At 62.7% G+C, this 57,671-nt stretch carries 48 protein-coding genes (2 of these 48 cut by a window edge); 17 read left to right on the forward strand and 31 right to left on the reverse strand.

Annotated elements, in window-relative coordinates; translation table 11 throughout:
* On the forward strand, positions 1-1,554 hold the 3' portion of the coding sequence (locus ACQ4WS_RS07955; protein ID WP_436475166.1) for an FMN-binding glutamate synthase family protein. The gene continues 57 nt to the left of window position 1, outside the view; only the last 1,554 of its 1,611 coding nucleotides appear in the window; its start codon lies beyond the left edge, outside the window; its stop codon occupies positions 1,552-1,554.
* A gap of 181 nt (positions 1,555-1,735) precedes the next feature.
* Positions 1,736-3,277, forward strand: coding sequence for a beta-N-acetylhexosaminidase (gene nagZ, locus ACQ4WS_RS07960; protein ID WP_436475168.1), 1,542 nt, complete (start codon positions 1,736-1,738; stop codon positions 3,275-3,277).
* A 47-nt stretch (positions 3,278-3,324) separates the two neighbouring features.
* On the opposite strand, the gene ACQ4WS_RS07965 is transcribed toward nagZ, so the two are convergent.
* From ACQ4WS_RS07965 to ACQ4WS_RS07980, 4 genes are all read right to left on the reverse strand, one after another.
* Positions 3,325-3,486 carry a hypothetical protein gene (locus ACQ4WS_RS07965; protein ID WP_436475170.1) on the reverse strand — a complete coding sequence of 54 codons (162 nt, stop codon included), beginning with the start codon at positions 3,484-3,486 and terminating at the stop codon, positions 3,325-3,327.
* Positions 3,487-3,558: 72 nt separating this feature from the next.
* Positions 3,559-3,834 carry a DUF6587 family protein gene (locus ACQ4WS_RS07970; protein WP_436475172.1) on the reverse strand — a complete coding sequence of 92 codons (276 nt, stop codon included), beginning with the start codon at positions 3,832-3,834 and terminating at the stop codon, positions 3,559-3,561.
* A gap of 9 nt (positions 3,835-3,843) precedes the next feature.
* Positions 3,844-5,745: a ferrous iron transporter B gene (feoB, locus tag ACQ4WS_RS07975; RefSeq protein ID WP_436475174.1), complete on the reverse strand. Its 1,902-nt coding sequence runs from the start codon at positions 5,743-5,745 to the stop codon at positions 3,844-3,846.
* 2 nt (positions 5,746-5,747) lie between these two features.
* Positions 5,748-6,032, reverse strand: a complete 285-nt coding sequence (locus tag ACQ4WS_RS07980; RefSeq protein WP_436475176.1) for a FeoA family protein — start codon at positions 6,030-6,032, stop codon at positions 5,748-5,750.
* 412 nt (positions 6,033-6,444) lie between these two features.
* Here ACQ4WS_RS07980 and ACQ4WS_RS07985 point away from each other — a divergent pair, with 412 nt between their 5' ends.
* Positions 6,445-6,660, forward strand: a complete 216-nt coding sequence (locus tag ACQ4WS_RS07985) for a (2Fe-2S)-binding protein (RefSeq protein WP_436475177.1) — start codon at positions 6,445-6,447, stop codon at positions 6,658-6,660.
* A gap of 17 nt (positions 6,661-6,677) precedes the next feature.
* Entirely contained in the window at positions 6,678-7,379 is a 702-nt protein-coding gene (locus tag ACQ4WS_RS07990; protein WP_436475178.1) for an energy transducer TonB, read from the forward strand.
* 148 nt (positions 7,380-7,527) lie between these two features.
* Here ACQ4WS_RS07990 and ACQ4WS_RS07995 read toward each other — a convergent pair whose 3' ends face one another.
* Entirely contained in the window at positions 7,528-8,208 is a 681-nt protein-coding gene (locus ACQ4WS_RS07995) for a Fe2+-dependent dioxygenase (RefSeq protein ID WP_436475180.1), read from the reverse strand.
* Positions 8,209-8,631: 423 nt separating this feature from the next.
* Here ACQ4WS_RS07995 and bfr point away from each other — a divergent pair, with 423 nt between their 5' ends.
* Positions 8,632-9,108, forward strand: coding sequence for a bacterioferritin (gene bfr, locus ACQ4WS_RS08000; protein WP_010401839.1), 477 nt, complete (start codon positions 8,632-8,634; stop codon positions 9,106-9,108).
* Between the two features lie 53 nt (positions 9,109-9,161).
* Here bfr and ACQ4WS_RS08005 read toward each other — a convergent pair whose 3' ends face one another.
* From ACQ4WS_RS08005 to ACQ4WS_RS08025, 5 genes are all read right to left on the reverse strand, one after another.
* Positions 9,162-10,490: an MFS transporter gene (locus ACQ4WS_RS08005; protein WP_436475182.1), complete on the reverse strand. Its 1,329-nt coding sequence runs from the start codon at positions 10,488-10,490 to the stop codon at positions 9,162-9,164.
* The gene (locus ACQ4WS_RS08010) at positions 10,487-12,355 is read right to left on the reverse strand and encodes an alpha-amylase family glycosyl hydrolase (protein WP_436475184.1); all 1,869 of its coding nucleotides are present in this window, start codon (positions 12,353-12,355) and stop codon (positions 10,487-10,489) included. Before ACQ4WS_RS08010 ends, ACQ4WS_RS08005 begins: the two co-directional genes overlap by 4 nt.
* Positions 12,356-12,370: 15 nt before the next feature.
* Positions 12,371-14,665 (reverse strand): TonB-dependent receptor, encoded by a 2,295-nt coding sequence (locus ACQ4WS_RS08015; RefSeq protein ID WP_436475186.1) that lies wholly within the window; start codon positions 14,663-14,665, stop codon positions 12,371-12,373.
* A 312-nt stretch (positions 14,666-14,977) separates the two neighbouring features.
* Positions 14,978-16,006, reverse strand: a complete 1,029-nt coding sequence (locus tag ACQ4WS_RS08020) for a LacI family DNA-binding transcriptional regulator (protein ID WP_436475188.1) — start codon at positions 16,004-16,006, stop codon at positions 14,978-14,980.
* A gap of 7 nt (positions 16,007-16,013) precedes the next feature.
* Positions 16,014-16,628 carry a glutathione S-transferase N-terminal domain-containing protein gene (locus tag ACQ4WS_RS08025; RefSeq protein ID WP_436475190.1) on the reverse strand — a complete coding sequence of 205 codons (615 nt, stop codon included), beginning with the start codon at positions 16,626-16,628 and terminating at the stop codon, positions 16,014-16,016.
* A 277-nt stretch (positions 16,629-16,905) separates the two neighbouring features.
* On the opposite strand from ACQ4WS_RS08025, the gene purB reads away from it, so the two are divergent.
* The 6 genes from purB (at position 16,906) to ACQ4WS_RS08055 (ending at position 23,089) form a co-directional block, all read left to right on the forward strand.
* Positions 16,906-18,285 (forward strand): adenylosuccinate lyase, encoded by a 1,380-nt coding sequence (purB, locus tag ACQ4WS_RS08030; RefSeq protein ID WP_436475191.1) that lies wholly within the window; start codon positions 16,906-16,908, stop codon positions 18,283-18,285.
* A gap of 184 nt (positions 18,286-18,469) precedes the next feature.
* Entirely contained in the window at positions 18,470-18,994 is a 525-nt protein-coding gene (locus tag ACQ4WS_RS08035) for a cytochrome b (protein ID WP_436475193.1), read from the forward strand.
* A 34-nt stretch (positions 18,995-19,028) separates the two neighbouring features.
* Positions 19,029-19,583: a YceI family protein gene (locus ACQ4WS_RS08040; RefSeq protein WP_436475195.1), complete on the forward strand. Its 555-nt coding sequence runs from the start codon at positions 19,029-19,031 to the stop codon at positions 19,581-19,583.
* Positions 19,584-19,619: 36 nt separating this feature from the next.
* Positions 19,620-20,195 carry a YceI family protein gene (locus ACQ4WS_RS08045; protein ID WP_436475197.1) on the forward strand — a complete coding sequence of 192 codons (576 nt, stop codon included), beginning with the start codon at positions 19,620-19,622 and terminating at the stop codon, positions 20,193-20,195.
* Between the two features lie 164 nt (positions 20,196-20,359).
* A complete protein-coding gene (locus tag ACQ4WS_RS08050; RefSeq protein ID WP_071321703.1) occupies positions 20,360-20,629 on the forward strand; it encodes a GlsB/YeaQ/YmgE family stress response membrane protein in 270 nt (89 codons plus the stop codon).
* Positions 20,630-20,935: 306 nt separating this feature from the next.
* Complete coding sequence (locus tag ACQ4WS_RS08055; protein WP_436475199.1) at positions 20,936-23,089, forward strand: S46 family peptidase; 2,154 nt, start codon at positions 20,936-20,938, stop codon at positions 23,087-23,089.
* Between the two features lie 68 nt (positions 23,090-23,157).
* On the opposite strand, the gene ACQ4WS_RS08060 is transcribed toward ACQ4WS_RS08055, so the two are convergent.
* The gene (locus ACQ4WS_RS08060) at positions 23,158-23,736 is read right to left on the reverse strand and encodes a hypothetical protein (protein WP_436475201.1); all 579 of its coding nucleotides are present in this window, start codon (positions 23,734-23,736) and stop codon (positions 23,158-23,160) included.
* A gap of 150 nt (positions 23,737-23,886) precedes the next feature.
* On the opposite strand from ACQ4WS_RS08060, the gene ACQ4WS_RS08065 reads away from it, so the two are divergent.
* On the forward strand, positions 23,887-25,575 hold the full coding sequence (locus ACQ4WS_RS08065; protein ID WP_436475203.1) for a M14 family zinc carboxypeptidase: 1,689 nt from the start codon (positions 23,887-23,889) through the stop codon (positions 25,573-25,575).
* Positions 25,576-25,665: 90 nt separating this feature from the next.
* Complete coding sequence (locus tag ACQ4WS_RS08070) at positions 25,666-27,819, forward strand: FUSC family protein (RefSeq protein ID WP_436475205.1); 2,154 nt, start codon at positions 25,666-25,668, stop codon at positions 27,817-27,819.
* Positions 27,820-27,874: 55 nt separating this feature from the next.
* On the opposite strand, the gene ACQ4WS_RS08075 is transcribed toward ACQ4WS_RS08070, so the two are convergent.
* The 6 genes from ACQ4WS_RS08075 to ACQ4WS_RS08100 form a co-directional block, all read right to left on the reverse strand.
* Positions 27,875-29,824, reverse strand: coding sequence for a S9 family peptidase (locus ACQ4WS_RS08075; RefSeq protein WP_436475207.1), 1,950 nt, complete (start codon positions 29,822-29,824; stop codon positions 27,875-27,877).
* A gap of 67 nt (positions 29,825-29,891) precedes the next feature.
* Positions 29,892-31,364 carry an amino acid permease gene (locus ACQ4WS_RS08080; RefSeq protein WP_436475209.1) on the reverse strand — a complete coding sequence of 491 codons (1,473 nt, stop codon included), beginning with the start codon at positions 31,362-31,364 and terminating at the stop codon, positions 29,892-29,894.
* Between the two features lie 289 nt (positions 31,365-31,653).
* Positions 31,654-33,084 carry an amino acid permease gene (locus tag ACQ4WS_RS08085; RefSeq protein ID WP_436475211.1) on the reverse strand — a complete coding sequence of 477 codons (1,431 nt, stop codon included), beginning with the start codon at positions 33,082-33,084 and terminating at the stop codon, positions 31,654-31,656.
* A gap of 116 nt (positions 33,085-33,200) precedes the next feature.
* On the reverse strand, positions 33,201-33,659 hold the full coding sequence (locus tag ACQ4WS_RS08090; protein WP_305054222.1) for a RidA family protein: 459 nt from the start codon (positions 33,657-33,659) through the stop codon (positions 33,201-33,203).
* 260 nt (positions 33,660-33,919) lie between these two features.
* Positions 33,920-35,497, reverse strand: coding sequence for an ATP-binding cassette domain-containing protein (locus ACQ4WS_RS08095; protein WP_436475213.1), 1,578 nt, complete (start codon positions 35,495-35,497; stop codon positions 33,920-33,922).
* Positions 35,498-35,649: 152 nt separating this feature from the next.
* On the reverse strand, positions 35,650-36,762 hold the full coding sequence (locus ACQ4WS_RS08100; protein ID WP_436475215.1) for an NADH:flavin oxidoreductase/NADH oxidase: 1,113 nt from the start codon (positions 36,760-36,762) through the stop codon (positions 35,650-35,652).
* A gap of 160 nt (positions 36,763-36,922) precedes the next feature.
* On the opposite strand from ACQ4WS_RS08100, the gene ACQ4WS_RS08105 reads away from it, so the two are divergent.
* Complete coding sequence (locus ACQ4WS_RS08105) at positions 36,923-37,471, forward strand: glycine zipper 2TM domain-containing protein (RefSeq protein ID WP_436475217.1); 549 nt, start codon at positions 36,923-36,925, stop codon at positions 37,469-37,471.
* A gap of 131 nt (positions 37,472-37,602) precedes the next feature.
* Here ACQ4WS_RS08105 and ACQ4WS_RS08110 read toward each other — a convergent pair whose 3' ends face one another.
* The 10 genes from ACQ4WS_RS08110 to ACQ4WS_RS08155 all read right to left on the reverse strand — a co-directional run bounded on the left by ACQ4WS_RS08110 (position 37,603) and on the right by ACQ4WS_RS08155 (position 52,570).
* The gene (locus tag ACQ4WS_RS08110) at positions 37,603-38,112 is read right to left on the reverse strand and encodes a DUF1993 domain-containing protein (RefSeq protein WP_353659675.1); all 510 of its coding nucleotides are present in this window, start codon (positions 38,110-38,112) and stop codon (positions 37,603-37,605) included.
* 109 nt (positions 38,113-38,221) lie between these two features.
* Positions 38,222-39,184: a DUF2167 domain-containing protein gene (locus tag ACQ4WS_RS08115; RefSeq protein ID WP_436475219.1), complete on the reverse strand. Its 963-nt coding sequence runs from the start codon at positions 39,182-39,184 to the stop codon at positions 38,222-38,224.
* A 150-nt stretch (positions 39,185-39,334) separates the two neighbouring features.
* On the reverse strand, positions 39,335-40,348 hold the full coding sequence (locus tag ACQ4WS_RS08120) for a succinylglutamate desuccinylase (protein ID WP_436475221.1): 1,014 nt from the start codon (positions 40,346-40,348) through the stop codon (positions 39,335-39,337).
* Entirely contained in the window at positions 40,348-45,063 is a 4,716-nt protein-coding gene (locus ACQ4WS_RS08125; RefSeq protein WP_436475223.1) for an NAD-glutamate dehydrogenase domain-containing protein, read from the reverse strand. The genes ACQ4WS_RS08120 and ACQ4WS_RS08125 overlap by 1 nt, the downstream gene beginning before the upstream one ends.
* Positions 45,064-45,212: 149 nt before the next feature.
* Positions 45,213-46,553, reverse strand: coding sequence for an N-succinylarginine dihydrolase (astB, locus tag ACQ4WS_RS08130; RefSeq protein ID WP_436475224.1), 1,341 nt, complete (start codon positions 46,551-46,553; stop codon positions 45,213-45,215).
* 9 nt (positions 46,554-46,562) lie between these two features.
* Complete coding sequence (gene astD / locus ACQ4WS_RS08135) at positions 46,563-48,059, reverse strand: succinylglutamate-semialdehyde dehydrogenase (protein ID WP_436475226.1); 1,497 nt, start codon at positions 48,057-48,059, stop codon at positions 46,563-46,565.
* Positions 48,052-49,104 carry an arginine N-succinyltransferase gene (gene astA, locus ACQ4WS_RS08140; RefSeq protein ID WP_436475227.1) on the reverse strand — a complete coding sequence of 351 codons (1,053 nt, stop codon included), beginning with the start codon at positions 49,102-49,104 and terminating at the stop codon, positions 48,052-48,054. Before astA ends, astD begins: the two co-directional genes overlap by 8 nt.
* Before the next feature lie 13 nt (positions 49,105-49,117).
* A complete protein-coding gene (locus ACQ4WS_RS08145) occupies positions 49,118-50,149 on the reverse strand; it encodes an arginine N-succinyltransferase (protein WP_436475229.1) in 1,032 nt (343 codons plus the stop codon).
* A gap of 94 nt (positions 50,150-50,243) precedes the next feature.
* Positions 50,244-51,485 carry an acetylornithine/succinylornithine family transaminase gene (astC, locus tag ACQ4WS_RS08150; RefSeq protein ID WP_436475231.1) on the reverse strand — a complete coding sequence of 414 codons (1,242 nt, stop codon included), beginning with the start codon at positions 51,483-51,485 and terminating at the stop codon, positions 50,244-50,246.
* 140 nt (positions 51,486-51,625) lie between these two features.
* Positions 51,626-52,570, reverse strand: coding sequence for a GlxA family transcriptional regulator (locus tag ACQ4WS_RS08155; protein WP_128141651.1), 945 nt, complete (start codon positions 52,568-52,570; stop codon positions 51,626-51,628).
* Between the two features lie 131 nt (positions 52,571-52,701).
* Here ACQ4WS_RS08155 and ACQ4WS_RS08160 point away from each other — a divergent pair, with 131 nt between their 5' ends.
* From ACQ4WS_RS08160 to ACQ4WS_RS08170, 3 genes are all read left to right on the forward strand, one after another.
* On the forward strand, positions 52,702-53,136 hold the full coding sequence (locus tag ACQ4WS_RS08160) for a MarR family winged helix-turn-helix transcriptional regulator (RefSeq protein ID WP_436475233.1): 435 nt from the start codon (positions 52,702-52,704) through the stop codon (positions 53,134-53,136).
* A gap of 58 nt (positions 53,137-53,194) precedes the next feature.
* Positions 53,195-53,479: a hypothetical protein gene (locus tag ACQ4WS_RS08165; protein ID WP_436475235.1), complete on the forward strand. Its 285-nt coding sequence runs from the start codon at positions 53,195-53,197 to the stop codon at positions 53,477-53,479.
* 153 nt (positions 53,480-53,632) lie between these two features.
* Positions 53,633-54,478: an HDOD domain-containing protein gene (locus ACQ4WS_RS08170; protein WP_436475237.1), complete on the forward strand. Its 846-nt coding sequence runs from the start codon at positions 53,633-53,635 to the stop codon at positions 54,476-54,478.
* Between the two features lie 193 nt (positions 54,479-54,671).
* Here the strand turns inward: ACQ4WS_RS08170 and ACQ4WS_RS08175 are convergent, their stop codons facing one another.
* From ACQ4WS_RS08175 to secF, 4 genes are all read right to left on the reverse strand, one after another.
* The gene (locus ACQ4WS_RS08175) at positions 54,672-55,298 is read right to left on the reverse strand and encodes a glutathione S-transferase family protein (RefSeq protein WP_436475239.1); all 627 of its coding nucleotides are present in this window, start codon (positions 55,296-55,298) and stop codon (positions 54,672-54,674) included.
* A 74-nt stretch (positions 55,299-55,372) separates the two neighbouring features.
* The gene (locus ACQ4WS_RS08180; protein WP_436475241.1) at positions 55,373-56,074 is read right to left on the reverse strand and encodes a helix-turn-helix transcriptional regulator; all 702 of its coding nucleotides are present in this window, start codon (positions 56,072-56,074) and stop codon (positions 55,373-55,375) included.
* The gene (locus tag ACQ4WS_RS08185) at positions 56,071-56,820 is read right to left on the reverse strand and encodes a hypothetical protein (RefSeq protein WP_436475242.1); all 750 of its coding nucleotides are present in this window, start codon (positions 56,818-56,820) and stop codon (positions 56,071-56,073) included. Before ACQ4WS_RS08185 ends, ACQ4WS_RS08180 begins: the two co-directional genes overlap by 4 nt.
* A gap of 74 nt (positions 56,821-56,894) precedes the next feature.
* Positions 56,895-57,671, reverse strand: the 3' portion of a protein-coding gene (secF, locus tag ACQ4WS_RS08190; RefSeq protein ID WP_436475243.1) for a protein translocase subunit SecF. 246 nt of this gene lie beyond the right edge of the window; the window shows 777 of its 1,023 coding nt (coding positions 247-1,023); its start codon lies beyond the right edge, outside the window; its stop codon occupies positions 56,895-56,897.

Here is a 57,671-nt window from a genome sequence, read left to right on the forward strand (position 1 = left end):
CTGTCCCTGTTTTACTACGATCATTACTGGCTGCCCCTGCTGGCCGGTGCGCTGACCCTGGTCGGCATCAGCGACCTGCTGCAAACCAAGCGCGCCCTGCGCCGCAACTACCCCATCCTCGCGCACTTCCGCTTCTTTTTTGAGAGCATCCGCCCCGAAATCCGCCAGTATTTCCTGGAAAGCGACAGCGAGGCGACGCCGTTCTCGCGCAGCCAGCGCAGCATCGTCTACCAGCGCGCCAAGGAGCAGACGGACAAGCGCCCGTTCGGCACCCAGATCGACGTGTATGCGGCGGGCTACGAATGGATCAACCATTCCATCGCCCCCGCCAAAGTCACGGGCCACGACTTCCGCATCGAGATCGGCAACCATCCGGACTGCCCCCGCGCAAAACCGTACTCGGCCAGCGTCTTCAATATCTCGGCGATGAGCTTTGGCGCCCTGTCGGCCAACGCCATCCTGGCCCTGAACGGCGGCGCGCGCAGCGGCGGCTTCATGCACGACACGGGCGAAGGCAGCATCAGTCCTTATCACCGTGAAAACGGCGGCGACCTGGTGTGGGAAATCGGCTCCGGCTATTTCGGCTGCCGCAACCAGGACGGCACGTTCTCCGAGGAGCGCTTCATCGCCAACGCCAGCTCGGAGCAGGTAAAAATGATCGAGCTGAAAATGTCGCAGGGCGCCAAACCGGGCCACGGCGGCGTGCTGCCAGGGCCAAAAGTGACGATCGAGATCGCCACCACGCGCGGTGTGATGGTGGGCGAGGATTGCGTCTCGCCGGCCGCGCACAGCGCCTTTTCCACGCCGCTGGAAATGCTGCACTTTATCGACCGCCTGCGCACGCTCTCCGGCGGCAAGCCGACCGGCTTCAAACTGGCCATCGGCCACCCATGGGAATTTTTCGCCATCGTCAAGGCCATGCTGGAAACGGGCATCACGCCCGACTTCATCGTCGTCGACGGCAGCGAAGGGGGCACGGGCGCGGCACCGCTGGAATTCACGGACCACGTAGGCACGCCGCTGCAGGAAGCGCTGGTGCTGGTGCATAACACCCTGGTGGGCGCCAACCTGCGCGAGCGCGTCAAGATCGGCTGCTCGGGCAAGATCATCACGGCTTTCGACATCGCCCGATTGCTGGCACTGGGCGCCGACTGGTGCAATTCGGCGCGCGGCTTCATGTTCGCGCTGGGCTGCATCCAGTCGCAAAGCTGCCACACGGACCGCTGCCCCACGGGCGTGGCCACGCAAGACCCGCAGCGCCAGCGCGCCCTGGTGGTCTCCGACAAGATCGCCCGCGTGGCGCACTTCCACCAGAACACCATGAAGGCGCTGGCCGAACTGATCGCCGCCGCCGGCCTGGCGCATCCGCAGGAACTGCGTCCGCATCACCTGGTGCGGCGCATCTCGCCGAACCAGGTCAAACTGGCGTCGGCCCTGCTGCCCTTCCTCGACGCGGGCCAGTTGCTCGACCCGAGCCAGCTGCCGCAGCTGCCGCCCGTGTTCGGCCTGTACTGGCCGAAGGCGCAATCGGCATCGTTCCAGCGCCTGGATTGAGGTCTGCATTGCGCAAGTGGAGCAATACCACTTAATAACCACTTGCGCAAAAACCCAAATCCAATACAATACCAAAACAAATACAAAACGCAGGCAGCTTTTCCGGTGATCGCCCAGACGCGCCACCACGGTGCCAGAATACGTATGCCGTCGTCAAAATAAATACCGGAGGAGTTGCAGCATGGAGCAGGGTTTGCGCGAGAAAGTAGGACAGCTGTTCATGGTGGGCTTCGACGCCCTGCAGGCGGACGAGCATATCAAGACCTTGATACGCGAAAAGAAGGTGGGCGGCGTGATCCTGTTCCGCCGCAACGTGCACACGCCCGCGCAAGTGTCGGCCCTGTGCCGCGAACTGCAGGAAATCAACGCGGAGGTGTCCGACACGCCGCTGCTCATCTCCATCGACCAGGAAGGCGGCATGGTGATGCGCATCGAGCAGGGCGTCACGCCGATTCCAGCCGCGATGGCCTTCCAGGCGGCCGGCTCCATCGAAGACTGCGAACGCATGAACCAGATCAGCGGCGATGAAATGCGCCAGGTGGGCATCAACCTGCTGCTGGCCCCCGTGCTGGACGTCAACAACAACCGCAACAACCCTGTCATCGGCGTGCGCGCGTACGGCGAGGATGCCGCCACCGTCATAGCCTACGGCATGGCAGCCATGCGCGGCCAGCGCGCCAGCGGCGTGGCCGTGACAGCCAAACACTTCCCCGGCCACGGCGACACGGCCATCGACACGCATTACGCCATGGCCCTGGTCCCGCACGACAAGGAACGCCTGCGCGCCGTGGAACTGGCGCCCTTCCGCGCGGCCATTGCCGGCGGCGTGGACGCCATCATGACGGCGCACGTGGTCTTCCCCGCCTTCGAAGCCGACACCAGCGTGCCGGCCACCCTGTCGAAAGGCGTGCTGACGGACCTGCTACGCGGCGAGTTGAAATACCAGGGTGTGGTCATCACCGATTGCCTGGAAATGGCGGCCATTGCCGACGGCATCGGCATCGCCCAGGGCGCCATCGCCACCTTGCAGGCGGGCGCCGACATCGTCCTCATCTCGCACCGCGAAGCGCAGCAGACGGCCGCCATCGAGGCCGTCATCGCCGCCGTGGAGCGCGGTGACATTGCGATCTCCCGCATCGACGCGGCTTGTGCACGCGTGGCTGAACTCAAGCGCAACCGCGCCGTGCGCGACTGGCGCACCCGCCCCGTCACGCCACCGGCGCTGATGCAGCCGGCCTCCATGGCCCTGTCGCAGCTGCTGCAAAAGGCCGCCTTGCGCGTACAGGGCGACTACCGCGCGCTCGACGCCAGCCTGCCCGTGACCCTGCTGACGGTGGAAGTGCGCTCGCGCAGCGAAATCGACGAAGTGGCGCTGGGCCGCAACAAGGAAGCACGCAGCTCGATGCTGCCGGCGCTGCTGGAAGCGGGCCTGGACGTGCGCGAGTACGCCTTGTCGGCCGAAGCGCTGGACGAAGAGGTCAATGCGGCCATCGCCTTTGCGCAAGGCGCGCAGCAGATCGTGCTGCAAACGTATAACGCCATGTTCGTCGACGGCCAGCGCCGCCTCATCGAGGCCCTGCCGCAAGATAAACTATGGCTGGTGGCGGGCCGTTTGCCCTATGACCTGGACCTGGCGCCGCACGCGCAAGGCCGCCTTGCCGCCTTCGGCTGCCGCCCGGCCGCGCTGGTGCCCGTGGTGGAAAAGCTGGCGGGCAAGGCGTAAGTGCAGCGCCAGCGTAAAAAAACCCGCAGCAGCGGGTTTTTTGTCGTTCAAGGCCGCACGACGGGCGGCAGGGCCGCCACCGCCAGCAAGGCAAAGGGCCCGAGGAACAGGCCGATGCCGAACCAGAGTCCTCCGTGGCGGCCGCGCCGGCTGGCCAGCAGCCAGGTGGCGACCGCAAACAAAAACATGAAGATCAACAGTATCGCCATTGCCACTCCTTGCCATGCGGAAAACCCAGTGTAGCCCACGGGCGCGCCCGTGGCTAGACTGAAATACAGGCCCTAGCGCTGCACCTGCATCAGGATCACGCGCTTGCTGCTGCCGTCGGCCGGCGGCGTGGCGGATGGCGGCGGCGGGCTGTCGCAGGAGCCGCAGGAACCGCAGCCGCTGCCACAGCCCGGCGCCACCTTGAAGAAGGTCGACATCTTCGCCTCATCGAGGCCGCAGCGCACCAGGCCGCGCACGATGGCGCGGCGCACACCCGCCGGCAGATATTTGGTCGAAAAATGCAGCAGCGCGGCTGCGACGATCAGGGCGACGATAATGGTTTGCCACATGGTGTGCTCCTAGGCGCCCAGCATCAGGGCGACGCGATACGTGATGAACGAAGCGGCGTAGGCCAGGGCGAACATGTAGCCGGCCATCAGCAGCGGATAGCGCCAGCCGCCAGTCTCGCGTTTCACCACGGAGAGGGTCGACAGGCACTGCGGCGCAAATACATACCAGGCCAGCAAGGACAGCGCGGTGGCCATCGACCACGAATGGGCGATCAGCGGTTCCAGGGTGCTGGCCAGCGCGTCGCCCGTTTGCGACAGGGCGTACACGGTGCCCAGAGCGCCAACGGCCACTTCGCGCGCCGCCATGCCCGGCACCAGCGCGATGCATATCTGCCAGTTGAAACCGATGGGCGCGAAGATCACTTCCAGGCCGCGGCCCAGGATGCCGGCCAGGCTGTAGTAGATCGGCGGATGGATCGCGTTGTCCGGCGGGCCGGGGAAGGTGCTGAGGAACCACAGGATGATCATCAGGCTCAGGATGATGGTACCGACGCGCGTGAGGAAGATCTTCGCGCGCTCCCACAGGCTGACGGCCAGGTTGCGCAGATGCGGCCAGTGATACGCCGGCAGTTCCAGCATCAGCGGCTGGTTGCCGCGCACGCCCATGCCGCGCTTCATGACCCAGGCCACGGCCATGGCCGAGATGATGCCGGCGAAGTACAGGACGAACAGCACCAGGCCTTGCAGGCTCAGATAGCCCCATACCTGGCGTTCCGGGATGAAGGCGGCGATGATCAGCGCATACACGGGCAGGCGCGCCGAGCACGTCATCAGCGGCGCGATCATGATGGTGACCAGGCGGTCGCGCGGGTTCTGGATGGTGCGCGCCGCCATCACGCCGGGAATGGCGCAGGCAAAGCTCGACAGCAGCGGGATGAAGGCGCGGCCGGACAAGCCCACGCCACCCATCATGCGGTCCAGCAGGAAGGCCGCGCGCGGCAGGTAGCCGCAGTCTTCCAGGCTCAGGATAAAGAAGAACAGGATCAGGATCTGCGGCAGGAATACCAGCACGCTGCCGACGCCGCCGATGATGCCTTCCACCAGCAAGCTTTTCAGGTGACCATCTGGCATGTTCGCCGTCAGCACGGCGCCCAGATGACCCACGCCATCGGTGATCATTTCCATCGGCGTGGCGGCCCAGGCAAACACGGCCTGGAAGATCAGGAACATCAGCACGGCCAGGATGAGGGGGCCGAACACGGGGTGCAGCACCACGTCGTCGATCTTTTCCGTCAGGTTGCCGCTGTCGCCCGCGTCATTGCTGACGGCGGCCAGGATGCGACGCACTTCGCGCTGGGTTTCTTCGACGCTGACGGCATCGATGGCCGCCAGCGGTTTGGCGTCCACGGCCGGCAGCGGCAGCATGGCGTCAATGGCGTTCAGCAAGGCTTTTTCGCCATCGTGCTGCACCGCCACGGTTTCCACCACGGGCATGCCCAGTTCCTGCGCCAGCTTGGCCGTGTCGATCAACATGCCGCGCTTGCGCGCCACGTCCGTCATGTTCAGCGCCAGCAGCATGGGCAGGCCCAGGCGCTTGACTTCCAGCACCAGGCGCAGATTCAGGCGCAGGTTGGTGGCATCGACGACGCAGATGATGGCGTCCGGACGCGGGTCGCCGCGGCGCAAGCCGCCCACCACGTCGCGCGTGATGGCTTCATCTGGCGTGGTGGCGGACAGGCTGTAGGCGCCCGGCAGATCGAGCACACGTACGGGTTTGCCGGCGGGCGACGTGAAATGGCCTTCCTTGCGCTCGATGGTCACGCCGGCGTAGTTCGCCACTTTCTGGCGCGCGCCCGTCAAACGGTTGAACAGGGCGGTCTTGCCGCAATTCGGATTGCCCAGCAGGGCAATTTGTGGCTGATGCGGCGGCTTGTGCACGCCCGCATCGACGATAGTTTCGACAGCACCCATGGTTATTCCGGTTGAAGCAGCGGTTGAATCGTGATCAGCGCCGCTTCGAAGCGGCGCAGTGCAAACGTGGCATTACCGACCTTGATGGCCAGCGGATCGCCACCGGGCATGCCGCGCTTGAGCATGCGGAGTCGTTCGCCGGGAACGAATCCCAGCTCCATCAAGCGGCGGGCCAGGTCGACGCCGTCCTCCGTCTGTCCTGCCGTGTGGGGCGTGATATGCAACACCGTGCCGCTCTGGCCGACTGCCAGCGCATCGAGCGTCATCAAGGGTGGAACTAGAGTCATGAGCAAATTCCGTTCAAATTAAGAACACCTGATACAGGCTGCGGCGCGCGGCGCCTTGCACTGCTCCCAGGTTTGTAAGGTAAAACGCCACTGTTGCGCATTACCGACAAGCGGCCTTTCCATCTGTCCAGACGGCGACCGTCCGAGACAATACCAGCATTATAAACATGAATGCGAATAGTTTTTATTTAGCCCGGAGAGCCGCCCCCATCAAGGGCTGCGTCATGCGCGCGAATCGCAGATCAAGCTGCGGCGCAAGGCAGCCAGGCGCCGCACACTTGAGCAAAATCGCTTGCATTGTCCCCCACTTTGCGCGACAATGAAACGTAATGATAATGATTCTCATTAAAACACTAGCAACAATGCTTCTCAGCACTAGTGTCTGTTCATACTCCAGCCAGAAGGTGTATCAATGATTGTATGTGTCTGCAACAACATATCTGATCGTGAAATCCGTCAAGCCGTCGATCTCGGCCTGTCCAGCATGGCCGAACTGCGCCGCGACCTGGGCGTGGCCACCTGCTGCGGCAAATGCCACACCTGCGCGCGGGAAGTGCTGAACGAGCACCTGAACGCCACGGTGGTGCTGCAAGAAACCGTATTGATGCGAGCTGTACTGACAAACTAAAGAAAGCGATGAATGCCATGACGATGATGCCCCCGCCCGTAACGGTGCAGGCCGTGCAGCAATTTGCCGACTTCGACAAGAAGCGTAACAAGTTCGCGCCGCTGATGGCCATCGTCGTCCTGCATATCGCCGGCTTTTACGCCATCCAGAGCGGCCTCTTGAGCCGCGTGGTCACGGCGGCCATGCCGACCATTACCACCATCAGCATCATCGCCCCGCCGGCGCCACCCAAGCCGCCGGCACCGTCCGTGCCGAAAACCGTGGAATTGAGCGCACCCGTGCCGCGCGCCGTGATCCCGCCGCTGCCGCTGATCGCCGTGGCGCCGAGCGAACCGACGATCACGCCGCCGCAGCCGACGCGCGCCGAAGCGGCGCCTGTCGCCACTGCCGCGCCGATAGCGCCAGCGGCACCATCGCCGACGCCACCAGCGCCGTCGACGCCGCGCACCGTCAGCAGCGTCGAATACATCAAGGCGCCGCAACTGATCTACCCGAATCTGTCGCGCCGTCTGGGCGAGTCCGGCACCGTGGTGTTGCGCATCCTGATCAATGAAAAGGGCTTGCCGGAGCAAATCCTGATCCAGAAATCGACCGGCTACAACAACCTCGATGAAGCAGGCCGCCAGGCCGCCCAGCGCGCGCTGTTCAAGCCGATGATCGAAAACGGCAAGCCCGTGCCCGTGTACGTGCTCGTGCCACTGACCTTCCAACTGAGCTAGACTTCCGGCGGCCACGGCGCCGCTGCCAGCCCGCAAGCACCGCACCAATGCCTTGCTTGCTGCGCCCTGTTTTCTGTACCAGTCAAGCAACTGCTTGTTTCAGTCTGCCAGCCACCATCCCCGGGCCAGGCAGACTTTTTTTTGCCCGTTACATCTCCGCCCACATCCGCAGCAAATTATGATAATGCCCCGTCAAGCCCACCGTCGCGGGCGAATCGCCATGCTCGCCGCGCACGCTCTGGATGTTTTGATCGAGCTCGAACAGCATGCTGCGTTTCCAGTCCTCGCGCACCATGCTTTGCGTCCACAGGAAGGAGCAGATGCGCTCGCCGCTGGTGACGGGCAGCACCTGATGCACGCTGCTCGACGGATACACGATCACGTCGCCGGCCGGCAATTTCACCTCATGCGTGCCGTAGGAATCGACCACCACCAGCTCGCCGCCTTCGTATTCGTCCGGCTCGCTCAGAAACACGGTCGACGAGACGTCGGCGCGCATCGACTGCATGCCGTTTTTCGGCGTGCGGATGGCGCCGTCGATATGCAGGCCATAGTGCTCGCCGCCCGCATAGCTGTTGAAGAATGGCGGCAGGATGCGCAGCGGCAGCACGGCGGCAAAGAACAGCGGATTGGCCATCAGCGCGCGGCTGACGATTTCGCCCAGCTCCAGTGCCAGCGGCGAACCTTCGGCCAGCTGGCGGTTGCGCTTGACTTGCGCCCCTTGCGCCCCGACGCTGGCGCGTCCGTCGACCCAGTCCGTCTGCGCCAGGCGCTGGCGAAAATGCGTCACCTGTTCCGGTGTCAGCACGCCGGGTATATGCAGCATCATCTTGCTATCCTTTTTCAGTAAACATCGCTGCGTGATTATCGCATCGCCACCGGCGGCCAAGTATACGTAAAGGCAAGAATGTCGCAAACATTGTGCGCCGTTTCCATGCGACAGCCCAGGCCCGCCGGACATGCACGACAGACGGCATGAACGCGAATGAGAATGGCCTTCATTTTCCTTAACAAATAAAAAACGGAAAAATGCGGCAACCCATTTGAGAATGGGTTTTATTCGCACGATATTTACGTTAAAAAGACGGAAAAACACCGTTTCGCAGCAAAAAATGCCCATATTTTGCGCTATCATGCGGGCATAGCGAAACCGGCAACCTGCGCGCCACCAGGCAGCCTTGCGCCACCCGGCAGTGAACGCCAGCAGCCTGCGGTTTCATCATCGAACGCAACACAGAACAAAGGAAATCCCATGAAGGGCGATAAAGAAGTCATCCGCATGCTCAACGCACAGCTCACCAACGAACTGTCGGCCATCAACCAGTACTTCCTGCATGCGCGCATGTACAAGCACTGGGGCCTGGAAAAGCTGGGCAAGAAGGAATACGAAGAATCGATCGGGGAAATGAAACACGCCGACAAGCTGATCGACCGCATCCTGATGCTCGACGGCCTGCCGAACCTGCAAGCGCTGCACAAGCTGCTGATCGGCGAGAACACGCCGGAAATGCTGGAATGCGACTTGAAGCTGGAACGCGCCGCGCACGCCACCGTCAAGGAAGGCATCGCCATCAGTGAAAAAGCGGGCGACTACGTTTCGCGCGACCTGTTCCTGATGATCCTGGAAGACACGGAAGAGCATATCGACTGGCTCGAAACGCAGATCGACCTGATCGCCAAGGTCGGCATCCAGAATTACCTGCAAAGCCAGATGGCCGTGGAAGAGTAATCTTTCGCAGCATCGAAAAAAAACCGGCAGAGCCGGTTTTTTTACGTGCGTCCTCAAGTCTTTGTGGTCTGCGGCTGGCGCAGCTTGACGAACAGCACCGCCACCGCCGCGCACAGCAACAGGGCGCCGGCCAGCCGGATGACGTTCTCCGGATTGCCGCCCAGCCAGCTGCGGTAATACAGGGGCAGGGTGAAAATCTGGATGATCATCGGGATGACGATGAACATGTTGAAAATGCCCATGTAGACGCCCGTGCGCTCGGGCGGAATGCAGCCGGCCAGCATGATGTAGGGGTTGCCCATGATGCTGGCCCAGGCCAGGCCCACGCCCAGCATGGGCAGCAACAGCAGCGCCGGGCTGTGGATCAGCGGGATGCTCAGCATGCCCACGCCGGCCGCGCACAGGCACAGGCTGTGCATGCGCTTGGGGCCGAACCGGCGCGTGAACGGCACCAGCGCAAAGGCGGCGACAAAGGCGACGAAATTATAGAAGGCGCCCACCTGCCCGTTCAGCAGGCCCGCGTCACGAAAGCCTTGCGACGCGGGGTCCGTCGTGTGAAACAGGGTCGCCGCCAGCGACAGCGCAATGTACTGCCAGTAGCAGAACAGGGCGTACCACTGGAACAGGTTGACGAGGGCCAGCTGCTTCATCGTCGGCGGCATGTCGCGCAGGGCCGCGCCGATATCGGCCAGCGTGTGGCGCCAGCCCGGCGGGCGGCTGCGGATGGCCGCCAGCTCACTGGCCGTGAGGGGGTTTTCCGGCGTCGTCTTCAGGGTCCACAGCACCGAGACGAGCGAGAACACGGCGCCGATCAGGAAGGCGGCGATGACGATGTGCGGGATATGGCTGCCATTGACGGCATCCTTGTTCATGCCCAGCATGACCAGCAGCGATGGCGTCAGATAGGCCAGCGTTTGCCCCAGCCCCGTAAACGCGCTTTGCGTGAGAAAACCCAGCGAGTGCTGCTTCTTGTCGAGCTTGTCGCTGACAAAGGCACGGTACGGCTCCATCGTCACATTGTTGGCCGCGTCGAGTATCCACAGCAGACTGGCGGCCATCCACAGGGTGGGACTGAAGGGCATGGCCAGCAGGCCCAGGCTGCACAGGATGGCGCCGATCAGGAAGTAAGGCGTGCGGCGTCCCCAGCGCGTCACCGTGCGGTCGCTCATGGCGCCGATCAGCGGTTGCACGAGCAAGCCCGTCATGGGACCGGCCAGCCACAGATATGGCAGACTTGCTTCATCGGCGCCCAGGTATTTGTAGATGGGGCTCATGCTGCTTTGCTGCAGCCCAAAGCTGAACTGGATGCCGAAAAAGCCGACATTCATGTTGACGATCTGCCAGAACGACAGATGCGGACGATGTGCGCTGGCGTCGCTCATGCTGCTTCCCTTTCCAGCCACAGCATATGCCAGGGCTGCAAGCCTACCGTGCCGGCCAGCACACTGCCATCGAGGCTGTTGCGCCACTCGCCTGCGGGCAAGGTGTAGCGCTGGCTGGTGCCGCTGAAATTGCTCAGGTTGAGAAACGCGTCGCCGCGCAGCAGCGCCAGCACGGACGGCGCGTCGGCCGGCAGCACGCTGCGCGGCGCAGCGGCGGCCAGGGCCGGCAAGCGCCCGCGCGCGTCGACCAGCTGGCGCAGCGCCAGGTACAGCCGGCCGCTGGCACTCACGCCATCGTGGCGCCATGCCAGCAGGCTGTCGTCAAACGCGGGGCGCTGCAGCCAGCGGCTGTCCATCGCCCGGTCGGCGCGCTGCGTGTAGCTGTAATCGTTGGTCATGCCCAGTTCATCGCCCATGTACAGCACCGGCAAGGCGCCAAAGCTCAAGGCCAGGCCATGCAGCAGCAGCAGGCGCCGCAACGCGTATTCCTGCTCCTGCACCGTGATGGCGCTTTCCAGCCCGGCCAGCGAAGCGGCCATGCCGTTGCTGCCATGCGCCTTGTCGGCGCTGCTGCTCTGGAAGGCGGCGCCGCGCGCATAGCTGCCGGTGCCCGGCGTGCCGGCAAAGAACTGTGCGATGCGCGCCAGGCGCGCCGGCCCGTCCGCGCCCGCTTCATTGAGCAGCACGTTCCAGCCGATGTCATCGTGGCAGCGCACATAACTGAGCCAGCTTGCGGCCGGCGGCAGCGGCGGCGTGGCGGCGATCACCTGCTGCAGCAAGTCTGTGCTTTCCTCCGCCAGCGCGCCCCAGCCGGCGGCCATCAGGCTGCTGTGATAGGCGATATGGCATTCGGGCGCGGCATCGCTGCCAAAGTAGGCGGGCAGCTTGGGTGTGGGCACGATGGCTTCGGCCTTGAGCAGCACGCCCGGCGCGACGATGGCGGCGATGGCCCGCAAGGCTTGCAGCAGGCTGTGGGCTTCGGGCTGGTTCATGCAGTCCGTGCCTGCGCGCTTCCACAGGAAGGCCGTCGAATCGAGGCGGAACACCTCCACTCCCTTGTTGGCCAGGCCCAGCATGGCGCCGGCCATGGCCGCGAAGACGGCCGGATTGGCATAGTTCAAGTCCCACTGATACGGGTAAAACGTGGTCCAGACCCAGCGCTGCAGCTCCGCCACGAAGGTGAAATTGCCCGGCGCCGCCTGCGGGAAGACCTGGCCCACGGTTTGCTCGTAGCGGTCCGGCTGCGCGCGGTCGGGATAGGTGTGGAAAAAATCGCGCAGTAGCGGATCGCCCGCCTTGGCGCCCAGCGCCCACGCATGATCGTCGGCCACGTGGTTGAGGATCAGGTCCGAGCACAGGCTGATGCCGGCCGCGCGCAGCTGCGCCGTCAACGCCAGCAAGTCTGCATTGCTGCCCAGCGCGGGGTCGACTTCCTCGAAGCTGGCGACGGCAAAGCCGCCATCGCTTTCGCCAGCGCGCGGACGCAAAAACGGCAGCAAATGCAGATACGTCACGCCCAATTCGCGCAGGTGGGCAATGCGCGCGGCCACGCCCTGCAGGCTGCCGCCGAAGCGCTGTACATACGCGCTGTAGCCCAGCATGGACTGGCTGGCAAACCAGTCCGGCTGCGCTTCGCGCTGCGCATCTTGCCGCAGCAGCGCCGGCGCGCGCGCCGCGTACAGCCGTCCCACGCTTTCCATCAGGTCGCCCAGCCAGGGCAGGAAGTCCGGCCGCTGGCCATACAGGCTACCCAGGCGGTCGAGCAAGACCGCCTCCTGGCGCGCATAACGGCGCGCCGCATCGTCGCGCAAGTGCGTGGGGAGCGGCGCCAGCAGGCGCGCCAGGGGGCTGCGTATCGACATCATGAATCCTATCCTTGCTTAAAATGCGTATTTCAGGCTGAGCTTGACGGCGCGCCCCGTGATCGAGCGGGCCGCATGGCCATCACCCTCGACTTCCGTATAGCCGATCTTGTTGAGCAGATTGTTCGCCGTCAGCGCCACCTGCATTTGCGGCGTGAGCTGGTAATTGACGAAGGCATTGAGCACCTGGTATGCCGGCAAGGTGATCGTGTGCGCATCGTCGCCCCACGACTTGCCCGTGCCAACCAGGCTGGCGCCCAGAGTGGCCGGTCCCCATTCATAGGTGGGCGCGAGCTGGTACACGACACGCGCCTGGCGCCGCGGCGTATTGCCGATCAGCGCCACGTCGGCCGCCGCCGTGCCCGTGATCTCGGCATCCGTGAACGTCAGGCCGCCATTGATGCGGAAGTCGCCGGCGCTGTAAGCCGCTTCCAGCTCCACGCCCTTCGCTTCATAGCTATTGGCCGTGCGCAGCTGGGTAGTCGCTTCGTAATTGCTTTCCTTCGTCTTGGCCTGGAACACGGTGACGAAGGTGCTCAGTGGTCCCTGCCGCCATTTCACGCCGCCTTCGAGCTGGCGCACGGTGTTGATGGCCACCGGCACGCTGCCGTCGAGCGGCGTGCCGAACAGGATGCGGTCGGCATTGAAGGCCACGCCTTCGCTGACGCGGGCAAACACGGCCAGGTTGGCTTGCAGCTTGTAGTTCGCGCCCAGCGAGTACGAAGTGTGGCCCAAGGTGTAGTCGACCTGCTGCACCGTCGACGGCAGATAGGCTTGCGCGCCGGTGGCCTGATTGGCCGTGCCGCTGGCATGCTGGCGGTCGCGCCGCAAGCCGCCGTCGAGATTCAGCGCGCCGCTTTCCCAGGCCAGGTTCAGGTACGGCGACGTCGTGCGGTATTCCATGTCGACGGCGCGCGAGCAGCAGGCGCCGAAGGCGGGGCCGATATAGCCCGGCGTGCCGCTGGCCGTTTGCAGCAGCGCCGGCTGGTCGCCCGTGGCCTGCATCAGGTATTCATTGAAGTTCCAGGTCAGACCCAGCTTTTGCTGCGACAGGTACAGGCCGGCCGTGGTGGTCAGCTTGCCGCCGTCGAGAACAAAAGTCTTGGCCAGCTTGGTGTCGCTCAGGGTATTGCTGGCGTCGTCGATCGAGGTATTGAACACCACGGCGGAAAACGCACGGCCAGCGTAGGGCTTGCCCTGGTTCGGGCCGCTGGCAAATACATAGCTGCCGTCGCTGCCGTTATTCGACGGGAAGACGCCGGTGAAGCGACCCGAATTATCGGCATAGCGGAAGTTTTCACTCACGCTCCAGCCCTGCCCCAGCTTGAACGATGCTTCCAGGCCCACGGTGTCGCTCTTGACGTGCAAGCCGTCGTTGACGCGGGTGGCCACGCGCTGATTATCCTTGTTCAGCACCATGTCGGGCACCCAGTACGGCGAATAGAAACTGGCCTTGCGCGGGTCGATGTCGGCGATTTCCCCGATGCGGCCATTGCGCACGCTGACCGGTACCGGCAGGGCCGTGGGCGACTGGTCGTCGAGGTGCTTGAACGACAGGCGCACGAAGCCGCTGTCGAATTCATGCGTGACATTGCCGCGGATCTGGCCGCCCTTTTCGCTGTTCACGCCACTGTGGCGGATGCCTTCGCCCGACCGCCAGGAGCCGCCGATGAAGAAGCGCGTGCGCTCCGAAATCGGCGCGCCATAATCGAAGTCCACGCGCGTCTGGTCGTAGCCCAGGCCGCGGCTGAGCGCCACGCTGCCGCCCTGCTCCTTGCCGTTCTTGCTGATGAAATTGATGATCCCGCCCGGCGAATTGGTGGCCAGGGTGGAGGCCGAACCGCCGCGCACCACTTCCAGGTGGTCCAGCGTGGAATCGATCTTGACGAAGCTGTCGGGCGTGGTGAAGTTGAAGTCGCCGAACTGCAGCACCGGCAAGCCGTCTTCCTGGATCTGCACATAGCGCGCGCCGCCGGCGGAAATGGGCAGGCCGCGCACGGTGATATTGGCATTGCCTTCGCCGCCCGAGGACTCGGCCCGCAAGCCGGGCACCGAGCGCAGGACTTCGGCGGCGCTGGTGGGTGCGTTGTGCAAGATGGTGTCGAGCTCCATGCTGCTGACGGAATTGCTCGATTTCATTTTGGATGTGCCGCCGGTGGTGCCCGTGACCACGATGCGTTCCAGGTTCAGGCCATCGGCGGGGCCGGCGCTGGCGGTGTCGCCGGCCGATTGCGCCTGGGCGACGCCCCATTGCAGCAGGGCCAGGGCGATGGCTGCGGCCATGCAACCGCGTTGAGCAGTACGTGTCTTCATCTTGTCTCCAGTGTTGTATGCCGATACATCGAGGTATCCGCTTGTTATGAGTCCTGGCCGCTGCATGCCGTGGCGCGCTGGCTGAGCCGGTACGTCATTATTCAACGGATAAGAATTTATTGCAATCGATTGCAATCGAGCACTGCAACATGGAAATATTGTTGTTTTTAAGAGAATACTACGGGCAATACATGACTAGAAATGCGATGCCTGACGCGATTTTAGGGGTTTTCATGCTGCAATGCAGCATGAAAATAAACGGTGGAATAAGAAATTATTGCAATCGGTTGCAACCGATTGCAGATGCGCGCCTCAGCGGCCCGAGGCGCGTACGATCAGCTCGGTTGGCAATTGCTGGGATGGCGCGGGCGCGCCGTCGACCAGTGCCAGCAGCGAGGCCACCAGCGCGCGCCCGGCGGCGCGGATCGGCTGGCGCACGGTGGTCAGCGGCGGATGGAAATACGCGGCCAGTTCAATATCGTCGTAGCCGACCACGGCCACCTGTTCCGGCACGGCCACGCCACGCGCGCGCAGGGCGCTGATGGCGCTCATGGCCAGCAAGTCGCTGCAGGCAAAGATGGCGTCAAACGGCAATTGGCGGTCCAGCAGTTCCTGCACGTCCGTCGCGCCGCCCTGCGGCAGGAAGGAGCCGGCCACGTACAGTTGCGGGTCCGGCGCCAGTCCCTGCGCGGCCAGCGCCTGCGCATAACCCTGGTGGCGCTGCGCCACCTCGGGCAGTTTGGCGTCGCCAAAGAAGGCGATGCGCGTGCGCCCCGCCGCCAGCAAGTGTTCCGTGGCCAACCTGCCGCCGGCGACATTGTCGCCGCCGACGGTGCAATACAGCTGCTGCGGCAATTGCGCACCCCACACGACGATGGGCACCTGGCGCGCGGCCAGCTGGTTCAGTTGCTCATGGTGGCGCCACTGGCCGATCAGGATGATGCCGATCACGCGGCCGCTATCGAAGGACTGGGCGGCTGCATCGAGGGTTTCCGCATCCACACGCGAAATGAGCATGTCGAAGCCCTGCTCCGTCAGCGCATCGGCCAGGCTGCCCAGCATGCTCAGGAAAAAAGGATCGGACAGGTGCTGGCGCGTGGCCGCGTCATACGGCACCACCACGCCTACCGTGCGGTTCTGTTTCAGGCGCAGGTTTTGCGCGCCGATATTGATGGAATACTTGAGCGAACGGGCCAGCGCGATGACGCGCGCGCGCGTCTCTTCATTGACCAGCGAGCTGCCGCTCAGCGCGCGCGACACGGTGGATGTGGACACGCCGGCCAGGCGCGCGATATCGGCCATCTGCAGGCGTTGCTGCGCCTTCGAATCAGTCACGGTCATCGTGCGCTCACTGCGGCGCGGTGTCCTTGAACGATGGCCGCTCGGACAGTTTGTCGAACAGGCGCGCCAGCGCCGGATGGTCCGCGCGCCAGTCGATTTCCGGGAAGCGGAAGCTGAGCCAGCCCAGCGTGCAGCCCACGGCCACGTCGGCCAGGGTGTAGTTCTTGCCGGCGCAATACGCGCTCTCGCCCAGGCGTGCTTCCAGCGCCGCCAGGCCCAGGGTGATTTTTTCCAGCTGGCGCGCGATCCAGGCCGCGCTTTGCTGCTCGGGCGGGCGCTGCGTGCGCTCCAGGCGCACCAGCACGCCCGCGTCGAGGATGCCGTCGGCCAGCGCTTCCCAGTTCTTGATATCGGCCCGCTCGCGGCCATTGCCGCCGGCCGGCAGCAGTTTGCACACGGGCGTGAGCGTGTCGAGGTATTCGACGATGACTTTCGAATCGATGAGCGTGCTGCCATCTTCCATCACCAGGCAGGGCACCTTGCCCAGGGGATTGGCTTGGGCGATGCGGGTTTCCGGCGCCCACACGTTTTCCAGCTCGAAGACATAGTCGAGCTTTTTTTCCGCCAGCACGATACGGGCTTTGCGGACATACGGGCTGGCGAGGGAACCGATCAGTTTCATAGGTACTTTAAGGTAAAGGAGCAGCAAGCAGTATAGCATCGGCGGCAGCGGTGTTTGGCAGCACGCGCCCGACGGCCCCCAGTGTGTGGCAGGCACGCCGCATCGGGGCCGGATTAGGCCAGATTGCGGTGCGCCGGCGGCCCACGGACGGCTGGCCAGCGGCCAGCGGTGGTAAAATCTCCCTTTACTGTGGCGCCGTCAGTGTTGCTGTATTGCAATAGCCCTGCCCTCCCCCTGCGCCACACGCCAACCGTTTCTTTAACTTGCGTCCGCTCTCATGACTTCTACACCTCCGTATTCCACGCTGTCGGCCCTGTCTCCGCTCGATGGCCGCTACGCCAGCAAGACCGATCTGCTGCGCCCGATCCTGTCCGAAGCCGGTTTCATGCACCACCGCGTGAAAGTGGAAATCTCCTGGCTGCAAGCGCTGTCGCAAGCCGGTTTCGCTGAAATCAAGCCTTTCTCGGCAGAAGCGACCGCCCTGCTCGACAAGATGGCAGCCGATTTCTCGGAAGCCGACGCGGCCCGCATCAAGGCCATCGAAGCGGTCACCAACCATGACGTCAAGGCCGTCGAATACTGGTTGAAGGAACAAGTGGCGGACGTGCCGGAACTGGTGGCGGCGTCGGAATTCATCCATTTCGCCTGCACCTCGGAAGACATCAACAACACCTCGCACGGCATGATGCTGAAAGCCGCGCGCGATGGCGTGATGCTGCCGGCATTGAACGGCCTGGTGGCCAAGCTGACGCAGATCGCGCACGACAATGCCGACGTGCCGATGCTGTCGCGCACGCACGGCCAGACGGCCAGCCCGACCACCCTGGGCAAGGAATTCGCCAACGTCGTGGCCCGCTTGCAGCGCGCCGTGAAACGCATCGAGCAAGTGGAAATCCTCGGCAAGATGAATGGCGCCGTGGGCAATTACAACGCCCACCTGTCGGCCTACCCTGGCTTCGACTGGCCGGCATTCTCGCAGGCCGTCATCGAACAGCGCCTGGGCCTGGTCTTCAATCCGTACACCATCCAGATCGAGCCGCACGACTACATGGCCGAACTGTTCGACGCCTTCGCGCGCGCCAACACGATTCTGCTGGACCTGAACCGCGACATCTGGACGTACGTGTCGCTGGGCTACTTCAAGCAAAAGCTGAAAGCGGGCGAAATCGGTTCGTCGACCATGCCGCACAAGGTCAACCCGATCGACTTTGAGAACTCGGAAGGTAACCTGGGCCTGGCCAACGCCGTCCTGAAACACCTGTCGGAAAAACTGCCCGTCTCGCGCATGCAGCGCGACCTGACCGATTCGACCGTGCTGCGCAATATCGGCGTGGGCCTGGGCTACACCCTGCTGGCCTATGACAGCTGCCTGCGCGGCCTGAACAAGCTGGAAGTGAACCACGCGCGCCTGGCGCAAGACCTGGACGCGACCTGGGAAGTGCTGGCCGAGCCCGTACAAACCGTGATGCGCCGCTATGGCATCGAAAATCCGTACGAGCAGCTGAAAGAGCTGACGCGCGGCAAGGGCATCTCGAAAGAAGCGCTGCAAACCTTCGTCAATGGCCTGGCCATTCCGCAGGATGCCAAGGACGTGCTCTTGACCATGACGCCGGGCAACTACATCGGTATCGCAGCGCAATTGGCAAAAGCCATCTAAGCAGTTTCCACATGGGATCATGCTATCCCACTCCCGCGGGGCGGCCAGCACACAAATGCTGCCCGCCCCGCGGTTTTTCCGGCAATCTTTCTTGTAGAATCTGCAGCACGCAGCGCAATTTGCTTTTCTTTGGTATATTAGGCCGAACTAGTCCTAATGCGTACTACTTTCAAGAAAGCCGTCGATGCAACGCTACACCACCACCGCCATCATCCTGCACTGGCTGACCGCCCTCCTGATCATCAGCGCCTTCGTCATGGGCCTGGTCATGGTCGATATTCCCGGCCTGACGCCCACCAAGCTAAAATATTTCTCCTGGCATAAATGGCTGGGCGTGACCGTGCTGGCCATCGCCGCCATCCGCCTGCTGTGGCGCAAGGCGAATGTACCGCCGCCGCACCCGGCCAGCATGGTTGTCTGGCAAAAGAAGGCGGCCGATGCCATGCACGTGCTGTTGTACATCCTGATCTTCGCCGTGCCCGTCTCCGGCTACCTGTACACCCTGGCTGCCGGCGTGCCGGTGATGTACCTTGGATTATTCCAGCTGCCCGTCATCATGGCGCCGAACCCGGAACTTAAGCCACTTTTAAAAGAGATTCATTATGTTCTGAACATGACGATGGCAGCCGCAGTGGCCGCCCATGTGCTGGCGGCGCTGAAGCACCAGTTCATCGACCGCGACGGCGTACTTAAACGCATGCTGCCTTAACGTCCCTTGCTCACTGAAACACAGGAAAAATAAGATGAAAAACACCCAACGCATCGTCCTCGCCTCCCTGCTGGGCCTATCCGTGGCCGCCACCGCCGCCACCCTGCTGAAAGTCGATCCCGCCAAGACCAGCGTGTCGGCCGTGTTCAAGCAAATGAACGTGCCCGTGGAAGCGAAGTTCAAGAAATTCAATATCGCCATCGATTACAACCCGGCCACGCCGGACGCCTCGAAGGCATCGGTGGAAATCGACACGGCCAGCATCGATATCGGCGACCCCGAGTACAACAAGGAAGTGGCCAAGAAAGAATGGTTTAACGCGGCCCAGTTCCCGAAAGCCACCTTTGTCTCGAGCAGCATCAAGGCCGCCGGTGCGGGCAAGCTGACGGTAAGCGGCAAGCTGAGCATCAAAGGCAAGACCACCGACGTGACCTTCCCCCTGACGGTGAAGTCCGATGGCGGCAAATATGCCTTCGACGGCGCCCTGCCGATCAAGCGACTGACCTACAACATCGGCGAAGGCGAGTGGAAAGACACGAGCATGGTTGCAGACGAGGTCACAATTAAATTCCACGTCTCAGCCCAATAATCGTTTTATTTCTCGTTGTTTAACTCTAGGAACTCAATGAAACTTTCGCACTTGATGATCGCCGTGCTGGCAGCCGCCGGCGCGGGTTCGGCCATGGCCGCCACCGACACCTACAACCTCGACCCGACGCACACCTTCCCCAGCTTTGAAGCCGATCACATGGGCATGTCCGTCTGGCGCGGCAAGTTCAACAAGACCAAGGGAACCGTAACCCTGGACCGTGCCGCCAAGAAAGGCAGCCTGGATCTCGTCATCGATGCCGATTCGATCGACTTCGGCCTGGACGCCATGAACACGCACGCGAAAAAAGCGGACATGTTCAACGTCGAGAAATTCCCGCAGATCACCTACAAGAGCACATCGTTCAAGTTCAACGGCGAGCAGCTGGTGGAAGTCGATGGCGAACTGACCCTGCTGGGCGTGACCAAGCCCGTCAAGCTGAACGTGAGCAAGTTCAAGTGCATCATGCACCCGCGCTACAAGCGCGAAGTGTGCGGCGCCGATGCCACGGCGGAATTCAAGCGCAGCGACTTTGGCCTGAACTACGGCATGCCGGCGTTCTCGCCGGAAGTCAAGCTGGCCATCCAGGTGGAAGCCATCAAGGCCGACTAAACACGACCGTGCCGCAGACAAGCCCGCCTCGCTGCCCGCAGCCAGGCGGGCTTTTGCATGCGCCACGCGAATCCGCTGGACTTTTCTATCGTGTGGCATCACTATCCATCGGCATGATGTTGTTCTGACATGGCACCCCACTCACCCATCGCGCGGAGGACTACATGAATTTCATTATCTGGATCGTTATTGGCGGCGTCATCGGCTGGCTGGCCAGCATGGTCATGAAAACGGATGCGCAACAGGGCATCTTCCTCAATATCGTCGTCGGCATCGTGGGCGCCTTCCTGGGCGGATGGCTGCTGGCGCCCCTGTTCGGCACGGGCACCATCAATAGCGACAATTTCAGCCTGTCTGCGTTGCTGGTCTCGTTCCTGGGCGCCGTGATCCTGCTGGGCATCGTGAATCTTTTGCGCCGCGGCAAGATACGCTAAGCAGGCAAAAAGCAGCGCAGAGCAAGTGGCCGGGCCGCGCAAGCGCCCGGCCATTTTTCATTGCTGCCAGAACAATTGTATGGACCATACCACAGCCTCGGCAGGGAAAAATGCGCATTGGCAGCCGGTTTCATCCCCTTCGCCGCCCAAAACCATGCCATTCAAGCAAGCACATGCGAACATGCTGCCCGGAAAATGTGATTGACTAGTGCGAGTTCGATACGGATACTCTAGGTCGCCCGCTGCACAATCAGCGGGTACTCCGCTGATTCCGACTTCCCTACAATGTAAAAGAACAGAACTCGAATGAAAAAATCTTTAATCGCGCTCGCCATCCTGAGCAATTTCGCACACGCCGACGAAGGCATGTGGATGCCCCAACAGCTGCCACAAGTAGCCAAGGAACTGAAAGCGGCCGGACTGAAACTCGATCCGACCAACCTGACCAAACTGACCGAGTTCCCGATGGGCGCCATCGTCAGTCTGGGCGGTTGCTCCGCCTCGTTTGTCTCGCCGCAAGGCCTGGTTGCCACCAACCACCATTGCGTCTACAACAGCGTGGCGGTCAATTCGACCAAAGAGCGCGATTTGCTGGCCAACGGCTTCCTGGCCAAGACTTTCGCTGAAGAATTGCCGGCCGCCCCAGGCAGCCGCATCTTCGTCACCTCGGCCGTGACCAATGTCAGCGACAAAATCATCAGCGCCGACGTGGCCAAGCTGCAAGGCAAGGCGCGCATCGACGCGATCGAGAAAAACCAGAAGAAACTGGTCGCCGAGTGCGAAAAAGAAGCCGGTTTCCGCTGCACCGTGTCGGCCTATTACGGCGGCCTGGAGTTCTACCTGATCAAGCAACTGGAAATCCGCGACGTGCGCCTGGTGCACGCGCCTCCAGCAGGCGTGGGCAAGTTCGGCGGCGACACCGACAACTGGATGTGGCCACGCCACACGGGCGACTACGGCTTCTACCGCGCCTATGTCAGCCGCGACGGCAAAGCTGCCGACTTCAGCAAGGACAACGTGCCTTACCAACCAAAACACGTGCTGAAACTGGCCAAGGATGGCTTGAAAGAAGGCGATTTCGTGATGGTCCTGGGCTACCCTGGCCGCACCAACCGTCACCGTTTGCCATCGGAAGTAGCGTACACGTTTGACTGGAACTACCCGGCATTCGTGAAAGCATCGGGCGAAACCCTGGCCATCATCGCGCGCGAAACCAAGGACAACAAGGATGTGGCCCTGAAATACGCGGGTCAAGTCGCTGGCGTGAACAATTACTACAAGAACCGCCAAGGCATGCTGGACTCCTACGCCGGCAGCGACTTCCTGGCGCGCAAGACGACGGAACACGATGCCCTGAAAGCGTGGGTCAACGCCACGCCAGCACGCAAGGCTGAATTTGCCGGCGATATCGAGCAAGTGGAAAAGCTGATCGCCGAACGCGATGCCGACACCAAGCGCGATTTCTTCCTGAGCTACGCACAGCCACGCCTGCTGAGCACGGCACGCAGCCTGTACCGTTTGTCGAACGAAAGCACCAAAGCCGATGCGGAACGCAAGTCCGGCTACCAGACGCGCGATTTGCCACGCCTGGAAGCGGGTATCACCTCGGTCGAGCGCACCTACGATGAAAAAGTCGACAAGGCACTGGTACTGAACAGCCTGAGCAAGTACGCCGCGCAACCGGCCGCACAGCGCCGCGCCAGCTTCGACGCCGCTATCGGCATCAAGGACGGCATGTCGCCGGCCGAGCTGTCCGCCGCCCTGGACAAACTGTATGCGGGCAGCAAGCTGGCCGACAAGGAAGAACGCGCAGCATGGCTGAAACGTACGCCAGCCGAGTTCCAGGCCAGCAAGGACAGCTTCATCCAGGCAGCCGTCGCCATGTACCCGGATTCGCTGAAAAACGAAGCGGAAGACGAAGAACTGGCAGGCAAGATCCAGCAAGCCTACGCCAACTACATGAAAGCAAAAATTGCCTTCATGAAGAGCAAGGGGCTAGCCGTCTACCCTGACGCCAACAGCACCTTGCGCGTAACGTTCGGCAAAGTTGCCGGCCGTGACCATGGCGCCGACGGCACCACCTGGACTGCCTTCACCACCGTCAATGGCGTCGCTGCCAAAGCCACGGGCGAAGGCGAGTTCAATGCACCTGCGAAACAACTTGCCGCGATCAAAGCCAAGGACTTCGGTAAATTCGTCGATCCCAAGCTGAAAACCGTGCCGGTCGACTACCTGGCCACTTTGGACATCACCGGCGGCAACTCCGGTTCGGCTGCCCTGAACGCAAAAGGCGAATTCATCGGCCTGGCCTTCGACGGCACCCTGGACTCGATCATTTCCGATTGGGACTACAACAAGGCCAACACCCGTTCGATCCAGGTCGACCTGCGCTACATGCTGTGGAACATGAAACACATCGACCACGCAGACAACCTGCTGAAAGAAATGGGCGCTGAATAACAAGAAGCAATAACCCGGCAACGGGCGCTTTAGCCTGAGCCACTCCTGCGGGAGTGGCTTTTTTTCGCCTAGCGTTTTACCTTGCTAAAGCGGTAAGGCACGGCTTGCTCCGCGCCAAACACTTGCGCGCGGCCACTTCCCAGCGGCAGCATGACCCGCCGGCCCTCCTGCAGCGGCAAGGCCAGGTCGGCGCCGGGAAAGCGCTGCGCCAGCGCAGGATAAGCGTGACGCGCGATGCCGGCGGCAGGAATCACGATGCGGTAGTCGCTATCGCCAAAATCCAGCAGCAGCGCGGCAAGCTCATCCGGCCCAGGCAGCGCCGTGATACGCAGGCGCGCGCCTCCCTTGACGAGTTCGAAGGCTGACCACAGGGGCAAACTGCGCTGCGTGGAGCCGATCTGCAGCAGCGGCGCCTGGCGCGCCTGCGCCGACGTCAGCAAGATGTCAGGCCGCTCTTCCGGCACGGCGCCATCGACGGCCAGCAGCCAGCCACGATAGCGTATCAGCGCGCCCTGCGCGGCAGCCGTGACGGATCCGCCCTGCGCCACCGGTCCCTTGCCTGCTGGCAAGCGCAACGGTGCCGCCTGCGCCGCCAGGCAAGCCCACCACGCCAGCGCCGCCAGCGCTGCCATCACTGCCTTGCCCATGCCGCCTCCCCTCGCGCGTGAAACGTATTCATAACACAAGTACTGCAGCAAGCCCTTGCGGCGCCTCAAGGCAGGAGCGCCGGTGCTACAATTGGCCCCTAGCGGGCGTACTTACCCAGCGCGCCTTCCCCCTCCCAGACTCAGACCGCTATGCCACCAGACTTGCGCACGACCTACGAACTCGGTAACCACAACCAGACCACTACCTGGCTGGAATGCATCACTTTCTATAAAGATCTCGCCGCACGCTATCCGCAGCTGCTGCACTTCGAACAGATCGGCCTGTCCGACTCGGGCGTACCCATCCACGCTGGCGTCGTCAGCGCGGACGGCGTGTTTGACCGCGAGCAAATTAAGCGCGCTGGCCGCACCGTGTTCTTCAACAATAACGGCATCCACCCGGGCGAACCGGAAGGCATCGACGCCTGCATGGCCATCGTGCGCGACCTCTGCACGCAACCGGAACGCCTGGCGGCGCTGGGCAGCACCGTGCTGCTGTTCATTCCGATCTACAACGTCGATGGCAGCCTGAACCGCGCTAATACCTCGCGCGTGAACCAGGATGGCCCGGAGCAATTCGGTTTCCGCGGCAACAGCCGCCACCTGGACTTGAACCGTGACTTCATCAAGTGCGACAGCCTGAACGCGCAAGTGTTCAACCGCCTGCTGGCCAGCTGGGACCCGGACGTGATGGTCGACACGCATACGTCGAACGGTGCCGACTATCCGTACACGATGACCCTGATCCACACGCAGACGGATAAGCTGGGCAATGGCCTGGGTCCCTTCCTGCAAGACACCATGCTGCCGCACATCTTTGCGCAGATGGAACAAGCTGGCTGGCCCACCTGCCCTTACGTCAATCCCGTCAAGGACAGCCCAGACCACGGCATCGCCGAATTCCTCGAAGTGCCCCGTTTCTCGACCGGTTTTGCGGCCCTGCATCACGTCATCGGCTTCATGCCGGAAACGCACATGCTCAAGCCCTTTGCCGACCGCTACGCTTCCATGCGCGCCCTGCTCGACATCACCATGGCGTTCACGGTGAAACATGGCGAGAAAATCCGCCAGCTGCGCGCGCAAGCCAAGGCTGCCGGACGCACGCAAGCCGAGTGGCCCATCCACTGGAGCATGAACGAAGAACAGCCGTCGACCTTCCCCTTCAAGGGCTATGCGGCGCAATACACGCCTAGTCTCCTGGGCAACTACCAGCGCCTGTCGTATGACCGCTCGCAGCCGTGGGAACGCGATATCACCTATTACAACCGCTTCGATGCGGACGTCACGGTAGCGGCGCCGAAAGCCTATATCGTGCCGCAAGCCTGGCGCGAAGTCATCGAGCGGCTGCGCTGGAACGGCGTCGAAATGAGCCGCATCACCACCGAACAGACGCTAACGGCGCGCTACTACCACATTGCCAACGTCGGTACGCGCGCCACGGCCTACGAAGGCCATATGTTCCACGACACGGTCGACGTCGAAGCGCGCACGGGCCAGTTCACCGTACAGGCGGGCGATTATGTCATCAGCCTGGAGCAGGACAAGGCCCGCTACGCCGTGGAAACGCTGGAGCCGCAGGCGCACGACAGCTTCTTCCGCTGGGGCTTCTTCAACAGCGTGCTGGAAAAGAAGGAAGCGTTTTCCGATTACGTATTCGAAGACATGGCCTCCGAACTGCTGCGCGATGAGCCGGCGCTGGCGGCCAAGTTTGCTGACTGGAAAGCTGCCAACCCAGCCTTGCTGAGCAATCAGGAAGCCGTACTCGATTTCATTTTTGAACACTGCCAGCGCTTTGCCGAGCCGGAATGGCGGCGCTACCCCGTCATTGCCCTGATGTAAATCAAGGCGGTAGCAACTGCAACATCCTGGCGCCGCAGCGGAGACCCCGGTGCGGCGCCTCTTTCTGTGCCCTGCCCACAAGGTAATCCCATGCACTACGCACTAAACCTGCGCACCTTCATTTACAGCCATTATTTTTACCTGGGCTTGCGCGTGGCCATCGGCCTGGTCGGCCTGGCCTTGCTGGTCCAGGAAATCAGCGACAGCGCCACCGCCATGACGGTGTGCATCGGCGCCCTGTGCACGACCCTGATGGACATGCCCAGCCCGCTGCGCCACAAATTCAACGAAATGCTGGCTTCCGTGCTGCTGTGCAGCGCCGTCACCTTACTCATCAGCCTGTGCGGGCCCGTGCAGTGGCTCCTGATGACGGTACTTGTGCTGGTGAGTTTCCTCGCCAGCATGATGGTGGTGTACGGCAAGAAATCCATGCCCTTGCAACTGGCCGCCCTGTTCATCATGACCATGTCGATGGAGCACCAGATGACGTGGCAGCAATCGTTCCACCACGCAGGCCTGTTCATGCTGGGTGGCTTGATCTATCTGACCTACGCCATGGCCATCGCCTGGGTCTTGCGCCACCGCATCAAACAGCAAGTGCTGGCCGAAGCCCTGTTCGAACTGGCCGCCTACATCGACATCAAGGCCGATTTCTACGACACGCGCTTCAATTTGACGGAGCAATTCAACAAGCTGGTGCGCCATCAAAGCATCCTGGCGGACCGCCAGCAGGCGTCGCGCGACCTGATTTTGCGCAGCCACAAGAACAGCAAGGACGCCATCGTCGTGCAAGTGCACGTGTGCATGCTGGATTTATATGAACTGATCCTCTCCACGCACACGGACTACGCGCTGCTGCGCCAGCACCTTGCCGACTCCGACGTCTTGAAATCCTTGCACGACCTCGCTTACAAGGCGGCGCGCGATATCGAAGCCGTGGCCTACGCCGTCACGCGCAAGCGCGCCTCGTATGCGCAGATCAACTATGACAAGGAATGGGCCGATATCGAAGCGGAGATTGCCTGCCTGCATGCGGAGGGAGACAAGGCGCAAGAAGCGCTGGCCACCTTGCGCGCACAGCGCAACAAGATCCGCGCCATTTTAAAAATGATAGCCGAGCTGCACCTGGCCACGCAAAAAATCTATGCCGACGTACCGTTCTGGAGCGGTGCGGACATGGCGCCCTTCTTGTCGCAGCAGAAATATGAACTGAAGACCCTGCTGTCGAATCTGCGCCTCGATTCGCCCGTGTTCCGCTTCGCCCTGCGCGTGTCGATGGCCATCTCGGTGGGATTGCTGATTGGCCACTGGCTGCCGTATGCGGCGCACAGCTACTGGATTGTGCTCACCATCGTCATCATCCTGCGCCCCACCTTCAGCATGACGCGCCAGCGCCGCGCCGACCGCATCATCGGCACCATCATCGGCTGCCTGGTCACGGCCATCGTGATCCGCTTCGTACACAGCAATATCGTGCTGATGGCCATACTCTTCCTCTCCATCGTCGCCACGCCCACCTTCATCTATTTGCGCTACCGCTACACGGCCATCGCCGTCAGCCTGATGATCTTGCTGCAAATGCACCTGGTGGCGCCCAGCAACCCCAACCTGGTCAGCGAACGCCTGATCGATACCCTCATCGGCGCGGCGGTGGCCACCGTGTTCAGCTTTGTGCTGGCCAACTGGGAATACCAGAGCCTGCCACGCCTGGTGCGCCAGGTGCTGAATGTGAACCTCAGCTATATGCAGGCCAGCTTTGCGCTGCTGCAAGGAAAATGTTTCGATGACTTCGCCTACCGCATCGAGCGCAAGCGCCTGATGGACAGCCTGGCCGCGCTCAGCTCGGCACTGGTGCGCATGCTCGATGAACCGGCCAGCAAGCAGCGGGCCGTGGAAGACATCAACCTGTTCATCGTGCAAAATTACTTGCTGGTGGCCCATGTGGCGGCCCTGCGCTCTATCCTGGGGCGCCACGCCAGCCAGCTGCCTGTCGCGCCCGTCAACGCCTTGCTCAGCCATAGCCATACGCAAGTGTGTTTGACCCTGTCGCGCGCGCTGGAGCAGCTCGACAACCAGGCCGCCATCAGCGCGCCGCTGGCTACCCCGCCCGCGCCGCCCGTCAGCGACGTGGCCTGGTCAGGCTGGCCGCTGGTCAAAAGACGCATCCGACTGTTGCAGGCAGATGCGGACAAGATCGTGATACATAGTGCGGCGATCGTGCACATCGTCTCACCGCGCAACTGACCTGTTTTTCAGCCGCTTTATGCAGGCTGGCCTGCCTGCGGCAGGCTACCAATCACTACTTCAGATACTGCTCAAACCAGCCGATGGTGCGTTTCTGCAAGTCGCGCTGGTGCTCGGGCTTGCGGAAAGAATGGCCTTCGCCGTCGTAGATGAACAGGCTGGACGGCACGCCCATGGCGCGCAAGCCGTGCCAGAATTCCAGCGACTGGGCGGCAGGCGTTTCCACGTCGCGTTCGCCCACATAGATCAGGGTCGGCGTCTTGGCCGCCTTGATCGATTCGATGGGCGAGGCACGGCGGTAGACCTCGGGCTTGTCATACGCGGAGGCGCCAAAGAAGGGGATCATCCACTGGTTGATGCCGTTCTGGCCGTAGTAACTGATCCAGTTCGACACGCCCGCACCCGCCACGGCCGCCTTGAAGCGGTCGCTGTGCGTGACGCCCCACATGGTCATGAAGCCACCGTACGAATGGCCGATCAGGCCCAGGCGCTGGCCGTCGACGGGCGCCACTTTTTCCACCGCATCGATGCCGGCCAGGATATCGCGCCAGTCGCCGCCACCGAAGTCAGCCATGTTGGCACGCGTAAATGCCTGGCCTTGGCCGAAGCTGCCGCGCGGATTCGGCAGGAAGACGAAATAGCCCTTTTGCGTCAATTCCTCGATCACGGTACCCGCTGCCACGTAACGGGGCGAGGCGGCTGCGCCTGGGCCGCCATGCACGTTGACGATCATCGGATAGCGCTTACCTGCATCCGTCTTCAGCGGTCCCAGCAGCCAGCCTTGCACCTTGTATTGCTCGTTGTTCCAGCCCACGTTCTGCACCGTCAGCTGCGGCGCAAAGCCGTCATTGTCGCGCGTGATCTTTTTCAGCTGGCCCACCGGTCCCGCCACCAGGTAGCTGGCGTGCGTAAAGTCTTCCTGTGCGGCGGCCGCCTGCCGGCCATCGGCGCTGAACGACAAACGGCCATCGCTGCCGCTGCTGCTGAGCTCACCGAGCAGCACAGCTTGGCGTGGGCCCGTTTGCGCATCGACAGGCACCAGCGCCAGCTGCGAATCGATCAGGGCCGTTGCCAGCAAGCCGGTGCCGCGCCAGACGACACCATTGAAGGTGCCGCGATAGTCGGGCGTGAGATTGCGCGGCGTGCCGCCGGCCAGCGATACGGTATAAATATCGCCGCCGATGGAGCCGAAATCGCTCATCAGGCCGCCGATGAAGACCACCGTCTTGCCATCCGGCGAGACGGAAGGCAAGTTCAGCTGCATGGCCGGTGACGCGATCACGCGCAGGGCGCCCGTGGCCGCATCGATATGACTGAGCTTGGCGACCCACCAGTTACTGTCGCCATTGCCTTGCGCGCTGGTGGCAACAAAGCCGCGGCCATCAGGCGTCCAGCTGTATTCGTACACATAGGTGTCGCTTGGTGACAGCAAACGCGCATCGCCGCCGCTGGCAGACACGACGGCGATGCGCTGGGCATCGTCTTCGCTGCCCACTTCGCCCACCTGGCGCGCACCCGCCTCCACGGCGCCGGCCAGCTTGCGCGCCCCCACCGTGGCGAGCAGGGCCAGCTGCTTGCCGTCCGGCGACCAGCGCGCCGTGCTGGCCACGCCTTTGATACTGGTCAACACGCGCGCTTGCACCTGTGTCATCGTGGCCAGGTACAGCTGCGCCGTGCCCGCCTTGGCGTCGTAGCCGATGAAGGCCAGCTGCCTGCCATCGGGCGACCAGCTGGGCTTATCGTACGAACACACGGTGCATGGATCGAATTGCTGCACGATGGCGCCGTTGGCGGCGTCGCGCACGACGATGACTGCATGCGGGCGCTGCGGCTGTTCGCCCGCCTTGCTCGATTCGATGGCGGCGATGCGCTGGCCATTGGCCGACAGGGCCACGGCGCGGTAATCACGCAATGCCGGCCCGGTTGCAGGGGCGGCCTGCGCCACGCTCCCAAGAAGGCTGCTTGCCAGCAAGCCGCAAGCGGCCAGATCAGTTATTTTCATCATGTAAATTCCGGTTAGAAATAAAAAAAACCGCCGGCAAGCGCGGCGGTTTGGAATGGAACAGACTGCATTAGCGGGTCTTCTTGCCCAGGTGCGAATGCCGCATGCTGTACAGGAAATAAATGGCTACCGTTACCGCCATCCACACGCTGAACACGACAAACGTCGTATGCGGCAAATCGCGCATGATGTACAGGCAAGCCAGTATGCTCAGGCCTGGAATCACGTACGGCCCGAACGGCACGCTGAAGCCTTCGATGCGATTGGCGCCCTGCTTGTGGCGCAGCACCGGCACGGCGATCGAGACCACCATGAAGGCTGTCAGGGTGCCGATGCTGACCATGTCCCACAGGTAAGTGGCATCGACGGAGCCAGCCACCAGGGCCACCACCAGGCAGACGATGATGGTATTGCTGACCGGCACCAGGGTGCGCGGGTGGATCTTCTGGAACGACTTCGGGATCAGGCCGTCACGGCTGACGGCAAACAGGATGCGCGTCTGGCCGTAGATCGTCACCAGGGTCACGCTGAAGACGGAAATGACGGCACCGGCCGACAGCACCAGCGCGGGCCAGGTCTTGCCCGTGACGTTTTGCAGGATCACCGCCAGGCCCGCTTCCTGGCCTTCGAACAATTTCGCCTGCTGCGCGCCCAGGGCCGCCACGGCCACCAGCAAATAAAACACGGTGACGATGAGCAGGGCGCCGAGTATGCCGCGCGGCACATTGCGCGTGGGGTTTTTTACTTCGTCGCCCGCGGTGGCCACCGTATCGAGGCCGATGAAGGAGAAGAAGACGGTACCGGCGGCCGCCGTGACACCCGTCATGCCGGCAAAGCCCTTGCTGTTATCGCTATTGAAGAAGGGGAAGAAATTGTCGGCGTTAAAACCGGAAAACGCGATGACGATGAAAAACACGAGGATCGCCAGCTTGATGATGACCATGATGGCGTTCATCAGAGCCGATTCCTTGGCGCCGCGCAGCAGCAAGAAGCCGCACATACAGATCAAAAAGATCGGCGGCAGGTTGATGTGGCCGGCATGAAACTCCATACCATGCGGGCCGGAAACGATCATCGGCGTGCGCAGCATCTCCGGAATATGCCAGCCGAAGGCATTTTCCAGGAAGTTGTTCAGGTAGGACGACCAGCCGATGGCCACGGCGCTGCCAGCCAAGCCGTATTCGAGCAGCAAGCAGGCAGCCATGATGAAGGCAAGGAACTCACCTACGGTGGCGTAAGCAAACGAATACGAGGAGCCGGAGGCGGGAATGCGGAACGACAATTCCGCATAGCACAAGGCCGTCAGGCCGGCCGTGATGGCGGCGATCAGGAACGACAGGACGACCGATGGGCCCGCCTTGGGCACGGCTTCGACCATGGTAAAGAAAATACCCGTGCCGATGGTGGCGCCGACGCCTATCATGGTGAGGGAAAAAAGGCCGATGGAGCGGCTCAAGCCACTACTGCTGAGGCCTTCAGCATAGTCGACCATAGTATCGATCGGCTTGGTGCGGCAAAGTTTCTGGACCAGGGTTTGGCTCACTCGACTTCCTTTATGAGGCACACGTATTTTCGCATGACGGGTAAAAACAAATAGCGCTCCGGCCCTACCTGGTAAAAAACCGGAAAGATCGCGCCCATTTTTAAAACTAAACGATTATAGGGCTTTCATCGGCTCAGCTAAATAGAACTTTGATGTAAGGAAACAACGCCAGGCGTGCGCCGCGCAATGCGCATAGGCGCTAGCGAGGCGCGGGATTGCCAACATGAAAGAAAAAGCGCGCCGCTGCAAGAGCAGGGGCGCGCTGTGGAGTTAGTTCAGTTCGGCTACTTTACTTCTTGCCGGGCGGAACATCGGCTGGTGGCCAGCCCGCTTCGTAGCCTTGCGGCACATCGTCGCGGCGCTCTTTCGGCGCCAGGCCCAGCGCGTAGTACAGCACCGTCAGCAGGATCAGCCAGGCTGGTCCCACCATCAGGGCGATGCGCGTATCGGGGAAATACGCCATCAGGCCGATCACCAGTGCCAGGAAAGCCAGCGAAATCCAGGAACCGTAGGGCGCGAACGGCATGCGGAAAGCCAGGTTCTTGATTTCCAGCGGCGTCAAGGTCTTGCGGAACTGGATCTGCGTGACCAGGATCACGCCCCAGGTCCAGACGGCGCCGAAGGTGGAAATCGAGGTGACCCAGATAAACACTTTTTCCGGCACCAGATAGTTCAGCAGCACGCCCAGCAGCAGGGCAAACACGGACACCAGGATGGCGCGGCGCGGCACGCCGGCAGCCGTGGTTTCCGCAAACGCCTTCGGCGCCTGGCCTTGCAGCGCCAGGTTGTACAGCATGCGACCGGTACTGAAGATACCGCCATTGCACGACGACAAGGCTGCCGTCAGCACAACGAAGTTGATGATGCCGGCGGCCGTCTTGATGCCCAGGCGCTCAAACGTCATGACGAAGGGGCTGCCGGTGGTGCCGATTTCATTCCATGGATAAATCGACAGGATGACGAACAGCGCGCCGACATAGAAAATCAGGATGCGCCAGAACACGGAATTAATGGCGTCGGGAATCGATTTCTTCGGATTCGCCGCTTCGCCAGCCGTCAGGCCGATCATTTCCACGCCCAGGTAGGCAAACATCACCATCTGTAACGACATCAGCACGCCTTGCGCGCCATTCGGGAAGAAACCACCATGCGTCCACAGGTTCGAGATGCCGATGGCCACGCCGTCGTTGCCGAAACCGAAGATGATCATGCCGGCGCCGCCGATAATCATCAGAATGATGGTGACCACCTTGATCAGGGCGAACCAGAACTCGAACTCACCGTAGGCTTTCACGGCTAGCAGATTGATGGCGCCCATGGACCCCAGAGCCGCCAGGGCCCAGATCCAGCGCGGCGTGTCGGGGAACCAGATGCCCATGTAGATGGCGACGGCGGTAATTTCCGCTACGCACGTGACCAGCCACAGGAACCAGTAGTTCCAGCCTGTCAGATAGCCTTGCAGGGGCCCCAGGTAATCCTGGGCATAGCGGCTGAACGACCCGGCCACCGGATTGTGCACGGCCATTTCACCCAGCGCGCGCATGATCATGAAGATGACTGCGCCACCGATGATGTACGACAACATGATGCCGGGACCGGCCATCTTGATCGCGTTGCCGGAACCCAAAAACAGCCCCACGCCAATCGCGGCGCCCAGCGCCATCAGGCGGATTTGCCGCTCGCCCAGGCCGCGGTGCAAGCCTTGTTCACTCGTTTTCATTACGTGTCTCCGTTTTTTTCTTGAATACACCGATCCCTCCACCCCAATGGCGGTTCCGCTCTTGCTGGAAAGGAGGAAAAGGCGCGCCGGCGGCAAGCGCCGGCATGCTCAGATGATCAGGCCAGTTCGGCGATCAGCTCGATCTCGACGCAAGCGCCCAGCGGGATTTGCGCCACGCCGAAGGCGGAGCGGGCATGCTTGCCGCTGTCGCCGAAGACTTCGACGAACAGTTCCGAGGCACCATTGGTCACCAGGTGCTGTTCCGTGAATGTGGAGGTGGAATTGACCAGGCTCATGACCTTGACGATGCGTTTGACCTTGCTCAAGTCGCCGCCGCACGCGTCTTGCAGGGTGGCGATCAGTTCGATGGCGATACCGCGCGCAGCGATCTTGCCTTCTTCCGTGGTGACATCCTTGCCCAGTTGACCGACCCAGACCTTGCCATCCTTCTTGGCCAGGTGGCCGGACAGAAAGACGGTGTTGCCTGTACGGGCATGCATCACGTAGGCGGCAGCTGGCGCGGCAACAACTGGCAGTTCGATGTTGAGGGCTTTGAGTTTTTCGTAAAACGACATGCTATTTCTCCAAGAAAACAATATAAGCGAAACCAAAATTCATGCACGGCAGGGCACGCAGGATGACGCCCTGGCAGCGCGGCAGTGACCGACGACAGTGCCAGATTAAACATCATCATATTGGTGAACCAGCAGTTTTAGTTCACAAATAGGCCCGGTTATTCAGTGGATTATACCGACAATCAAACAAAATTCAGCATCGGTTCATGAAGCATGCTCTACAGGCATCGAGCGTGACTTTTTTCATTCAATTGTCACTTTTACAATGTCAAGCCCTGCGGGTCAAGGTTTATCGCCGCCAAAAATGCCTGGTCGTGCGAAACCACAAGTAACGCCCCCTGATATTGCAGCAACATCTGCTCCAGCGCCTGCAGGCTGGCCAGGTCCAGATGATTGTCAGGTTCGTCGAGCAGCAACAGTTGCGGCGGCGCCTGCGCATACAGTTCGGCCGCCAGCGCCACCTTCATGCGCTCTCCGCCGCTGAGCAAACGACTGGGCATGGTGGCGCGCGCGCCGGCAATGCCCAGCAGCGCCAGCCGCGTGCGCAGCTCGCCTTCTGGCAGGATGCTGTTGCGTTCCTGCAAGCGCTGCACGGCGCTCCATTCGCCTTCTTGCAGTCCCGCATGCTGGTCCAGCCACGCCACCCGCGCATGGCACAGTACCTCGCCGCTGGCGGGCGCCAGCTGTCCGGCGATCACGCGCAGCAGGGTCGACTTGCCGCTGCCATTATTGCCCGTCACGGCCAGGCGGCGCGGTCCGTTCAGTACCAGCTTGATCGCTTGCACCTGGCCATGCGGCAAGACCAGTTCGCGCAATTCCAGCAGCAACTTGCCGTTCGGCACGGCGCTGTCAGGCGCCAGCAGCAGCCGCTCGGCCTCGGGTGCACAGCGGGCGCTGGCGTCCATCACCCTTTGCCGGCGCGCCTGCTGCGCCTCTTGCGCGCGCAGGCGCAGCTTGCCCTGGCTATCCTGGCTTTTCTCCTTTTTCGCATCGAGCAAGAGCTTGCTTTGATTGCCTTCGCGTCCGTCCCGTTCGCCGCGCATCACCCTTTTCTGCTGGCGTTCTGCTTGCTGCTGCGCCTCGCGCTGTTCGCGTCTGGCGCCAGCCTTTTCCGCCTGCAGGGCAGCGGCGTAGCTTGCCTGCTCCAGCGCGCGCTGCTGCGCATACATAGTGTAATTGCCGCCATAGCTGCGCAAGCCCTGCGACGACAACTCGGCGATGGCATCGACGTGCTCCAGCAAGCCGCGGTCATGGCTGACCAGCAGCAAGCCGCCCGGCCAGCGCGCCATCTGCGCCACCAGGCGGGCGCGCTGCTGCGCATCGAGATGGTTGCTCGGTTCATCGAGCACCAGCCAGTCCGCCTGCGACAGCCAGGCGCCTTGCAGGGCGATGCGCTGGCGCTCGCCACCGCTCAGGCTAGCCGTTGGCGTATCGGCATCCACATGGTGCAAATCGAGCGCATCGAGCGCCTGGCGCAGGCGGACGTGGGCATCCCAGCGTTCGCCCACCAGCGCGTAATCAGCCTCGTCCACGCGGCCTTCCCCGATGCGATCCAGCGCGGCCAGCAAAGCTGCCATGCCAGCGAGCGCCGCCACGCTGGGATAGTGTTGCGGATCGAGCTCCTGCGCCACGTAATGCACGCTGCCATCGCAGCGCACGACGCCGGAAGACGGCTGCGCCTGGCCCGCCAGCAGGCGCGCCAGCACGCTCTTGCCGACGCCGTTATCGCCGACGAGGCCGATACGTTGCGGGGAAAAAGAAAATTGCAAATCGGAAAACAGGGCGCGGCCATCGGGCAGCACATAGGAAAGACGGTCGAGTTGTAGTAATGCAGGCATGGATGCTCCTTGAGCAAGGCTGGCGAACCCGCGCGGCGCAAGGCGTCGTAGCGGGATGGGCGAGGCCGTGCACAGCACGGCAGTATCAATGGCGCATGTCGAAGCGTCCTGGAGAAATGGGGAAGGAGCGTCAGTGTAGCAGAGCGGGCTTGTCAGCGCTGGCCCAGGGTCGTGTCGCCGAACAGGTGCTTGAATTCGCGCGGCTGCGAACGCCAGTACTGCGGCGGCGCCTGCACTTGCGCGCCCAACTGGGCCGCCGCATGCCAGGGCCAGCGCGGGTCGAACAGGATGGCGCGCGCCAGCGCCACCATGTCGGACTGGCCGTTGGCAATGATGTCTTCGGCCTGCTGCGCCTCCGTGATCAAGCCCACGCTGATGGTCGGCAAGCCGCTGTCGCGCTTGATGCGTTCGGCAAACGCCACCTGGTAGCCGGGGCCCACGGGGATTTGCTGCTGCGGCGAAATCCCACCGCTGGAGACGTGGATAAAGTCAGCGCCCAGTTGCTGGAGTTCCTGCGCGAAACGCACACTTTGCTCGATTTCCCAGCCGCCCTCGACCCAGTCGGTGGCGGAGATGCGCACGCCCACGGCCACCGTGGCCGGCACGGCGGCGCGCACGGCTTCATAGACTTCCAGCGGAAAGCGCATGCGGTTTTCCAGGCTGCCGCCATACGCATCCGTGCGCTGATTCGACAGGGGCGATAGGAACTGGTGCAACAAATAACCGTGCGCCGCATGCAATTCGATGCCTTCGATGCCGAGCGCATGCACGCGCTGGGCGGCCGCGACAAAAGCGCCCTTGATTTGCAGCAAACCCATCTCGTCGAGGGCGATCGGCACGGTTTCCCCGGGCGCGTGGGCGATGGCCGATGGCGCCACCGTTTGCCAGCCGCCGTCGGCCAGGCGCACGCAGGCACCACCCTGCCAGGGCGCGCGGCTCGACGCCTTGCGTCCCGCATGGCCCAGCTGCACCACCAGCGGAATCGGCGCGTGGCGGCGGATAGCCTGCACCACGTGGGCCAGCGCAGCTTGATTCGCATCCGACCACAGGCCCAGGTCTTCGGCCGAGATGCGTCCCTCGGGCGAGACGGCCGTCGCTTCCGTCATCAGCAAGCCCGCGCCGGACAGGGCCAGGTGGCCCAGATGGATCATGTGCCAGTCGGTGGCGTTGCCGTTGTCGGCCGAGTACTGGCACATGGGCGCGATGGCGATGCGGTTGGCCACCTGCAGCGGCCCCAGTGCATACGGCGTGAATAGCTGGCTCATGGGGGACTCCGGAAAAGGGGAAGCACCGATTCTACTGTGCTTTGCAAAGCACGGCTTACACCTGCTTACGTTTGATACAGCGCAAGGGCTAGCCTTGGACAGGTGCGACCGCTAATCTGGACACATCAACAATACCCGCAGTACCACCCCAGGAGAACACATGAACACGACGACTACCGCCAGCCGCATCCACCCCTTGATGGCCGGCGCCGCCATTTCCGTGACGGTCCTGTGCCTGGTGGGCGCGGCGTCCATCGCCGGCATCCTGCCCAATTCGCGGGCGAACGTGCCTGCCATCCCTGCCGATGTGGCCGCCATGACGCCGGCCGGCACCAATGCCCTGGCGGCAGCGGTTGCCGCGCCTGTCGTCGCGCAAGCCGCCCCGGCACCGGCACCGGCACCTGTCGTGCGCAAGCGCGTCGTGCATCACACGCAAGTGGCGCAGGCGCGCCCCGCCTACAATGACAACAATGATGGCTACCGCGAGACAGCCTACCGCGAACCCGTACGCCAGCCGCAGCCAGTGCCTGCGCCGGCACCGGCACAACCGAACTACGTGGGCATCGGCACGGGCGCCGTCATCGGCGGCTTGATCGGCAACCAGGTAGGTGGCGGCCGCGGCAAGGCGCTGGCGACAGTGGCCGGCGTGATCGGCGGCGGCATGCTGGGTAATGCGCTACAAAATCAAGTGCAGCAACCACAGCGTTAATCAGTCTTACAACGCCTAACAAAACCGTAGCGAGCGGAAGGAAGTTGCGGTCGAGAAGCGCAACTGTACGAAGGTACAGTGAGCATCGCAGGCCGCAAATTACGACGCGCAGTAGGTTTTGATAGGCGTTCTTAGTCGTACGGTCCTAGATAGTCAAGCTTGCCCACGGCCACGCCATTGTTTCTCAGGATGGCGTGGACCATGGAGACGTGAAAATAGAAGTTCGGCAAGGCAAAGCTGAGCAGGTAATTGTCGCCCGAGAATGTCGTTCCCTCGTCGGTCCAGTTCAACACCACTTCCTTCTGCGCGCTGCCCGCCATCTGGCCCGCATTCACGCTGTCGATGTAGGCGATGGTGTTGGCGATGCGCTCTTGTAACTGTTCGAACGACACTTCGTTATCCTCGAACTTCGGCGCCGGTACACCGCTCAGGCGCTCGACCGACATCTTCGACGTATCGCTGGCGCGCTGCACCTGCGCCGTCAAGTCCAGCATGTCCGGTGCCAGCTGCGCGCCCAGCAAAATCTCGGGCACGATGCCATCCTCCTCCACATGGGCTTGCGCTTTTTCCAGCAGGGCCGAGACGACCCGCAAGCCGCGAATGAAGACGGGGATGGTTGCCTGATACATGGACACGGACATGGCGAACTCCTGATAGTGAACGATGAGCCAGTGTACCCGAGGCGCTGTTTTCCGGCAGCGCGCGCCATGCCACTCCGGTGCGCCAGCGCACCGAGCGGCACAGTTCATTCTACTTTTCCAGATTCACCTTGCCATCCGGCGCATGGCCGGGCTGTTGCGCAGGTTCGGCCTGCGGCGCCTGCTTGTCCTTGCGCTTGCCGCCCAAGAACTTGACGATGGCCGCGCCGCCGCCCACCACGGCCAGAATCAGCACTTTCTTGAAGGCCAGCAGCAGCGCCAGCAGCTTGCCAAACAGGCCCAGCTTGCTGGCCACGCCGCCCGCCACCAGCGCCGCCAAGCCATATTCGGCTACCTTGTCCGTCTTGCTGTCGAAATCCGTGTAGCGCTTACCCTCGGTAAATTCCGTGAACGCCGTCACTTGCTGCATCTCTTTCTTGATCGACTCGATTTGCTGCATGCTGGCAATCGCGTTCAGGTTCAGCACGCCTTCACGGCCCAGCACGCGCACGTTGTAGTTCAGCGAGTGCTCGCCGCCATCGACCATCAGATCCTTGGCCCAGTACAGCTTGTGCGTATCCTTGGCATAGCTGGGTTTTTCCGCCCAGCCCATCAAATGGATGCCGGGATAGCCCTGCTTCTTGCGCTCCGCATTGTTTTCCAGCACGGACGCCTGCATCTCCTTGAGCAATTCGTCGTACTTGATGCTGTCCGCATCGTCATCTTTGATATGCCCTTCCTTTTCATACGTGACGATGACACCCCAGCTATCGCGCTCGAGCACGCTGGTCTTGGCGGGCACGATCATGCCCAGCGACTCCATGCCCGATGGGTTGCCCCAGGCATCGACCAGCACGCGCTCGGCGTCCGCCGGCGACAAATAACGGAAATTGGCGGGCAAATCCAGGGTGGCGATGCCGCCTGGCAAAGTGATCTTGCCGCGCTGCAGGTGCAGCTGCGCGAGGAATTGCTCGGCTGTCATTTCCGCTGCGGCTGCCTTCTCCCCGGCAGGGGCGGCAGCCGTCAGGCCGTAGAGGGTCAGGCACAGCAAGGCTGTCAGCAGGCGTTTCAACATGATGGGTCCGAGAAATTGCAAAAGGGGAAATATTTTAAACCAGTTGATTGCCTAATGGATAATTATTTCTGCGCGGCATCTTTTCCATAAAAAAAGCGCCAAGCGGGTTTCCCCGGCTGGCGCCTTTGATACTGCGTGATGGCTGGTCGATCAGGAAGTACGCACCACCATCAGCCCCGCGCGCAAGCCCACGCGCACGTCCGGGTTCGGAAACACCACCAACTCTTCCGCGTGCTGCACTGTGTACACATGGTCGCCATCGCTGGCGATCACGGCATGCTGCGGCAGGGACGTGAAATTCTGCGTGCTGCGATCAAAAGCCATGCGGAACTCATCGCTGTGCTTGATGATTTCCTGCGCCACCTTGAACACATGCGGCGCGGCCTTGACGGCTTGCGCAGGCAAGCCGCGCAGCAAGCCATCCAGCGCCCGCGACACGTCATCGAACAGGGACAAATCGTTCTGCCCCAGGGTGCCCACGCGGCCCAGTTCAACCGTGCTGGCGGCCGCGCCGAAATGCTCGGCCGAGTAATAGCTGTAGGTGCCGGCCGACTGCGGGTTCATGATGATGGCGCCGATGGCCGACTGGCCCAGCCAGGCTATCAGCTGCGCCTTGGCGTCGTCGGCCACCAGGTCCGGCACGATGGCAAACGTGGGGTACACGGAAGGCCGGATGGCCGTGTGCAAATCCAGGTGCCAGCGCACGGGTCCCGCCGCTTCAAAGAACGCTTTTGTCGCAGCGATCATTTCATCGGCGCGTGCGCTTTCCGCCGCCTGCGCCAGGCTCCCCCGCACGGGGCGGAACATGCGATTCAGGTCGGCGTCGATGAAACGCTTGCCGGCCCGGATCGCATCGACATTGCCCACGCAAACAAGCAGGTCGACAGCCAACGTCGACGCATCGCGCGACAGGGCGTCGAGCAGATGCGCCAGCACTTCGATCGGCCCCGTCTCGTCGCCATGCACGCCCACCGAGATGGCCACGCTGGCGCGCCCTTCTCCCGGCTTGACGACTTGCAGCATGCCGGGTGCCGGCAAGGCCACCGTGAAACCGGCGTCGGCGAACAGCTGCGCCACGCCACTGAAATCGGCCTGCGCCAGCGCCTGCACGGCTGGCGGCAAGCCGCCAGCGCCCTGCCCAACTTGTAGTACTTCTTGCGTCATTACACCGCCGCTTCCACTGTCACTTTATTCACAGCCTCGGAGAGCGTCCACACGTCCAGCATGGCTTGCTCCAGTTCCGTCGCCGCCACATAGGCCGACAAGCCCAGCGCGCCCGTCACCGCATCGACGGCCTGGCCCGCATTGCCTTGCTCGGCGCGCGCCAGCACCTGCGTCAGCAAGCGCTGTTGCGTGCGGCGCAGGGCTTGCTGCGCGTAGTTGCGCAACTGCTCCTGCGACTTGCCTTGCGCGGCCAGCTTCAGGCCACGTTCCAGGGTATCGATGCCCGCCTGGCTGCGCAGGGCCAGGCCCACTTGCAGGAAGGCGGCCAGGTCCATCGAGGCAGGACGCGGCACGGACAGGGCCGGGAACAGGAAGCCGGCGACGACTTCCAGCGCGTCGACCGCATCCCACGCCTGCACGAAGGCTGGCGTCAAGCCCGGCACCAGCGCCGCTTCCGACTTGATGCCGACCGCTTGCAGCAGCTCGCGCTTCGATTCCGCGCCAAACAAACGAGTCAGTTCGGCCAGGCCGGCGCCGCGCAACTGCTCGGCAGGCACGGACAGGACGCCGGCGATCATCGTCTGCTGCAGCACGCGCGTTTGCGCGTCGACCTTGATCGACACTTCGCGTGGAATCGTCAGCGCATCGGCATCGAGCGCGTCGAACACGGGCGCCAGGTTCAGTGCCACCCAGGCCTGGCCCCAGGCCAGGATCACGGTCGATTCGTCCACGCCATGTTCCGCCGCCAGGTTGCGGATCATCAGCGGGCCGCAGCGGTTGATCACTTCATTGGCCAGCACGGTCGCCAGGATGGCGTTAGCCAGCGGGTGGTCGAGCGCCGAACGCGTTTCCACCAGCAAGGATGGGAAGTACGGTTTCAGCACCGGCTCGGCCCACGTTTCATCCGTCAACGGCAGCGCGGACAGGATGCGCTTGAAGCGGTTCTTCACGTTGGCGATCACCACCGCCAGTTCCGGCGTGGTCAAGCCACGGTTATCGAGCTTGCGGCGTGCCAGTTCGGCTACCGAAGGCAATTGCTCCAGTTCGCGCGACAGAGCGCCTTCTTCTTCCAGGCTGGCGATCAGGGCGGCATAGCCATCCTGCACGGCGCTTTCGCTTTGCGCCTGCAACTCGCGCACCAGCAAATGCGTCTGCTGCGTGTTGTCGCGCAAGACCAGGCGTTCGACGTCGTCCGTCATCGCATACAGCTCGCGATTGCGTTCGGCTTCCGTCAGCTTGCCCGCATTGACTTCCACGTCCAGCCAGATTTTCACGTTCACTTCATGGTCCGAGCAATCCACACCAGCCGAGTTGTCGATTGCATCGGTGAAGATGCGTCCGCCCGCCAGCGCGAATTCGATGCGACCAGCCTGCGTCGCACCCAAATTTCCCCCTTCGGCCACGACCTTCACGCGCAGCTCATTGCCGCTGACGCGGATATGGTCATTCGCGCGGTCCTTCACCTGTGCGTGCGTTTCCGTCGAAGCCTTGATGTAGGTACCGATACCGCCGTTGTAGAACAGGTCCACGGGCGACTTCAGGATGCGGTGCATCAGTTCTTCCGGCGGCAGAGAGGTTTCTGCGATATCGAGCGCGGCGCGGATCTGCGGCGACAGCTCGATGCTGCGGGCGGAGCGCGGATACACGCCGCCGCCTGCCGAGATCAAGTCCTTGTTGTAGTCGTCCCACGAAGAGCGCGGCAAGGCGAACAGGCGCGCGCGCTCGGCGAACGAGACGGCGACGTCCGGTGTCGGGTCGAGGAAGATGTGGCGGTGGTCAAATGCGGCCACCAGTTTCAACTGGCGCGACAGCAATACGCCGTTGCCGAACACGTCGCCCGACATGTCGCCCACGCCGACCATGGTGATCGGCGTGGTGTTCAGGTCGTGGTCCATTTCATAGAAGTGGCGCTTCACGGCTTCGAATGCGCCCTTGGCGGTGATGCCCAGTTTCTTGTGGTCGTAGCCGTTCGAGCCGCCCGAAGCGAATGCGTCGCCGAGCCAGAAGCCGCGCTGCACGGCGATGCCGTTGGCGATGTCCGAGAACGTGGCCGTGCCCTTGTCGGCGGCGACCACCAGGTAAGGGTCGGCGTCATCGAAGCAGACGGTATCGACTGGCGGGACGATATTGCCCAGCGAGCGGTTGTCCGTCACTTCCAGCAAGCTGGAAATGAACAGGCGGTAGACGGCTTCGCCTTCTGCCGCGATGGTTTCGCGCACGGCGTCCTTCGGCATCATCTTGCAGACAAAGCCACCCTTCGCGCCGGCCGGCACGATGACGGCGTTCTTCACCATCTGGGCCTTGACCAGGCCCAGGACTTCGGTGCGGTAATCTTCCATGCGGTCGGACCAGCGCAAGCCGCCACGGGCGACAGGGCCGCCGCGCAGGTGCACGCCTTCAAAGCGGCGCGAGAAGACGAAAATCTCGCGGTACGGACGCGGTTCCGGCACCAGCGCCAGGCTGCTGGTATCGAATTTGAAGATGATCTTGTCACCGGCTTGATTGTTCTGGAAGTAGCTGGTGCGCAGGGTCGCTGCCATCAGGTCGGCCAGCGCGCCAAGGATTTCCTCGGTGTCGGCGTGGTTCACGGATGGCAGGCCGGCCTTGATGGTGGCAATCGTCTCCAGGGCGGCCGCGTGCTGCGCGTCGGACAGCGAGGGATCAAAGCGTTGCAGGAAGGCCTCGACCAGGGCTTTCACGTGAGCTGGCTGCTTGCGCAGGCTTTCGGCGATGTAGCGCACCGAGAAGCGGCTGCCCGTCTGGCGCCAGTAGCTGGTGTAGGCGCGCACCAGCTGCACTTCACGCGTCGACAAACCACCTTCGATGACCAGGCCATTCAGGCGGCCATCTTCGGCCGTGTCGTTGAACAGCGCGGCAAACAGTTCCTGCGCCACGGCGACGACGGATGGCTGCGCCAGTTTCGCCGCACTGGCGGCATCGACCGTCAGACTGGTGACGAAATAGCGCGTGCCGTCGGACAGCGAAACGGAGTACGCCTGTTCCCGGTCGATGGCCACGCCCGCATTGTGCAGTGCCGGCAGGATGGTCGACAGCGGCGGCACCTTGTTGGCCGAGTACAGGCGAATCGTGGTAACGGCGCCCGTCTCGATGCGCACGGCCACATGCGATGGGTCGGTATTGCGCAAGATGGTGTCGAGGTCGCGGAAGGCGACGGCCGGCGCGGTGGCTGCCACGTAATCGAGCGGCAGGGTAGCGCAGAGTTTACGCAGGCTGGTACGCAGGGACACGTCGGGCACGGCGTCAGCCACGGCGGCAAAGCCGTTATGCCAGCCATCGAGCACGCCCAGCAGCGGCTGTTCGATATCCGTTTCCAGGTCCAGCGGGTAGCGCGCGGCGTGGGCGATCAGGTAGACGCGCGCCAGGGGGCCGTCGGCCACCAGGGTTTGCATGCTCACATGCGTGGCGCCGGAACTGGCTTGCAGCGCTTTTGCCAGGCTCGATGCGACGCTGGCGCTGTAACGCTCGCGCGGCAGGTAGACCAGCACGTTCAGGTGGCGCGCATACACGTCGCGGCGCGCAAAGACCTTGGTGCGCGGCTGCTTGTACAGCGAGACGACGGCGCCGCACACTTGCGCCAGCCAGTCGAGGTCCGCTTCCAGCGCTTCCGTGCGCGGCAAGGACTCAAGGATTTCACGGAATTTCTCGGCGCGGAAGCCTTGCTGGCGCACGCCGGCCAGGCTCAATACCTTGGCCACGCGGCCGCGCGCAAACGGCAGCGCCGCCAGCGGGGTGGAATTACCGGCGCGGGTAAACAGGCCGACGAAGCAATGCTCGCCCAGGATCGCACCTTGCGCATCCATGTCGCGCACACCGATGAAGTCCAGTTGCTGGTCGCGGTGCAGGGTGCCCGCCACGTCGGCCTTGACGATGGACAGCGCCGATTCGCGCTTGGCCAGGGTGTCGAAGTCGCCCGGGATATTCGCCAGGCAGGTGCCGTAGACTGGGTGCGCCGTATCCTGCAGCACGCCGACGCGGCTCGGGATGTCGCGTTCGAGTTCGCGTACGCCAGGCTTGACGCGGTAGTAGGCATAGCCGAACACTTCAAAGCCACCGCTGCGGGCCCACTCCAGGAAAGCGGCCACTTCCGCGCCTTCTTCGCCATGCTGGGAAGCGGTCGTGGCGACAGCGGCCAGGCGCTCGCTCATGGCGGCGGCATCGCGACGCACGACAAAGGCGTCACGCGCGACCGTCTCCAGGGCGGCGACCAGCGCAGCCAGGGCTTCCGGCGCCAGCTCTTCGTCGAGCAGTACCAGCACATACGATTCGAGCGGGTCGCCCGACTGGCGCACCGCTTCGACGCTGCCGTCAGCGGCGCGGCGCACGGGCAGCACGGTATTCATCACTCCACGCACGGCCAGATGCTGGCGGCGCATGGCCATGACGATGGAGTCGACCAGGTAAGGCATGTCTTCGTTCAGGATCAGCAGGGCGCTCGCCATGCCGCCACGGCCGTCCGCATAACGCAGAGTGGCGATCTGGCAGCCGCTGCCCGCGCGCTTGGCCGCTTGCGTGAAACCGTCGACCAGCACAGGCGCCAGGCTGTCGGGCGCGATATCGGCCAGGTCTTCGGCGTCGAGCGAGTCCAGCCATGCCTGCACCAGTTGCACGACAGGCGCTGCCGCCTTGCCTGCATTGCCAGCCGCGTTAATCAGCTCCAGCGTTTGTGTACGCAAATCTTGTGGCGTGTGATTCATCTTGCATCTCCATTACGGTAATGTGAATGTCCAACGCTGTCGTTCGGGCTTGTGGCTGGGCGGCAGCGGTGTCAAGAGACGGGGGTCGCCCGTCCAATTCTATGTTGCGAATAGTCTGTCTCGGATTTTTTCTGTGTATTTTCTATCGCCTACAAGTCATACAATCCCGGTAAGTTGAGGATGATCGTCAATTCTTCAAGCGCCGCATGCACTTCCAGCGCCAGTTGCGGATCGGCCAGGTCGCCCGGCTCCAGATGGTCGCGGTAGTGTTTTTCCACCCACTGCACCAGCCGATGGTACAGCGTTTCAGTCATGATCACGCCCTGGTGCATGGCGCGCGCTTCGGTTTCCGTCAGGGCCACGCGCAAACGCAGGCAGGCGGGCCCGCCGCCGTTGCGCATGCTCTGGCGCAGGTCGAAATGAATCAGTTCATCGATGGGACCTCCGCTGGCCACCAGGCCTTCCAGGTAGTGCGACACGGCGCGGTTTTCCTGGCATTCCTGCGGGATCACCAGCGCCATCTTGCCCCCCTCTTTCGTCAGCAACTGGCTGTTGAACAGATAGCTGCTGACGGCGTCGGCGATCGGCACCTGCCCCGTGTCCACGCGCAGCGCGTCCAGTTGCGCCCCCGTGGCGGCGACGGCACGGCGCAAATGCGACAGGCTTTCCCCTTCATCGGCAAACGCCTGCTCGTGATAGAACAGTACATTGCCATTGCCGACGGCGATGACATCGTTATGGAACACGCCCTGGTCGATCACGTCCGGATTCTGCTGCACGTACACGGTGCGTTTCGCATCGAGGCCATGCAGGCGCGCCACGGCTTGCGATGCTTCCAGGGTCTGGCGCGCCGGGTAGCGCTTCGGCGACGGCGCGGAAGGATCGAACTCCACCCGACCATACACGAACAACTCAACGGATGGCGCGCCGTGGTTCGCACCCAAACGCGTGTGGTTGGCCGCGCCCTCGTCGCCAAAGGCGGGCGTCGATGGCAGCGCGTCATGCACGGCGAAGTGCTTGCCGTCGCTGAAAATGGCGCGCAGGCTGCGCGCCGACTGCGCGTGCTCGAAGGCGCGGTGCAGCTTGTTATTCAGGTTGGCGGCCGTGAAATGCACGCGGCCATCCTGCGTGTCCGCCGACGGGCTGACCGTGGCGGCATTCGCCGTCCACATGGGCGAAGCGGAATACGCGCATGCCAGGATGACGGGCGACTCCTTGTAGGCGCGCGCCAGCACTTCGGCGTCCGTCCCCGTGAAGCCGATACTGCGCAGCAGGCGGAAATTGGGCCGGTCCTGCGGCGGCAGCAAGGCTTGCGCAAAGCCGCGTGCCGCCAGCGCGCGCATCTTGGCCAGGCCCTGCAAGGCGGCCTGCTTCGGATTGGAGGCACTTTTCACATTGCTGAACGAGGCCACGTTGCCGAACGAGAGCCCGGCGTAGTTATGCGATGGGCCGACCAGACCGTCAAAGTTGTATTCGCGCGTGCTGTGCATGAGGATTCCTTAAAAAGTCAGGCCGGGCGACAGCTTGGCCGGCATTTCCAATACGCTGTTCTCGATCGAAGCGACCGGATAGGCGCAGTAATCGGCCGCGTAATAAGCGCTCGGACGGTGGTTGCCCGACTTGCCGATACCGCCGAACGGCGCCGTGCTGGCCGCTCCCGTGGTGGGACGGTTCCAGTTGATGATACCGGCGCGCGCGCGGACCTGGAAGGTTTGCCACAGGGCAGGATCGTCGGACAACAAGGCGGCGGCGAGGCCGAATTCGGTGGCATTGGCAACCTTCAGCGCGGCGTCGAAATCGGCCACGCGGATCACTTGTAGCAGTGGACCGAACCACTCTTCGTCGGGGATGCCCTTGGCATCGGTAACGTCGACGATACCGGCCGTGACAAAGCCCGCCTCGGGATTCAGCTGGCGCATCTGCAGCAGGGTGGTGCCGCCCTTGGCAACCATGTCCGCCTGCGCCTGCACCAGGCGCGCGGCCACGGCGCTCGATACCACAGGGCCCATAAATGGCTGCGGCTGGGCGTCGGAAGCGCCGATGCCCAGTTTCGCCGCCACTTCCACCAGGCGCGCCACAAAAGCGGCACCGGCAGCGTTATCCTGCACCACCAGGCGGCGTGCGCAGGTGCAGCGCTGGCCGGCGGAGACAAAGGCGGAAAAGATCGCGTGGTGCACGGCCGCGTCCACGTCCTTCACATCCCATACGACCAGGGCGTTGTTGCCGCCCATTTCCAGCGCCAGCATCTTGCCCGGCTGGCCACCGAACTGGCGGTGCAGGCTGATGCCCGTCTGGCAGGAACCCGTAAACAGCACGCCGTCGAGGTGCGCATTGGCACCCAGCGCCACGCCCGTATCGCGCCCGCCGTTGACGAGGTTGACGACGCCATTCGGCAAGCCAGCCTGCTGCCACAGCTGCACGGTTTTGATGGCCGTGCGCGGCGCATATTCGCTGGGCTTGAAGACGATGGTGTTACCGGCGATCAGGGCCGGCACGATATGGCCATTCGGCAGGTGGCCAGGGAAATTGTACGGGCCGAATACGCCGAACACGCCATGCGGACGGTGGCGCAGCACGGCGTCGCCGTCGGCGATCTTGCTTTGCGCGATGCCCGTGCGCGCATTGTACGACTGCACCGAGATATCGATCTTGTTGGCCATGGTGGCCACTTCCGTGCGCGACTCCCACAAGGGCTTGCCCACTTCTTCCGAGATCAGCAGCGCCAGTGCTTCCGCATGTTCCTTCAGCAGTTCGCGAAAGCGCACGCAGATGGCGATGCGTTCTTCGACGGGCGTATCGGCCCACGCTGCAAAGGCGGCGCGGGCCGCCTGGCAAGCCTGTTCGACTTCGTTTTCCGTCGCTTCCAGGCTGGCCCAGGTCTGCTTGCCGTTCGACGGATCGATGGTGAGCAGTTCACGGCCCGTGCCTGGCAGCCAGGCGCCGTTGATGAAGTTCGATGCTGCGGTAGATGAATGAAGGTCGGACGATTTAGACATGGGGATGCTTCCTCGGGTTGAGTGACAAGGTGCGCACGGTGTCGCCGTGATGGCAGCGCAGCAGATGCAGTTCATCGTTATCGAGCGCGAGTTTGCCGCTGTGCGGATTCGCGCCGGTGACGATCATGCGGAAATCTTTCAGGTCGGTGTTCGACACCAGGTAAGGCTCGGCCTGGGCGAGGTCGCCGCACACGTCAGGCGCAGCCTCGGCGTCGAGCACGGCCGGCATGCTGTCGCGCATGGCGCGCAGTTCGGAGACGCGCGCCTGCAGCACGGGACCGGCGTCGAAAATGTCGACATAGCCTTCGAAGTGCAAGCCTTCCTGTTCCAGCAGGCGGCGCGCGGGCGCCGTGCTCAGATGCACCTTGCCGATGACTTCCTGCGCCTCGTCGGGCAGGTAGGCCACGTACATGGGCTGGCGCGGCATCAGTTCGGCGATGAAGGATTTTTTCCCCAGGCTCGTCAAGTCGTCGACGTGGTGGAAATCCATCTTGAAGAAGTGGCGGCCCAGGCCTTCATAGAACGGCGAGCTGCCGTCCGGCGCCTGGTAGCCGCGCATTTCGGCGATCAGTTTTTCCGTGAACAGGTGCGGGAACTGGGCGATGAACAGGAAGCGGCTTTTCGACAGCAGCTTGCCGTTGTTGCCGCTGCGGTAATCGGGGTGCAAAAATAGCGAGCACAGTTCCGTGCTGCCCGTCAGGTCGTTCGACAGGTACAGCGTTTCCATGCGCGTAAACACGTCGAGTTCGCGGCTCGAATGGACCAGGGTGCCGATGCGGTAGTTATAGAACGGCTCTTCCAGGCCCACGGCGCCCTTGATGGCGCACACGCCGGCCAGGCGGCCCGTATCCGTATCCTCCATGACAAACATGTAGTCGCGCTTTTCGGGCGGGATGGTTTCGGCGAAGGAAGCGCAGGCAATGGCCAGGCGGTCGCCCAGCATTTTCATGTCCGGCTTGAGGGTGGTCATGCCGGTGCCGACCTGGCTGGCCAAGCCGTACAGGGCGTCCAGGTCAGAAGCGTTGATGGCGCGTACTACTAGCATAATGTTCTCTCGGTTAAATGCGCACGCAAATGACGCTGTCGCCTTCGGCCACGGCCAGCGCCTCGAGCAGGTCGGCCGGCAAGCCGACGGTGTCCTGCGCTTCGAGCGCATCGCAGGTGAAGGTGACGGCGCGGAAGTTGCGCTCCGCGCCGGATGCGACCGCGTAATGCACTTTCAGGCCCGTGCGGCTGGGCGTGACGCCTGCGACGACGCGGCGCGTGAGCGAGCCGGTAAACGAGCGCAGCGCATGCTTGTGCGCTTGCAGGATCGGGCCGCCATCGAAGATGTCAATGTAATCGTCGGCTTCAAAGCCTTCTTCCGTCAGCAAATTGAACGCCAGTTCGCCGCTCGGGTGGATCTGGCCCATGGCCGCCTGCGCGTCGCCGGGCAGCAGCGGCACATACACGGGGTAGTGCGGCATCAGTTCAACGATCAGGGTGCGGTTGCGGGCGCCGCCGATGACTTTTTCGGCATCGAGGAAATCCATCTGGAAGAACTTGCGGCCCAGCGCATCCCAGAACGGCGACTGGCCGTTGGTGTCCGTGATGCCGGCCAGCGGCACGAAGAAACGGTCGCCAAAGCGGTGCGGTGCCAGCACGGCAAACAGCAGCCGCGCGCGCGACAGCAGGGCCGCTTCCAGGCCCGCCTGCTCCATGTTGCGCACGTAGAAGCCGGACAGCTGCGAGTACGCCGTCAACTCGGAACACAGGGTCAGCGCATGCACGCTGTGGCTGATGTTCAGGTCGCGCGAGACTTGCTGGATGACGTCGTTGCGGAAGGAAAAATAGGTGCCGTTCGAGCCGGCCGAGGCGAAAATGGCGGCCGTCCCGAAGATGGTCTTGTCGGGCAGGGATTCAAGCACGAAGAGATACGACTCTTCGCTGGGGATGTCGACATGGGCGGCAAACGAGGCGATGGAGCGCTCGACGGAGGCGGCGATTTTCTCGCGCGTCTTCGGCAGGGTATGGACACCCGGCATGGTTACCGCGGCCAGCGCTTCGAGGGCTGCAATATCCGCAATTTCTACCGGACGGACAACATACATGGGTACTCCTTCAATGCTGACGATGCTGGGGTAGAACCAAGCCGGCCCGCAGCAAAGCGGCGGGCCGGTGATCAAACAGGGAGCGAGGCTAGCCTCAGGCTTTCAGCATGCCGTCAATGGCCGCGCGCAGCAAACGACCCGCTTCGGCAATCTGTTCGTCCGAGACGATCAGGGCCGGCGCCAGGCGCACCACGTCCATGCCGGCGATCAGCACCATCAAGCCTTGCGCTTCGGCCGCTTTCTGGATGTCTTTCGCGCGGCCCTTGAAGGCATCGGTGACTACCAGGCCCAGCAGCAAACCGCTGCCGCGCACGATGGAGAACACTTGCGGGTAATCCGTGATCAAGCCTTGCAGCATGGCGATGGTGTTGACGCTCGCATCTTTCACGCGCGCCAGGAACGCTGGCGTGTTGATCGTTTCCAGCACGCTCAGGGCCACGGTGGCGGCCAGCGGGTTACCGCCGTAGGTGGTGCCGTGGGTGCCGACGGCCAGGGTTTGTGCCAGTTCATTGGTGGTCAGCATGGCGCCGATCGGGTAGCCGTTGCCCAGCGCCTTGGCGGCCGTCAGGATGTCCGGCGTGACGCCATAGCCCATGTAGGCGAACAACGCGCCAGTGCGGCCCATGCCGCACTGGACTTCGTCGAAAATCAACAGGGCGCCGGTCTTGTCGCACAGGGCGCGCAGTTCCTTGAGGAATTCCGGATTGCCCGGCACCACGCCGCCTTCGCCTTGTACCGGCTCGACGATCACGGCGCACACGTCATCGCCGATGGCGGCGCGCGCCGCTTCGATGTCGTTGTAGGCGATGTGGTCGATCGATGGCGGCAGCGGCTCGAAGCCTTCCGTGTACTTGGCCTGGCCGCCGACGGAGACCGTAAACAAGGTGCGGCCGTGGAAGGAGCTGAAGCACGAGATGATGCGCGACTTGTGCGCGCCGAACTTGGTGTGGGCGTATTTGCGCGCCAGTTTCAGGGCCGCTTCGTTGGCTTCCGCGCCCGAGTTGCAAAAGAAGGCGCGGTCGGCGAAGGTCGCTTCCGTCAGGGCCAGCGCCAGGCGCAGGACAGGCTCGTTGGTGTAGCCGTTGCCCAAATGCCACAAATTATTGATTTGCTTGGTCAACACGTCAACCAGGACCGGATGGCAGTGGCCCAGGCTGTTGACGGCGATGCCGGAGGTGAAATCGAGGTAATGCTTGCCCGACTGGTCCCACAGATCCAGTCCGGAACCGCGCACGGGCACCATGGCTGCAGGGGCGTAGGTAGGAACGAGGACCTGGTCAAAGGTTTCCCGGGTGACTGGACGAGCCGTTACGGTCGAATCAAGCTTGGCATTCATAGCATTTCCCCATCAATATGTTAGGTACTCCGCAGCTACGACAGCTACGTGTGTACTGCATTATAAAAAGCGGGATGCTAAAACTCTTTTGAATCTGCGACAAGGATTTTCACAATTCATCACAGCTGCCTGGATGCTGGCTAAACCGGCGGCATCAGCTTGCGCTGTCGCTCTTCGCGTGGGGTATTGCCAAACAGGGTGCCAAAGGCCGTGGAAAAGTGCGAGCCGGAAGAAAAGCCGCACATCAGGCCAACTTGCACGATGGAATAATGTGTATCAAGCAATAGTTGCCTGGAGCGCTGCAATCGCAGCTCCAGGTAATAACGCGATGGCAGGCTACCCAGGTATTGCTTGAACAGGCGCTCGAGCTGGCGCCGTGACAAACCCACCAGGCTGGCGATGTCGTCCGTCGACAGCGGCTCTTCGATATTGGCTTCCATCAAGGTCACCGCCTCGGACAATTTCGGCTGCAGCACGCCGAAACGCGCCTGCAAGGCCACGCGCTGGCGCTCTTCCTTGCCGCGCACCTTGTCCACGCACAGCGCCTCCTTGACGAGCGCCTGCACGTCGGCGCCAAAGATGGTCTCGATCAGGGTCAGCGAAAAGTCGATGCTGGCCGCGCCGCCGCAGCAGGTGATGTGCGGGCCGTCGATGTCGAACAGGTGCGGGGTCAAAATGGCCCGTTCTGCCTTCGCTTCCGCATCCGCGTACAGGGCCCACGGCAAGGCGATGCGCACGCCATCCATGACGCCCGCGTCGGCCAGCCACAGCACGGCCGCGCCCACGCCGCCCCAGAATGGCGCCGAGCGGCAGCGCTCGATCACGGCCCGGCACAGCTCGGCGCGCAGCGGCGCCTCCGTTTCGTCGGCCACCAGCAGCGCGATATGCCAGTTGCCGCCCTGCGCGGCCACCTGTTCCGGCGTGCGCACGTCCAGTTGCAGGGCGTCCGGCCCCAGTGCCCGCGCGCACAGGCGCAGCGGCTGCACCAGGCCGGCCCAGGTGATCGACTCGGCATCGCCGGCATGCACCAGCAGCAAACGCAGCGGTTTGTCGAGGCCGATACGGGAAAGATTAGCGAAGGACATCGGCGAGGCGGGCCTGGGGCAAGGGCTGAGTTGCGCACATGATACCGGACTTCCGCCCCATCGAGCCCCTCATGCAAGGGCGCATGCTGGCGCGGCGGAAAAAAGCGGAGCGGAAGGATATAATCACTCCCATGGGTGAACGATATTTAAAAAGTATCCGGCTGCTGGCCGAATGCATGCAAGGCTTCGAGCGGTTTTCTAGCGACTTTGTGCGCCAGTACGGCTTGACGCATGCGCAATTCGACATCATTGCCACGCTCGGCAACACCTGCGGCATGTCCTACAAGGAACTGGGGCAGAAAACCCTGATTACCAAAGGTACCTTGACGGGCGTGGTGGACCGGCTGGAACAAAAGGGGTTGGTGATACGCGAACGTTGTCCACGTGACAAGCGTTCCTATTACGTGCGCCTGAGCTGCGAGGGCGAACAGGTGTTCCATGACGTGTTCCCCAAGCTGACAAAGCAGGGCCAGCACCTGTTCGACGGCTATACCGAAGACGATTTCATGCGGCTGGAAACCACCCTGACAGGATTGAAACACGCCATCGCCAACGGCCACGGCTGAGCATTCACCAAGCACAGACATTCAAACAATACATTCAAACAAGACAAAGGAAACCAAGTTGAAAACCTCATTGCTCGAAGGCAAAAAAGCCGCTCATTTCGATAAACACATCATCGGTAACCTGCTGCTCAACGCCAGCACGCCGGAACTGGTGCGCCAGGAAAAACTGATCATCGGCGTGCGCAACGAAGACGGCGAAATCTACCGCCTGATCGGTGCGACCAAGCACAACAGCTTCATGAACGCGGTCGAGGAATTGTTCGACCTGGGCTTGACGGATGAGCTGGAAGACAGCGACGAGCTGGTTGAAGGCTGCGACGCGATCTTCAGCGAAGCTGACTGATAGCGCTCGCATTATCAAAAAGGGGCATGCCGCCTACACTGCGGCATGTCTTTTTCCGTTTACAGGGCATTTGCTTGCCTGTTGCTCAGCTGTATGCGAAAAGATCACGCTTAAAAAGTTCCGCACGGAAATATTGCGAGTATAATTTTTTCAATGAACAGACTCGACGCCTTTAAAAGCATCGCCGCACAAGCCGCTCGTGGCGAGCTGACCTTTCCTGCCAATGTGGACGCTTCGCTCAAGCTGCAAGAGGCGCTGGCCGATCCCGACTGCCATATCGAGGCCGCCGCCAAGCTGGTGCAGGCCGACCCGCTGCTGGCCGCGCGCACGGTGGCCATCGCCAATTCCGCAGCGTTCAACCGCTCCGGCAATGAAATCACCAGCGTGCGCAACGCCGTGCAGCGGCTCGGCGTGCGTACATTGCAGTCGGTGGTGGCATCGCTGATCGTGCGCCAGCTGGGCAGCACCATCACCGATCCGGTGCTGCAAGCGAAGGCCAACCAGCTGTGGGAGCATACGGCTCACGTGGCAGCCCTGTCGCAGGTCCTGGCCCGCCGCGTCACCAAGGTCGACCCTGATACGGCCCTGTTTGCCGGCATCATGCATGAGGTGGGCGGGTTTTATCTGCTGTCGCGCGCGGCCGAATTCCCCGGCATCCTCGACGGCGAGCCGGAAGACTGGGTAGAACATGGCGAACAAGCCATCGGCCATGGCGTATTGACCAAACTGAAGGTGCCGGAAGCGGTGATGGGCGCCATCGCTGCGCTGTGGGAAGGCTTGCGCGCCATCCCGCCCGAATCGCTGGGCGACACCCTGCTGCTGGCGAATGACCTGGCGCCGGTGGCTTCGCCCCTCAACGAAAGCCCGGCCGCCATCGCCGTGCGCGCCGCCCGCGCCGCCGGCAGCATCGATTGCGTGATCGGCGATGCGACCCTATCGAGCATCATGGAAGAATCGGACGATGAAGTGCAGTCGCTGCTGAAGGTGCTCGTGCATTGATGTATTCCACGCGCAAAATGCAAGCGCTCACTATCAACAACAGATGCCAGTAACACAGGACAAAAAGCGCCAGACAAAAAAAACCCGCTCGAAAGCGGGTAAAGTCCAAAGCTAGGGATGTCCTGAAAGAGACAGCCCTATCTTATGCGGTGCGCCGCGCTGGCTCCGTGCGCTGACACACTTAGCGCGCAGATTATCCCGGCAACAGCTCCACTTCCGTCTCCTGCCAGGCGCGCAACTGCCGCACGCGGGCAAACCACGCCTGGATATGCTGGTACTGCGCCAGCGGCAGCCGCACCGCCTCGCTGTACATCAGCGGCGCGGCCACGGCGAAATCGGCCAGGGTCACATCGTCTCCGCTGAGCCAGCTGCGCTGCGCCAGATGCGCGTCCAGCACCACGGCGCATGCATGCAGCTCGTGCTCGCCGCGCGCCTCTTCCAGCGGATCCGCCGGCCCATTGCCCGTCATGCCTTTCCACGCGCGTTCCCAGGCCAGCACGCCGATGGCCGGCGCAAAGTGCTGCGCCGCCCAGAACAACCAGCGGTTGACGTCGGCGCGCGCTTGCGGCGCCGAAGGATAGATCGTCTGGCCCGGCACTTGCTCGGCCAGGTATTGCATGATGGCGCACGATTCCCACAGCAGGAAAGCGCCATCGGCCAGCACGGGCACCTTGCCGTTTGGATTGAGCTCGGCCAGGCGGCGGCGGTCATCCGCATTCATCAGGTCGACTTCCGCCAGTTCCAGAGGCAGGCCGAGGTGGATCGCCGTCATCAGCGCGCGGCGGGCATTCGAGGACATGGGGTGGTGATACAGGCGCATGATAGATAGCTCCGGTGAGTGAAGAAGTCACCATCGTAGTCGCCCTCACTGACAGTTTTTGTCAGGAGCGAATCTCAGGATTCCGGGTCAATATCGTGCGCCTTGCGCCAGGTATCCAACAGCACATGGCGGAGCGTGGGATAGCGCTCCTCATGCCGCTGCACGCTGGCGATGCGGTCGATGCGGAAATGCCGGTAATCGCCGCGCAGCTCGCACCAGGCGGCCAGCAAGCGCTTAGCGTCAAAAAAGGCCAGGGCAAACGGCCATACCGTGCGCGAGGTGACGCTGCCATGCTCATCCTGGTAAGCCAGGGTAAGCTTCTGTTCATAACGGATGGCCTCGCGCACCGGCTGCACGTAAAGGTCGGCCGGCTGCGTACCCTCGGCGGGGCGCCCCAGCGGCACCCACAAGCTGGTCTCGGCCATGCTGTCGCGCAGGTCGCGCGGCGAGGCGGCCGCAATCTTCGCCAGGGCATTGCTGGCCGCCTGCGCCAGACCCGCATCGCCTTGCCGGCGCACCCAGCGCGCGCCCAGCACCAGCGCCTCCAGTTCATCGGCGCCGAACATCAGCGGCGGCAAGAAGGCGCCGCGGCGCAGCACATAGCCGATGCCGGCCTCGCCCTGCAGGGGCGCGCCCAGTTCGGCCAGGGTCTGGATATCACGGTAAATCGTGCGTTCGGAGACACCCAGCTGCTGCGCCAGCTGGGCCGCCGTCACCGGTACCCGCCTGGCGCGCATGGCGTCCATCAACAGGAATAGACGACCGCTGCGGCTCATGGACAGGCCTGCAAAGCCTGGTCGCCCATGACCAGCGCCGACAGGGCCGGCACGTACAGATAGCCGTCAGGCGCCAGGCGCGCCGCGCGCGTGCCCTCTTTCACGCCGGCAATGCCGTAGCAGCGCTGCAGCCGGGCGGCGGCGGGCCACCAGTAGACGGCCGCCTCCTGGTCGGGAAAACGCTGGCGCACGCTATCGGCCTGCGCCGCCACTTGCCGGAAATCGCGATAGAAGGCGGGGGCAATGCCCAGCTCGGCGGCAAACGCCGCTTCCAGCGCCGCCGTGTCGGCCAATTGTGCCGCCAGCGCCGCTGTTTCACGGTCCAGCTCATCGGCCACCACGCCCACCTCGATAAGGCTGCGGCGCATGTGCGCCGGACCAGCCTGCGCGCGCAGGAAAGCCGATTCCTGCAGCGCCAGCACGGCGCCACCGGGTATGCTTTTGTAGCGAGCGGCCGGGAACACATACAGGGCGCAGCTGCCCGCGCACACCGTGTCGACGGCGAGGCGCCACTGCTGCTGGCGCAGATAGCGGCCCAGCTGCATGGCTGCCTGCGGATCGCCACCGTCGCTATTCACGCGCAACAGCGCGGTGCCGGGCGCGGCCAGCAGCCGCAGCTTGTCCACGTCGCCTTCGGCAATCGGGCCGCGCATGGCGATGCTGTCACTGCCAGTGCGGCTGAAATCGGCGGCGCCGGCCGACGCCGTCACGCCCGCCATTACACCTACGCATAAAAAACGCTTCATCGTCATCCACCACAAAAAAAACGACCACCGCAAACGGTGATCGTTCTTCATTCAACCTGCAAAAAGCCCTGCGCTTACACCACGGCGCCGTCGGTTTCGTCTTTTTCCTTGACCGGCTTGATCAAGTCTTCGCGCTTGACGCCCAGCCACATGGCGATCGAGGCCGCGACGAACACGGACGAGTAAATACCGAAGCAGATACCGATGGTCAGCGCCAGTGCGAAATGGTGCAGGGTCTGGCCGCCGAAGATCAGCATCGACAGCACCATCATCTGGGTGGAACCGTGGGTGATGATGGTACGCGAAATGGTGCTGGTGATCGCGCTGTCGATCACTTCATGCACGGTCGCCTTGCGCTGCTTGCGGAAGTTTTCGCGGATACGGTCAAAAATCACCACCGATTCGTTGACCGAGTAGCCCAGCACCGCCAGGATCGCCGCCAGTACCGTCAGCGAAAATTCCCACTGGAAGAAGGCGAAGAAGCCCAGGATGATCACCACGTCATGCAAGTTGGCGATAATGGCAGAGACAGCGTACTTCCACTCGAAGCGGATGGCCAGATAGATCATCACGCCGATAATCACCATCACCAGCGCGTTCAAGCCGTTCTGCGTCAGTTCGTCGCCCACTTGCGGGCCGACGAATTCGACTTTCTGCAAGACAACTGCCTCGTTGCCGGCCGTGTCCATGCACGCGCTCTTGAGCACATGCTCACCCTTTGCAGTGACGGTATCGATATCTTTGGTCGTGCCTTGCTCGGCCTTGCACAGGGCGTCAAACACGCGCTGCGACGTGTTCGCGGCGCTGACGCCCTTTTCCACCGGCAGGCGGATCATCACGTCGCGCGCCGT

Source organism: Janthinobacterium leeuwenhoeki, from assembly GCF_051380795.1.
Taxonomy (GTDB): domain Bacteria; phylum Pseudomonadota; class Gammaproteobacteria; order Burkholderiales; family Burkholderiaceae_D; genus Janthinobacterium.

What these genes read in the sequence shown, in the direction of transcription:
- nagZ (WP_436475168.1), top strand. Translation starts at nt 1,736, where the DNA reads ATGGAGCAGGGTTTGCGCGAGAAAGTAGGACAGCTGTTCATGGTGGGC.
- ACQ4WS_RS07965 (WP_436475170.1), bottom strand. Translation starts at nt 3,486, where the DNA reads ATGGCGATACTGTTGATCTTCATGTTTTTGTTTGCGGTCGCCACCTGG.
- ACQ4WS_RS07970 (WP_436475172.1), bottom strand. Translation starts at nt 3,834, where the DNA reads ATGTGGCAAACCATTATCGTCGCCCTGATCGTCGCAGCCGCGCTGCTG.
- feoB (WP_436475174.1), bottom strand. Translation starts at nt 5,745, where the DNA reads ATGGGTGCTGTCGAAACTATCGTCGATGCGGGCGTGCACAAGCCGCCG.
- ACQ4WS_RS07980 (WP_436475176.1), bottom strand. Translation starts at nt 6,032, where the DNA reads ATGACTCTAGTTCCACCCTTGATGACGCTCGATGCGCTGGCAGTCGGC.
- ACQ4WS_RS07985 (WP_436475177.1), top strand. Translation starts at nt 6,445, where the DNA reads ATGATTGTATGTGTCTGCAACAACATATCTGATCGTGAAATCCGTCAA.
- ACQ4WS_RS07990 (WP_436475178.1), top strand. Translation starts at nt 6,678, where the DNA reads ATGACGATGATGCCCCCGCCCGTAACGGTGCAGGCCGTGCAGCAATTT.
- ACQ4WS_RS07995 (WP_436475180.1), bottom strand. Translation starts at nt 8,208, where the DNA reads ATGATGCTGCATATACCCGGCGTGCTGACACCGGAACAGGTGACGCAT.
- bfr (WP_010401839.1), top strand. Translation starts at nt 8,632, where the DNA reads ATGAAGGGCGATAAAGAAGTCATCCGCATGCTCAACGCACAGCTCACC.
- ACQ4WS_RS08005 (WP_436475182.1), bottom strand. Translation starts at nt 10,490, where the DNA reads ATGAGCGACGCCAGCGCACATCGTCCGCATCTGTCGTTCTGGCAGATC.
- ACQ4WS_RS08010 (WP_436475184.1), bottom strand. Translation starts at nt 12,355, where the DNA reads ATGATGTCGATACGCAGCCCCCTGGCGCGCCTGCTGGCGCCGCTCCCC.
- ACQ4WS_RS08015 (WP_436475186.1), bottom strand. Translation starts at nt 14,665, where the DNA reads ATGAAGACACGTACTGCTCAACGCGGTTGCATGGCCGCAGCCATCGCC.
- ACQ4WS_RS08020 (WP_436475188.1), bottom strand. Translation starts at nt 16,006, where the DNA reads ATGACCGTGACTGATTCGAAGGCGCAGCAACGCCTGCAGATGGCCGAT.
- ACQ4WS_RS08025 (WP_436475190.1), bottom strand. Translation starts at nt 16,628, where the DNA reads ATGAAACTGATCGGTTCCCTCGCCAGCCCGTATGTCCGCAAAGCCCGT.
- purB (WP_436475191.1), top strand. Translation starts at nt 16,906, where the DNA reads ATGACTTCTACACCTCCGTATTCCACGCTGTCGGCCCTGTCTCCGCTC.
- ACQ4WS_RS08035 (WP_436475193.1), top strand. Translation starts at nt 18,470, where the DNA reads ATGCAACGCTACACCACCACCGCCATCATCCTGCACTGGCTGACCGCC.
- ACQ4WS_RS08040 (WP_436475195.1), top strand. Translation starts at nt 19,029, where the DNA reads ATGAAAAACACCCAACGCATCGTCCTCGCCTCCCTGCTGGGCCTATCC.
- ACQ4WS_RS08045 (WP_436475197.1), top strand. Translation starts at nt 19,620, where the DNA reads ATGAAACTTTCGCACTTGATGATCGCCGTGCTGGCAGCCGCCGGCGCG.
- ACQ4WS_RS08050 (WP_071321703.1), top strand. Translation starts at nt 20,360, where the DNA reads ATGAATTTCATTATCTGGATCGTTATTGGCGGCGTCATCGGCTGGCTG.
- ACQ4WS_RS08055 (WP_436475199.1), top strand. Translation starts at nt 20,936, where the DNA reads ATGAAAAAATCTTTAATCGCGCTCGCCATCCTGAGCAATTTCGCACAC.
- ACQ4WS_RS08060 (WP_436475201.1), bottom strand. Translation starts at nt 23,736, where the DNA reads ATGGGCAAGGCAGTGATGGCAGCGCTGGCGGCGCTGGCGTGGTGGGCT.
- ACQ4WS_RS08065 (WP_436475203.1), top strand. Translation starts at nt 23,887, where the DNA reads ATGCCACCAGACTTGCGCACGACCTACGAACTCGGTAACCACAACCAG.
- ACQ4WS_RS08070 (WP_436475205.1), top strand. Translation starts at nt 25,666, where the DNA reads ATGCACTACGCACTAAACCTGCGCACCTTCATTTACAGCCATTATTTT.
- ACQ4WS_RS08075 (WP_436475207.1), bottom strand. Translation starts at nt 29,824, where the DNA reads ATGATGAAAATAACTGATCTGGCCGCTTGCGGCTTGCTGGCAAGCAGC.
- ACQ4WS_RS08085 (WP_436475211.1), bottom strand. Translation starts at nt 33,084, where the DNA reads ATGAAAACGAGTGAACAAGGCTTGCACCGCGGCCTGGGCGAGCGGCAA.
- ACQ4WS_RS08090 (WP_305054222.1), bottom strand. Translation starts at nt 33,659, where the DNA reads ATGTCGTTTTACGAAAAACTCAAAGCCCTCAACATCGAACTGCCAGTT.
- ACQ4WS_RS08095 (WP_436475213.1), bottom strand. Translation starts at nt 35,497, where the DNA reads ATGCCTGCATTACTACAACTCGACCGTCTTTCCTATGTGCTGCCCGAT.
- ACQ4WS_RS08100 (WP_436475215.1), bottom strand. Translation starts at nt 36,762, where the DNA reads ATGAGCCAGCTATTCACGCCGTATGCACTGGGGCCGCTGCAGGTGGCC.
- ACQ4WS_RS08105 (WP_436475217.1), top strand. Translation starts at nt 36,923, where the DNA reads ATGAACACGACGACTACCGCCAGCCGCATCCACCCCTTGATGGCCGGC.
- ACQ4WS_RS08110 (WP_353659675.1), bottom strand. Translation starts at nt 38,112, where the DNA reads ATGTCCGTGTCCATGTATCAGGCAACCATCCCCGTCTTCATTCGCGGC.
- ACQ4WS_RS08115 (WP_436475219.1), bottom strand. Translation starts at nt 39,184, where the DNA reads ATGTTGAAACGCCTGCTGACAGCCTTGCTGTGCCTGACCCTCTACGGC.
- ACQ4WS_RS08120 (WP_436475221.1), bottom strand. Translation starts at nt 40,348, where the DNA reads ATGACGCAAGAAGTACTACAAGTTGGGCAGGGCGCTGGCGGCTTGCCG.
- ACQ4WS_RS08125 (WP_436475223.1), bottom strand. Translation starts at nt 45,063, where the DNA reads ATGAATCACACGCCACAAGATTTGCGTACACAAACGCTGGAGCTGATT.
- astB (WP_436475224.1), bottom strand. Translation starts at nt 46,553, where the DNA reads ATGCACAGCACGCGCGAATACAACTTTGACGGTCTGGTCGGCCCATCG.
- astD (WP_436475226.1), bottom strand. Translation starts at nt 48,059, where the DNA reads ATGTCTAAATCGTCCGACCTTCATTCATCTACCGCAGCATCGAACTTC.
- astA (WP_436475227.1), bottom strand. Translation starts at nt 49,104, where the DNA reads ATGCTAGTAGTACGCGCCATCAACGCTTCTGACCTGGACGCCCTGTAC.
- ACQ4WS_RS08145 (WP_436475229.1), bottom strand. Translation starts at nt 50,149, where the DNA reads ATGTATGTTGTCCGTCCGGTAGAAATTGCGGATATTGCAGCCCTCGAA.
- astC (WP_436475231.1), bottom strand. Translation starts at nt 51,485, where the DNA reads ATGAATGCCAAGCTTGATTCGACCGTAACGGCTCGTCCAGTCACCCGG.
- ACQ4WS_RS08155 (WP_128141651.1), bottom strand. Translation starts at nt 52,570, where the DNA reads ATGTCCTTCGCTAATCTTTCCCGTATCGGCCTCGACAAACCGCTGCGT.
- ACQ4WS_RS08160 (WP_436475233.1), top strand. Translation starts at nt 52,702, where the DNA reads ATGGGTGAACGATATTTAAAAAGTATCCGGCTGCTGGCCGAATGCATG.
- ACQ4WS_RS08170 (WP_436475237.1), top strand. Translation starts at nt 53,633, where the DNA reads ATGAACAGACTCGACGCCTTTAAAAGCATCGCCGCACAAGCCGCTCGT.
- ACQ4WS_RS08175 (WP_436475239.1), bottom strand. Translation starts at nt 55,298, where the DNA reads ATGCGCCTGTATCACCACCCCATGTCCTCGAATGCCCGCCGCGCGCTG.
- ACQ4WS_RS08180 (WP_436475241.1), bottom strand. Translation starts at nt 56,074, where the DNA reads ATGAGCCGCAGCGGTCGTCTATTCCTGTTGATGGACGCCATGCGCGCC.
- ACQ4WS_RS08185 (WP_436475242.1), bottom strand. Translation starts at nt 56,820, where the DNA reads ATGAAGCGTTTTTTATGCGTAGGTGTAATGGCGGGCGTGACGGCGTCG.